We start from the raw sequence: 57,671 nt of genomic DNA on the forward strand, positions 1-57,671 counted from the left end.
ATGTAATCGTAATTCCACGTTCACGTTCTAAATCGTTATTATCTAAAATTAAGTCTCCTGTATTTTCGTTTTCACGAAACAGTTGACAATGGTACATGATTTTATCAACCAACGTCGTTTTTCCGTGGTCAACGTGTGCAATAATTGCAATGTTTTTAATATTAGCCATAATTGTGCCTTATTTTAAGCGTGCAAAGGTACTCATTTTTTATATAAAAAAACGTTTTAATTTATATTTGACAAATTCATTAATAAAATTTGTAACATTTTTAGCTTAACAGACACAGATAGTTAGGATTATATTAAAAAACAATTGCATTTAAAAGCTTTATATTTATTGCAAAATAATATATTCTTAGTTTTGTAATCATATCAATTAACCACATATAAAATCACTAATACCAAACCATGAAACATCTTGCACCTTTATTAATTATCGTTTTATTATTTGCTAGTTGCAGTAAAAAAATTGAAGAATCATACTTTGTACCAAAAGACGCTATTGGTATAATGTATGTTAATTTAAAATCCCTTTCAGAAAAAAGTAAAGATTTAGATTTTAATCAATTAAGTATAAATTCGCTTATCGAGGACAAAGCACCTAAAGAGGTTAAACGTTTTGTGCAAGAGTTACTATCTAAAGATAATTTAGATAAGACGTTTAGAAAAGAATATCTTCTAGGCTTTGGTACGTTTAAAAGATTATCTGGTGTTGGTGGATTAATAATTCCTATTAAAGACGCAACATCGTTTGAAGCCTTTATAAAACCAATGATTGATGAAATACCTAATCTAGAAAAAGAAACTAATGTTGGTAAAGATCAAGGATTTACTATTTACGCAAACAAAGAAATTGCAATTGGATGGAATGGTAAAACTGCATTAATTATAGGAGCAAATAATTATGCTGCTGCAGAATTAAAAGACCTTACTACATTAAATAGGGAAGATTGTATTTTAGCAACCAACTATTTTGATGCCTTTTTTGACACTAAACAAGACATGGGTTTACACATAACCTCTACTCCATTAGGAGATGCATTTGATGGATTACTAAATACTTTTGCAGGTTTGGATGTTAATCTAGAAAACAACAACTTATCTTATTATGGTAGCTTTGAGCAAGACCATATATACACTAAAACCAATTTAAAACTAAATGATGATTTTAAATCTATAATTGGTTACAAAAAGTGGATGTCTACCTCATATTCAAAATCTATGCTAAAAGCATTACCTGACAATCCTTTATTGTTTGCAAAACTATCTATTGACACGGAAGACTTTTACGACCATATTTTAAGTTTACAAGACAACAAAACATTACCATTACAGGTTAGAGAAGAGTTGAGAAAAAACATAAAAAAATCAAATCAAGAAACTGAAAAAGAACTTGGTATGGATGCTAAATCATTTTCTAAAATATTTGATGGATCATTAATGTTTGCCATGACAGAAGGTAAAACAGTAAAAGACACTATTTATGATTATAATTATTTTACTGACGAAGAAACCTATGAAGTAGTAGATAAAAAAACACCTAACATGTATAGTACAGTAGCCCTAAAAGATAAAAATAAATTTGACCAATTTTTTAATATTGTAAAAAAGAAAGGTGCACAAATAGAAACCTTAAACTCCAATTATTTTAAAATAGACGGTAGTACTTTTATGGTTATTACAGAGGATTACATCTTTTTTACAAACGACCAAAGTAAAGCTGATGAAATAAGTAGTAACGGAAAACTTGCCAACAATTTAAGCGACTTTAAACATAAAGATAAATTATCGCACAGCGTTTACCTTTACACAAAAGGAAATATTGCCGAGCTAGGAAATGACTTTACACAATCTATAAACAACATCTATAATCCTTATAGTAGTTACAATAGATATGGCAACAATAAATCCATGGATGTCATTACCAAAAAGAGCAGCGAGCTTTACAACAAATATTATGGCGAAAATCATTATTTTATAGATACAGATGGAGGCGAATCTTTTACTTACACTAAAGGAAACAAAAACTCATTAATACAATCCATATTATATGGTGACGAAGTTGCAAAAATGATGAGCACTTTAGAAGATGATGATTATGATGAAGAAGATGAAATAGAAGAAACTGTAATAGAATCTACAGAAATAAACTAGATTAAGTGCAAGTTACTATACAATCCATAATACCAGACTATTTTACTCCAGCTTCGTCAGAAGTCTGGAGTAAAAATTTTGAATTTCAACCTAATTCTAAATACTTGGTTAAAGCTGTATCAGGAAGCGGAAAAAGCTCGTTATTTAATTTTATTTATGGTTTAAACAATAGGTTTTCAGGCTCAATTTTATTTAACGACACCTCTATTACTTCGTTTTCTGAATCTGAATGGACAACCATTAGGACACAAAAAATCGCAATCGTTTTTCAGGGTTTAAAACTGTTTCCAGAATTGACAGCTTTGGAAAATATTCAGTTAAAAAACATACTTACAAATCATAAAACGGAAGCCGAAATTTTAGACATGATGTCACAATTAGACGTGAATCAATTAGCTAATAAAAAGGCAGAAACCTTATCTTACGGACAACAACAACGTATTGCTATAATAAGAGCATTATGCCAACCTTTTAAATTGTTGTTACTTGACGAACCCTTTAGCCATATTGATGAAGCTCAAATTACTAACGCTATAGCACTTATTAATAAAGAAGTTACCACAAACCAAGCAACCTTAATAATTGCTAGTTTAGGAGATACTTATAATATTGACTACACAAAAACAATATTATTATGATAGGTCAACTTTTAAAAAAACAGGTCCACAAATCACAACTATTATTTTTTACATTAAGCTCTAGTTTAGGCCTAGGTATTTTACTAATTGTGGTGCAATTATTTATTGATACGCAATCCTTATTTAATTCTAAAAACGATTTATTAGGCAATCAAAATTTAATAATATATAAGGACTTAGGACGTGATAATGCTTTTACATCTGATGAAATTACAGCGTTAAACGCTCAACCTTTTATTAATAAAACAGGTGGTTTTACTCACGGAACCTATCGTGTTTTAGCAAGTGTAACGTTTCCTAATCACGCAGGAATATCCACCGAAATGTTTCTAGAAGCTGTGTCTGATGAGTTTATAGACATTACCAATAAAGATTGGAAATGGCAACCAGGAGATAAAGAGGTACCAATTATTATTCCTAAAAACTATATTAATTTATATAATTTTGGATATGCAACTAGCTCTGGATTACCACAAGTTAATGAGAATATAATTAGACAAGTACCAATAGATTTAACCTTGTCTGGAACACATAAAACTGAAAATTATCGTGCTTATATTTTAGATGCTTCAGAAAAAATAAACTCTATTTTAGTTCCAGAATCCTTTTTAAATTATACCAACAAAAAATTAAGTCCTTTAAAGGATAATAAAGTTTCACGCATTATACTTGATGTTATTAATCCATCTGATCCTAAATTATTAGAATTTTTAGCTTCAAAAAAATACAATTACCTATCCAACGATGTTCAAAATTCAAAACTTAGCTATGTCTTAAAATTAATATTAAGCATTGTTTTAGGTATTGGCTTATTAATTACCATCCTGTCTATATATCTTGTTATTACCAACATTAATTTACTTATTTTAAAAAATAAGCAAACCATAACACAACTTCATTTTTTAGGATATTCTAAAGGACAAATAGCAAAAGTATATCATGCTATTGCCTTTAAGGTTTTAGCAGTTTCTATTATCGTAGCTCTAAGCCTTAATATTATTTGTAAATTTATTTTTATGCCATATTTAAGCGTTTTACAAATAGAATCTAACCTAACGTCTATAATTTATACGGTTATTTTAAGTGTATTGATTTTTATTAGCTTAGCCATGTATTACCGCAATCATACAAATAGTAAAATCAAACAAATGTTAAGACCTAATACAAGTCTATTATCTTCTGAAAATTAACTTATCTTTGCAGGATAAATTATTACAATTATGACACTTCAAGATATCCCTAAAATTAAACATACAGCTAGCAATAACTTTTTTTTACTTTGTGGTCCTTGTGCTATTGAAGGCGAAGAAATGGCTTACAGAATAGCCGAAAAAGTTGTTACCATTACTAACAAACTTGAAATACCTTACGTTTTTAAAGGTAGTTTTAAAAAAGCTAATAGAAGTAGGATTGACAGTTTTACAGGTATTGGAGATGAAAAAGCATTAGAAATTTTAGCTAAGGTCTCTGAAAAATTTGATGTACCAACCGTTACAGATATTCATGAGGTTAGCGATGCTGCAAAAGCTGCACAATATGTAGATGTTTTACAAATTCCTGCATTTTTGGTACGTCAAACAGATCTTGTTGTTGCTGCTGCAAAAACAGGTAAGGTTGTCAACCTTAAAAAAGGACAATTTATGAGTCCTGAAGCAATGAAGCATGCTGTACAAAAAGTAAAAGATGCTGGAAGCGACAAAGCTTGGATTACAGATCGTGGAACTATGTTTGGTTACCAAGATATGATTGTAGATTTTAGAGGTATACCAACAATGCGCCAATATGCGCCAACTGTTTTAGATGTAACACACTCTTTACAACAACCAAATCAAAGTGCTGGTGTAACAGGTGGAAGACCTGATATGATTGAAACTATTGCACGTGCTGGAATTGTAAATAATGTAGATGGTTTATTTATTGAAACTCATTTTGATCCTGCAAATGCTAAAAGTGATGGTGCTAACATGCTTCACTTAGATAATCTAGAAGCTTTATTAACTAACTTAACTGCTATTAGAAAAACTATAAATAGCTTATAATATCCCTTAAACATAATTACAAATGAAACAAATATTACTAAGGTCAATAGCCTTAGCAAGTCTTACCCTATTGTCAACACTGACATTTGCTCAGGATAATACTGACTTACAAAAATACACTGCCAACAATAAAGGAAAATTTTATATTAGTTGGGGTGGAAACCGAGAAACGTTTTCTGAATCTGACATCAGGTTTCAAGGTAATGGTTATGACTTTACTATTGAAAATGCTACTGCTGAAGACAAACCTAAAGGATGGCATATAGATTATATTAATCCAACCAGGATGACTATACCACAAACCAATTTTAAAGCTGGTTATTTTATTTCTGACAAATATAATATATCACTTGGTGTAGATCATATGAAGTATGTAATGAACAGAAACCGAAGCCAAAATGTAACCGGTTATGTTAACCTTCCTGTAGATGAAGAAGGTAGCATATTTAACCAAGAATTTGATGGAAGTGAGTATGTGGTATCAGAAGATTTTCTAAAATTTGAGCACACCAATGGATTAAACTATGTGTATTTAGAAGTCAATAGATTTGATGACATCTCTTCTATCTTTAAAATAAATAATACAGATAAATTTCAATTAAATATTACAGAAGGTCTAGGAGCAGGTGTATTATATCCAAAAACCAATACGACACTTTTAGGTAAAGATACTTATGATGAGTTTCATTTATCTGGTTACGGAGTTTCTGCTAGTGTAGGGTTAAACTTTACCTTTTTTAAATACTTTTTTATTCAAACCGATTTAAGAGGTGGTTATATAAACATGCCAGACATTAGAACAACAAGTAATGCTAATGAGAGTGCGTCACAACATTTTTGGTTCTTACAACGTGTATTTTCTATTGGTGGACGCTTTAGACTTTAGTCTATTGCAACGATAAAGCTTCTTGCAATACAGCTTTAATTACGGTATCATCTATAGTATCCAAGGACTTGTATCTTAATGAAATCATTTTTTTCCTGTTTTCATTAACATGATGTTCCTTAAAAACAGTTAATTGATTGCCTTTAACAAAAACCAAATCAACAAATTGTTTTTTATGACTTGCGTTTAAATAACAAAAAGGCATTCCGTTTACATAATAAAACGGAATGCTCCATTTATATTTTAATTCAAAGTTAGTTATTGAATGTTCAATAATAACCTGTAAATGCAACAACATGGAACGGTAAGGCTCTGGTTGTTTTATAATATAATCTTCTGCTGGATGCAATTTGCTACAATATATGTAATAAGCTAAGTACTCCAATAGCTAATAATGCCACACCTATAATTGCTTTAAAAGGCATTAACTTATCTGATATTTTTCTTAAGGTCTCCTCTAAAGCAGGTACTTTACCAAATACATGAGTTAGCAATAACAAGCCTCCAATAATACTTACAATACTAAAAATACCAAACCCTCCTCCAAGTATAATTAAAATTGGTAATACAACTAGTGCTCCACCAATTACAGTTTGAAAAGGCGCCAAAACACCTGCTATTTTATTAAAAAAATTAGCTTCGCCATCCCATTTGTCTAAGGTTGCTAATCCTAATAATAAGCCTCCTGAAATGTTTGCAATGTCTAATAGTAATCCTGTTAATGCCATGATTTATTTTGTTTAAATTGGTTAGATTATAAATTTATGAAAAATAAATGATGCACGCGTTAAATGTTAAATTGAAAATTAAGAAACCTTTAACTTTATATTCTAATTAATTGCACTTACTTTGTAATTCAAAGTACTTTAATTATGAGCAACGAAGATTATTTAAAAGATATCAGCGAGATTAAAAACTTAATGAATAAGTCTTCAAGATTTATTTCACTTAGTGGTTTAACAGGCATTTTAGCTGGTATATATGCACTTATAGGTGCAGCAGTCACTTATTATTTTGTCACCACTTATAGTTACGGAACTTTGCTTTTGGATGGATGGGTTTTTAAAACTATTGTATTTATACTATTTATGGTTGCTTTTTTAAGTATCGTTACTGGTATATATCTTACGACCAAAAAAGCAAAAAAAAATGGCGAAAAAATTTGGGATACCTCATCAAGACGATTAATATTTAATTTTCTAATTCCGTTAGTCGTTGGTGGATTATATATATTAATTATACTTAGTCAAGGTCGTTATGGACAAACAGGTGGATTGATGCTAATATTTTACGGTTTAGCATTAATTAACGCCTCTAAATATAGTATTGGTAACATTAAATATTTAGGATATTGCGAAGTGATTTTAGGTCTATTAGCTACATTATATCCAGGATATGGTTTCTGGATTTGGGTTGTAGGTTTTGGCTTTATGCATATTATTTATGGTACATATATGCATTTTAAATACGATGTTAAATGAGTATTGAAGTTCCGGTTATATTAATAGTCATAGCAATAATAATTTTTTTCTCGACTACATGGGTTTTAAAAAAATATAGTCAAAACATAAAAAAGAATAAAATAACAGCTTTAATACTAAGTATAATTATTACGCCTTTAGCCTATTATGGATTAATATTATTATTGATAAGTTATATAGAGTACATACCTGAAACTACTTTTAATAAAGAAAAATGGCGTACTGAAACAGCTTCAAGATATAAAATGAGGAATGACATAATTGATAATCAAATTTTAAAACTAAAAAACAAGTCTGAAGTTGTTACGCTTCTTGGTAATCCTTCTAATAGCATTAATGATAATCAATGGATTTATGATTTAGGAATATCTAGTGCAGGCTTTGGCGTTCAATTTCATAGTTTACAAATCACTTTTAAAAACAATGTTGTAGCAAAAGTTAAAAAGTTTGTAATAACAGATTAATTAGCAAAGATTCCTATTTTCGCATAATATAAAATGAGTATAATAACCAACATTAATAAAGTATTTGACCATAGGATTAGACTAGGTATCATGTCTGTTTTAATGGTTAACGAATATGCTGATTTTAAAACCCTAAAAGCGTTATTAGATGCGACAGATGGTAATTTAGCAAGCCACACTAAAGCATTAGAAAAAGCAGAGTATATCACTGTAGAAAAACAATTTATAGATCGAAAACCTAACACACGTTATAGTGTTACTAAGTTAGGTCAAGCCGAATTTAAAAAACACATTAATGCACTTGAAAAATTAATCAAAAAACAGTAATCCATTTTTTTAACTATTCACTTTGAAAAACAAAGTACTTTTAAATATGAAAACACAACGCAAACAACTCATCGCTTGGTTATTTAAAATCACACAGCATTTTTACACCAAATACTTCAAAAAAAATGAACCTTGGTATATAAAAAAGAAACATCTTTTACAGTTTCCCAAAGAGACCTTTGGTTACCACCTTGGCACGTTTTTAGAAAAAAATGGATTTGAATTAATACCAAAAGCAGAACGTCATGACGCCTACCATGTTATGACTGGTTACAACACCAATGAAGAAGATGAAATTGCCTTACAATTCCTTTGTTTTGGTAATGGTAAACGCAGCATATACTTATTTAGTGTCATTACCATAGGCTCCATAATATTACCAGAATACTGGAAGTATTATATTAAATCCTATCGTATAGGTAAAAACGCCAACGCCTTTTATAATCTTGATTATAAAAGATTACTCGACACATCCATTAGTAAATTAAGAAGCTCAATATTTATTAATCTAAATTATTAACATGAAAACCAACATCAAGCATATTATTACAGCTATAACCTTAGCAATATTAGCTATTATATTATCTAACGTTCATATTAATTACAAAGCTAAAGACAAGCTTTATGATAAGCTTACTGAAATACCTAAAAACCGCGTTGGATTAGTCCTTGGCACTAGTAAATTTGTTGACAATAATACTATAAACCTATATTACAAATACCGTTTAGAAGCTGCTTTTTCACTTTATAAAAATAAAAAAATAGAAATAATTTTAATTAGTGGAGACAATAGCACAGTTAATTACAACGAGCCATCAGCTTTTAAACAAGACCTTATCAATCTTGGTGTGCCAGAGGAAAAAATAATTTTAGATTATGCAGGTTTTAGAACATTAGATTCTATTATACGTGCTAAAAAAATTTTTGGGTTGGATCAATTTACAATAATCTCGCAACAATTTCATAACCAAAGGGCTATTTACTTAGCCCAATGCCACGATTTAAATGTTATTGCATTTAATGCTAAAGATGTCACTAGTCGTTACGGTTTACGCACCCAAATAAGAGAATATTTAGCACGCACAAAAGCAATTTTAGACATTATAATTAACACACAACCAAAATTTTTAGGTCCAAAAATAAACTTACAATGACAGTAAAACTTAATCTAAAATTTTTAGCACTAACACTAGTCATACTAATTACCGAAATTGCAATTGCATACTATTTAAAAAGCGGTTTTGTTAGATATACTGTAGGTGATTTTTTAGCATCTATATTAGTCTATTGTGCATTGCTAAGTGTTTTGAATATTAAATCCATTACTGCTGCTATATGGGCTTTAAGCCTCTCATTTAGTATTGAGTTTGCACAACTTATTGGCTTACTAGATATTTTAAATATCAGACACATTAAAATCGCTTCTATCCTACTTGGAAGCTATTTTAGTATTGCAGATTTATTAGCATATACATTAGGCATAATAACCATCTATTTTATAGATATAACTTATATTAAAAATGAAAATAATTAGTCATTTTATCAAAAAAGAAAATCAAACAATTCTATCTGTTTTTATGCTTACAAGCTTGAGTGTATTGTTATTAGTTTTACGCATAAAATTAACAGACAGCAACTACTACTTATTTTTAATCTGGAATTTATTCCTGGCTGGAATCCCTTATATAATTAGTAGTTACCTTACAATAAATAATAAATTAAGTCCCACTACAATAGTCCTTTTTAGTTGTATTTGGTTGCTTTTTTTACCTAACGCACCTTATATTATTACGGATTTATTTCATCTAAAATATACAAGTCAACATTTACTTTGGCTAGACACTTTAATTATACTCTTGTTTGCTATAACAGGTTTAATTCTGTTTTTTAAATCTGTTTGGACCATGGAAATAATTTTTAAGACTTACATCCAAAAACGTATGGTTACTTTTAGTCTTCCGTTTTTATTTTTATTAGTTGGATTTGGCGTTTACTTAGGTCGCTTTTTAAGATTTAATTCATGGGAAATAATAAACAAACCATGGACTATAATAGAAACAATTGTCTTTATAATACTAAGTCCTAGCATAAATAAAAATGCATGGTTATTTACAATTGTCTTTGGGTTGTTTTTATATGTCTGTTATTACGCCATAAAAACAAATAGCCTTACAAACAAAAAAGCTTCCTAATGGGAAGCTTTTTTGTTTGTATTATTTAAATATGCTTTTAATATTAATCATTATCTATAATTGAAATCGTCGCTTCTCCTATCGCACTTGCAGATCCACTTATTAATGTTCCTACAACAGTAAAATTTTCAGACCCTTCAACTTCTGTATCATCTGTAATAACAATTGCAAATACACCACTTGTGCTACCTGCTTCAATAGTAATATTAATATTGTTATTACCATAAATACCTTCAATTTGATAATCGTCAAAATCTACTTCAGCAGAAACAATTTCAAAATTAACAACAATATTATCGATTGCTGGACTAGATAAAGTAAAAGCGTATTCCACAATATCTCCTTCTGTTACCGTTTGATCATTTACAATTATACTTGGACTAGTTGGTACACTAGTGGCATCATTTGGATTAGTACCATTAGTAGCTTCTATACAGTCATCAAAACCATCTCCATCACTATCTGCTACATTTGGATCTGTAATATTTCCGTTTGGACTACAGTCAGAAAAGTCACTATCAATACCTGATGTCTCTTCACAATCTGTTAATCCATCTCCATCTGTATCTAAAAATTCCAGATACAAGTATACTTCTGCAATATCAAATTGGTTTGTTATGGTATTTACCGCTTTTACGTAAATTATTTGCGTATTCCCATCATCAATAAATGGACTAGCTAATGGATTAACATCAGCTAATGCATCAGCTTCAGTTAAGTAAAAAGTATATGTATTATTAATTAATTCAAAATAAACCGTAGAGATAATAGTATCAAAATCATAAATTAATGATGGTAGACAACCTGTTCCTGAAACCTCTGTTGCGTAAATTAAGACATCTAAATTATCTAAATAATCTGGTATAGAGTCGCCATCACTATCGTTATTCATTGGGTCACCATCACTATCATAATCTTCATCAATGGTATCAATACCATCACCATCATCATCAACATCTAAATAATCAGGTGTTCCATCTTGGTCTGTATCATCATCAGTATAATCTCCGTTAGCATTTAAGTCTTCGTTAAAATCTAATACACCATCTGCATCAGCATCTAATAGCGTTGTACAGGACATTTGCGCACCTAAGTCTGTTACAGGAGTTGTAAAATTACCAGTTACAATAGTTGTAGATTGATTATTATCTAAATCAAAAAATTGCATGGCATAATCAGTATCTGTCAAACAATAATCAATAGATAAATCTAAGGTTCCGTCAGTTATTGGAATGATAGCAACTGAATCATTATAATTTAAATACACATAACCATTTGTAGCTGGAGTACCTGAGCAATCATTAAACACACCTGTTAAATTAGTTGTTTGCGCATTACTATCTGAGACTGTTATAGTAATATTTGTGTCTGAATCAAAAGGTCCAACACTCTCTGAATAATCATTGTCAACACAACCAAAATCCGGAATGGTTAATGTTAATGTTTCATTAGCTGGAATAATACCACAAACTTCACCATTTGCATTAGTGTACCCAGTGGATGCAGATGTCCAAGATACCGAGTCGCGTTGTAATTGCACTATGGTGTTAGGTAATGGATTGTTATTATCATCCACTACAGTAACACATAATTGAACGGTATCAAAAGCTATGTCACAGTTCCAGAAACTAAAATGGGATACCTCTCCAACATATTTATCTCCTTGTAAAGTTGCAGTACCTTCCTCTTTCCAATATCCATAGGTTTCGTCAAAATACCATAATAGAATAGTCTCTGGAGGGTTAGTCGGATTGGTTGGTACCGGAATCTTTAGCTCTGCAGTTGTTCCTTCGGCTATATTTAATTCTTCTCCATTTTCACCAATTAACTTAACTGCAATCATACCATAGGTTTCTAAAGCTTGTAGGTCTCCACTAATATTTTCGGCAATTAAAGCTCCAGGCATTTGCAAAGCCATAGCTTCATTATCAGGATTTAAATGTTTTAAAACAACCTGAACATTTCCTAAATATTCAAAACCATTTGCAGTTTGAAAATCACCAGTAAAATTGACAGAAGTTCCGTTTGGTAAGCCTATATTAAAAGGTTGACCTGCTCCGATTGTAGCATTTGGATCTGCATCTAATAACATAATAACGACTTGGTTTACACCACTTGTTGGTACTAAAGATCTTGAACCATCAATAAAACCATTCTTAGATGCTTTTATGTAAGCAAACTTTTCATAAACCGTTGCTGACTCAATAGAAAAAACACCATTTGCATCTGTTATAGCCATCATATTACCTATAGTAATACTTGCACCAACAATTGGGTTACCTTCTTCATTTATAACGCTTCCCATAAATCTAGCCTCTATGGAATCTCCAAAATTTTCTAAAAAGGGATTTCCTGCAAGACCATCAACCTGTTGTTGGTTTAAAGGAATATTATTGTCTTTTTCGCAAGAAAAAATCAATAACACGACTAATAATGGTACTATAAACTTTAGTTTTTTCATCTTTTAAGTTTGTAATGGTTATAGTAATATAACAGATAAGGATAGTAAAGTCCTACTTGACCTTATTCTTTACCGTCCACATAATTTTGCAAATAACTAAATCGCTTAGTTAACTTACCATTTTCGGTAATTTTAGCTCTTTTTAAAATACCGTCTGCATCATTGTTAAAAAATGCAGGAATAACATGTTTTAAAAACATCTCTCCAAAACCTTCACTTGCATCTTTTGGTAATTCGCAAGGTAAATTATCTACTGCCATAACAGTTATTGCATCTTTATCATCAAAAGCGACCTCTTTTTCAGTTTTAGGATTATAACCGTAAAAAGGGTCTGCAATAGTAGATGGACGTATGGTTGACGCTACAGGACCGTCAATATCACAAGAAATATCTGCGATTAAATTAATTTTAAAATCTGGATGTTTAGCATCTTCTCTTGTAAAAAAATAAGGTGCTCCATCACCATAAAAGTGACCAGCTATAAAAAAATCTGTTTGTTTAGCATAAGGCATAAAGTTACTTTCATAGCCTGAAGCGTCTTTGTAAAATTGTCCTTTATTACCCACTTTACCATCTTTACGTTTGCTGTATTCCATAACGTCAATTAAGCAGTACACAGGCTCAGTAAAATTAGAGGTTAAGTAAAGTGCATCACTGACTTGCTTAATTTTAAGATGATCTAATATCTCTTGTGCGCCTTTTGCGACTTTACCAGTACCAGATAATACTATTTTAATGTTGGGTAATTTAATTTTATCCAGTTCGCTTTTTACTTCGTCTAAATCTTTTAAGTGCTCTACTTTAGGTAAGGTAAATAAATTATCTCGAAGTCCTAAGGCTCTAAACCCATTGTAAGCACCTACTAAACCTGCGTAACGACCAAAACCAATTAATCTAGCTCCATTTTGCCTTACTATGGTTTCATGATCATACATTTCAATATTTTTATCTAAAATAGCTTTTAAAAGCTTTCTATTATAAGGTTGTTTTTTGATAGTATGACTGAAGAAAAAATATTTTTTATTGGGAATCAGTGCCTCAATGGGCACCTCCTTTACTCCAAACATAACATCTGCATCCGAAACGTCATCATACACTTTAAAGCCATGCTTTTCATATTCTGCATTATTAAATACACGAATATCTGAAGCTTCAATCATTACTTCTGCTTGTGGAAAAGTAGCTTTTAATTCCTTTAAGTCATTAGGAGAAAACACGACGCGTCTATCTGGTGGATTTTTACGTTCTTTTATAATTGCAAATTTCATATCTCTAAATTTATTCTTGCTAAATTACCTTTATTATTAAGGTTTAGCAAATCAAATTTAGTCCACACGTTTCACTTCGTCTTCACTCTTTAAAACATAGTCACCATCAGACTGTTTAATATAAAGTGCTTTGTTACCAGAAGTCCCTTCTCTAGTTACTTTAGTTCCTTTTATTGTTTTCGTGATTTTTTGGCTAAAAGTTTCTTCTACCTTACCTTTTGCTGCACCATTTCCCCATTTCCATTGTACTTCTGTTCCTGTTTTTATCATATCAATTTTTTATTTCAATTTAAAAAAAATGTCTTTATTTTATCTTAAGTTTATTATAAAAAGTTAATTGGTACGACCTTTGCTTTATAATTTTTAGTAATTTTGCAATCCAATAAATTACACAATTTATTAAAATGGGGTCGACTGGTTTTGACAGCGAGATTAATTAAATTGTAAGCACGTCGAGTAATGATTTTGCGCTCGTAAAACACTAGATCAACTTTTTAATCGGCGAGAATAACTACGCTTTAGCTGCCTAATCCGAATCATAGTAGGATTAAGCCTCGGCTCACAAGGTGAGCAAGCTTTATGTCTCCGGAAAGCTTTGATTGACAGCGTTCCATTTGAGGCATCGAAAAAGTCAATATAGGCTAAGTAGCGCTTTGATGCTTTGCTGAAATTAAAAAAGATAAGTTAAAAGTAGGTTGTCTTTAACCAGCTTTTAATCGAAAACCTAAGAAAAGAATAAACGTGTAGAAAGCCTTTTGGTTACTTGTTTGGACGAGAGTTCGATTCTCTCCGACTCCACTTTAAACGCCCTGAAGCATTGATTTTAGGGCGTTTTTTATGATCTAAAGGTAGAATCCCTAATTACTATATTACTTTTAATTTCAACTAATTTGCTGGTTATATTATCCTCAGGGACATTAATTTCATTTACAAGGTATTGCACTGCTGTACGTCCTATTTTTTCTCCAGGTTGATCTACTGTGGTTAATTTGGGTTCTATAATAATTGAGTGCTCAGAATTACTAAATCCTACAACTGCTATTTCTTCAGGTATTTTTACATTAAACTTATTTAATGTCTGTATTACGCCTATTGCGGCACCATCAGTAATCGCAAAAATAGCATCAGGTCGTACTTTTGAACTTAATAATATATTAGTCATTCTTTTTCCTTCTTTCATTGATATATCCTCTACACTTATAACCATTTTAGGATCTAACTCCAGATTATTATCTTTTAAAGCTTTTAAATAACCCGAATAGCGCTTTTCCGAATTATAAGAATATTGGTCTTCCTTAATTATAGCAATACGTTTTTTTCCAATATTAATTAAATGTTCAATAATGTTATAGGTTGCTTCCTCATCATTAATTGTAATTTGAGTACACGGAATTTTATTTGAAACCTTATCAAATAAAACAATTGGAATTGTATTTAAGGTCGCTAATATGTGATCTACTTCTCTGGTACGCTTTGTTAATGAGGCTAAAATACCATCCACCCCAAATTGCATCATGGTATTAAACATCTCTTTTTGTTTTTCTACATCATTATTAGATTCTGATATAATCACCCTAAACCCTTTACTTTCTGCCTCTTCCATAATACCTCTAACAATAGTCGTAGTAAAGTAATGTGTTATATTGGGTACGATAACACCAATAATATTAGATCTATGATTTCTAAAACCTTTAGCAAATATATTTGGAACATAATTTAATTTTAATGCTAATGCCTTTACCTTCTCTTTAGTTTGCACACTAATGTCTGGATGGTCATTTAATGCTCTAGAGACTGTTGATATCGATAATTCTAAAGTCTGAGCCAATTTTTTTAAAGTTGTAACTTCTTTCTTCATATAAAATAAAATTTCAAACGTTTTCGCAAACGTTTGCGTGCAAATATCGTACTTTTTACCACACAAGAATGATTAATTCATAATTATATTAGCCCAACATTAACTAATTCTTAATAAAATGAAAAAACTAACCACCACACTATTATTATTATTCTGTTGTTTTTCTATGTTTGCACAAACAGAAATATCAGGAACAGTAAAAGATAAGGCTGGATTACCTATCCCTAATGCTAACATTTTAATTATTAACTCAAACGTTGGAGCTTCTTCAGATTTTGACGGAAATTTTAGTTTTACAGTGCCTGAACTTACAGGATCAAGAGAGTTACAAATTTCTTACATTGGCTATAATACTTTAATTAAAAAGGTAGAATTAAACGGTACGCCTTTAGCACTTGATATTATCTTACAAGAAGGTAATAATTTAGATGAAATTGTACTTACAGCTTCATCAACTTTTAGATCACAAAAACAAGCACCTTTATCCATTAGTAGTAAAGGCATTAAGGAAATTACTAGACTATCGGCTAATAGTCAAGCCGATATTTTAAGAGATGTACCTGGTATTACAGCTGAAGGTGGTGGTGGAGAAACTGCAACCAACCTTTTTGTTAGAGGTTTACCTTCTGGTGGACAATATGTCTTTAACCCTTTACAATACGATGGTATGCCACTTATGAGCACGTTTGGATTAAACTCTTCTGCACATGATGTTTACGCAAGACCTGATGTTGGTTTTAAAGGTGTCGAATTCGTTAGAGGTGGATCTGCTGTACTTTATGGTGCTGGATCAGTTGCTGGTATAATTAACTATACAAGTAAAACTGGAGATTCTAACGACGAAAATTTAATTAATGTAGAATGGGGAAATGACGGAAGATTAAAAACAGACTTTTATACTGGTGGACAATTAGGTAGTGAAGATTCTAACACTTACTATGCCTTTACAGGTTTTGTTAGAAAAGATGATGGACCTATTGAAACTGGCTTAACCACAAAAGGAGTGCAGTTTAGAGGTAATATTAAACAAAAATTTGAAAATGGATCCTTTACTGTTCACGGACAATATATTAATGATAGAGCTCAATTTTACTTACCATTACCATTAGATGGAGCGTCCAGAGAACGTTTAAATGGTAACGATGGTGAAGCAGTAAACCAACTGTTATCTGGCGAACTTGCAAATACTTCATTTTTAACTCCAGGAGGTGTATATGAAAGTCCTATTGAAGATGGTGTGTATACTAAAGGTGGTTACCTTTTAGCAGATTTTAACTATAACTTAAATGATAATCTAAAATTTAAATCAAAAGTAAAATATGCTAACTACCAACACAATTTTGCATTATATGTTGGAGGTAGTGGTGATTATGGTAATCCAATTACTATTAATGATTATGTAGCTGCTGTTGCTCCAGATAATACCGCATTTAGCGCAACATACCAAGGTGGAGCTGGCAACCAAATTAATGGTAATGATTTAGTGGTAGAAAACCTACACGTAGATAGATTAAGACCTATGACAGATTATTCTGGAGAGGCTAGCTTTATCTTAAATTCTGATGACGGGATACATACTTATACTGCTGGAACGTTTTTAGCCAGAACAGAAGCTGAAGATGTTAACTACCAATATAGAGTGCTTACAGAATTTAATAATAATCCGCAATTAGTAAACTTAAGCTACACTGACGCTGGAGGGAATAATGTAATATATTCTGAAGGTGGTTTATATAACAGAATTGGTATGACTGCCAATAATTTCCTGACCCAAAGCAGAACTGCCTTTTACCTTACAGACGAAATGGTTTTTGACAGATGGCGTTTTGACGTTGGATTCCGTATAGAGTCTACAACAGGTACCTTTAGAAGAGGTGGATTAGAAACCTCTCAAGTTTATGAAAATGCTGACTTAACAACTAACTTACAAAACGTTCAATTTGCTGATGGTACATTTACAACTGGAGAAATTAAAGATACAGATTGGGCATTATCATTAGCAGGTTTATACAAACTAACTGATGCTACTAACTTATACGCTAACTTCTCAAAAGGATACTTTTTTCCGCAACAACGTGGTTTTGGTCCAACTCCAGGAATAAGAGATACCAATTATGAGGCTGAAACAATTTTACAAGGTGAAATGGGAGCCAAATTTGGAACAGATAAATTTTCTGGTTCTGTAGCTGCATACTACGTTGGATTAAGCGATCGTATACGTATAGACCAAGCAATTTCTGGAGGTCAATTAGTGGATCAAGCTAGAAGTGAGCAATCAACACAAACTTTAGGACTTGAAGCTACTGGTAGATATAAATTTACTGAGTATTTAAATGTTTCTGGAACATTAACATATCAAGACCATGAAATTACAACTAATCAAACCGAAGATTTAGTTAATGGAACTACTAGCACTATTAATGAAGGTAATGAAATTGCAAGACAACCTAACCTTTTAGGTAACTTAGGTCTTAACTACGATAACAAAGTATTTGATGCAAGCTTTGCTGTTAACCACACAGGAAAAAAGTTTACTGACGACACTAATAATGTAGAGTTAGACGCTATTACAATTGCAAGATTAGGTGCTGGTTACACAATTCAAACTAACGAAGATACGTCCTTACGTTTTGGATTATCTGTATTTAACTTATTTGATAGTTCTGGTATTACAGAAGGAAACCCAAGAGCTGGTATTGCTGGTCAATCTGGAGATGGCGAGTTTTTTGTTGGACGACCAATCTTACCTAGACGAATGTTCTTAACAGCAACTTTCAACTTTTAATTTATAATAATTTAATTAGTCATATAACTCATCATTTTTTTTGCTAAGTAAAATGATGGGTTATTTTTTTAAAAATCAAAAAAACTTACAATCTTTAATATATGAAGGATTTACAAAACAACGCTATTACAGTATTAAACAATAACTGGAAAGATAAATTTAGTATTCCGTGCGCAAAGCTTTACCCTTTTCAATGGTTCTGGGATTCAGGATTAATCGCAATTGGTTTCGCTCATATTGACATGCCTAAAGCCGAAAAAGAAATAGAAACACTGCTTGATGCTCAATGGAGTAATGGTTTTATTCCTCATATTATTTTTCATACCGAAACGGACACTTATTTTCCTGGACCAGATTTTCATCGTTCAGATTTACATCCTCAATCCTCAGAAAAATACAAATCTACAGGTATGACTCAACCTCCTGTTATTGGTTTTGTTCTAGAAGATTTATACCGTATTAGTAAGGATAGAGATGCTACTTTAAAATTTATAGAGTCCGTAATTGATAAAGTGTATAAAAATCACGAATATTTTTACAACCAACGTGATCCTCAAGATGAAGGTTTAGTTTACATATACCATAACTGGGAATCAGGTACTGACAACTCTCCTATTTGGGATGATATTTGGGACACCATGAATCCTCCAGAATATACTTTTGAAAGACGTGACACAACACATGTTGATGCTGCACAAAGACCTTCTAAAAGAGAATACGATCACTATTTACATATTATTGAAATAGCAAAACAAAACAATTATAATGATCAAAAAATTGCAGAGCTTTCTCCTTTTTTAGTTCAAGATCCATTATTTAACGCAGTGCTTTTAAAATCTAATCAAAGCCTAATAGATTTATATCGTATTATAGGAAATAAAAATAATAACGATAAGATACACCAACTTCAAAAATGGCAAGACAAAGGGACTAAAGCGTTTAATAATAAACTTTATGATGAAGAATTAGGTGTTTATGTACATTACGATTTAAGAAACGAAAAACTATTAAAACACATATCATCCTCTTCTTTTGCACCACTTTTTGCTAATCTACCAAGTGAGGCTAGAGCAAAAAAAATGGTAGATATTATGATGGAAAAATTTGGTAACCCAGATCAATATCTGTGTGCATCATTTGATCCAACTAGTGATAGATTTAATCCTAAAAAATATTGGAGAGGTCCAGTTTGGGTGAATTTAAATTGGATGTTATATTATGGGTTAAAACAATATGGTTTTTATGACATCGCCAAAAGAATGAAACAGGATACCATTGAGATTATTGAAAACAATGGGTTTTACGAATATTTTGATTCTAGAAAAGAAGAACATAAAAATGGTAACGCAGGTTATGGAGGTCATAATTTTTCATGGAGTGCTGCATTATTTATAGATTTATTAAATGAATAAATAACCCACTAGCTTTAACCACATGAATTATATAGACTACATTATTATCATATTATATTTAATCGGATTTTTAGGGATAGGGTATTTCTTTAAAGAAAATAAAAACTCTAAAGATTACTTCTTGGGAGGTCAATCAATGGGATGGTTTCCATTAAGTTTATCAACTATGGCTACCCAATTATCTGCTATTAGCTTTATATCTGCACCTGCATTTGTTGGGTTAAAAGAAGGTGGTGGATTGCAATGGTTAACTTATGAGTTTGGTGTACCTTTAGCTATGGCGTTTTTACTAATTGCCATAATACCTACCTTATATAATTCCGGTATTGTAAGTGTTTACGAATATCTAGAACGTCGTTTTGATGCCTCTTCAAGGTTACTTATTAGTTTTGTTTTTCAAATTAGTCGCTCTGTAGCTACAGGTGTTATGGTATATACTATGGCACTAATTTTACAAGCTACCATTGGTATAGAGTTTTGGATTTCGATATTAATTATTGGTGTTATAACCATGGTATACTCCTTTCAAGGTGGAATGAAGGCTGTAATTTGGGGAGACGTCATACAAATGTGCATTCTCTTTTTTGGTATAATTATTTGCTTATTTTATGGTTTAAGCGAGTTGGGTGGCTATGATAATTTTATAAATCTCGTTGATAAAGACAGATTAACAGCTGTAGATTTTTCTAAATGGGGATTTAATAATGCGGACAAAAATGACGAATTTGGTTTTTGGCCAATGGTAATTGGAGGTTTCTTTTTGTATGCTTCCTATTATGGTACAGATCAAACACAATCACAAAGACTGCTATCTGCCAAAGGATTACCTACCATAAAAAAATTATTACTAGCTAATGGATTGTTTAGATTCCCAATTACATTAACCTATTGTATAATGGGATTAATTTTAGGAACACTATTACTTCAAGACGCTAGTTTTCAAGAGTTATTAAATACAGTCTACCAATCTAATATTACAAGTTTAGAAGGTAAAAAAGCCGACTTAATGGTACCTGTTTTTATTATTAAATACTTACCAAATGGTGTAATCGGTATTTTAATAGTGGCAATAATGTCTGCTGCAATGTCCTCATTAAGTAGTACAGTAAATTCATTATCTGCAGTAACCTTAGAAGACTTTATAAAACGATTTAAACCTGATATGCCAGACAAAAAATATGTCCAATATTCGCGTTTGTTATCTGTATTCTGGGGATTAGTATGTTTGTTTTTTGCATTTTTCGCTGGAAGCATAGAAGGGACTGTTATTGAGGTTATTAACAAAATAAGTTCTATTTTTTATGGTCCCATTTTAGCAGCTTTCATATTAGCTATTCTAACTAAAAAAACGCATGCTTTAGGTGCTAATATTGGTATCGTTATAGGTGTGTTATTTAATATGTATTTGTGGCTATATGTACCAAGTATATTTTGGTTTTGGTGGAATGCAATAGGTTGTTTAGTGACTGTTATAATAGCTGTAATTGTAAGCTATGTTATTAAAAAAGAAACCAAACCAGGTTTAAATATTGAAGTCTATAAAGCAGGTAAAAAAGAAGTCATTATACTATTATCATACTTTGTTTTAATTGTGCTGTTTGCAATTTTTATTGGTGAAATTTTAAATTAAAAGTTAACATGAAAATAGTAATTGCTCCAGATAAGTTTAAAAATTCACTAACCAGTTTAGAGTTTTGTAATATCGTTGAAAAACAGCTTAAAAAAGAGTTGCCTTATGCCAATATCGTAAAACTACCATTAGCAGATGGTGGTGATGGTACCATTGACATTGTCAAACATTATTTAGATGGAGAAACTATCAAGACTACAGTGTGTAACCCTTTATTTACAGCAATTAAGGCCAGCTATATTTATGCGCCAAAATATGAAACTGCATTTATAGAAATGGCAGAAGCCTCAGGCTTAAAGCTTTTAAAACCAGAGCAATTAGACTGTAAAATAACTTCAACATTTGGAACTGGCCAGCTTATTTTGGACGCTTTAAACAAAGGTGCAAAAAAAATAATACTTGGTATTGGTGGAAGTGCTACAAACGATTGTGGTATTGGCATGGCAACTGCCTTAGGATACCAATTTTTGGATAAAAAAGGAAAAACAGTAAACCCTATTGGCCAAAACCTGTCATCCATAAAATCTATTGACATTAGTCAAGCAAATCCAAAAATTTTTACAACAGATTTTAAAATAGCTTGTGATGTTACTAATCCATTATATGGTAAAAAAGGTGCTGCTTATGTTTATGCTGCTCAAAAAGGAGCCAATCATCAAGATATTTTATTACTTAATAAAGGACTTAAAGATTTTTCAAAATTAATCAGTCAGGTCTTTAAAATAGATCCACAGTCAATTCCTGGTTCTGGAGCTGCAGGAGGTATGGGAATAGCTTCAAAAATATTTTTAAACGGAACGCTTGAAAGCGGAAATAAATTAATTAAACAGTTATCAAATTTTGATAATCAAATTATAAATGCAGACTGGATTATAACTGGAGAAGGCAAATTGGATAATCAAACGTTATCCGGAAAAACCATTCAAGGAGTTTTAGATACTTCGACTAAAAATAATATTAATGTAGCAGTCTTTTGTGGTACGATTGACATTAACGAAAAAGAACTAAAAAACATGGGCATTACATATGCTTCACAAATTATTTCTGAAGCCAAAAACTTAGATGACGCCATGCAAAACACTAACATACATCTTAAAACTATGACTAAAAAATTTATTGGTCATATCAAACAACTTAAATAAAATGATGTGTTGAAGGAGAGGTTATAATAAACACGCTTAATGATGCCAATAATTATAGACTGCATTAACATAATAACAATACACGCAAATGCTACTTAACTAATTGAATTCTATTTATAACATCTAGAAATAAAAAATCCCAATCTTAAAAGATTGGGATTTTTAGTTAATTCTTTTTATAAGGTAATCCATTATGTTTCCATTTAGAGAAACCTCCTTGCATATCGTATATTTTTTTAAAACCTAAGTCTATCATTTTTTCGGCACACTTAGCACTTCTACCTCCTTTTTGGCAGTACAATAGTACAGGTTTTTCTCTGTCTAAAGTTTTAATATCATCATCAAAAGTAGGTGACATAAAATCAATATTCTGTGCAGATGCAATATATCCAGAATTATATTCGGCTGGAGTCCTTACATCAATAAACTGAACATTATCAAGAGTCAACAGTGTTTGCATTTCCTCTGGAGAGACAACTTTTATTTCGCCTTCAACATTTTTTTTACAGCTTAATGCAACAAAAACCAAACACAAACTTAATACTAATGCTATTTTTTTCATTCCTTTTTTTATTATTCAACTGGTCCTGTCCACTCACTAAATCCTCCTAAAAGATTGTAAGTAGTATCAAATCCTAATTGATTCATTATTGCGCATGCTTGGGCACTTCTTCCTCCTGATCTACAATACACATAAAAATTCTTAGATTTATCTAATTCTTCAACCGCATAAATAAAACCTTGTCCTTTATAAATGTCGATCTGTATTGCGTTTGGTATTTTACCTTCAGCAACCTCTTCATCTGTTCTTACATCAAGGATTATTGCGTTATCGTCTTTTTCTAATTGGTTTACCCAATCCGATTGAATTAAATCTGCCATAATATTTATACTATTAATTTTAGCACAAAATTAACACATATATAATATATAGACGTAAAAAAATCCGAAATGTTACACTTCGGATTTTAATTATTAACAATACTCAAGTATTTTAAACTTTAATAGAGCAACCTATGGCTTTAGTTTCTTTAATTTTTACTTCTTTATTATTTAAAAGGGCATCAACCGCATCTTCTACATACTTAGTTTTTACAGCATCTGCATCTTGATAATTATCATCAATAGCACCAATATATTTAACTACATTTCCTTTTTGTTCTTTTTGTAAAATATAGACATGTGGTGTTTTTGTTGCTCCATATTGCGGATAAATATCCTGACCAGCATCCATCAAGTAAGGAAAAGTAAAACCTTTCTCCTTAGCTCTAGTTTTCATAGCTTCCATGTTATCGCCTGGTTTGACGTTAATATTATTAGGCATAATAGCTATTACTGGATAACCTTTATCAGCATACTTTTTATTTAAACCTTGCACTCTATCCTCATAAGCTACAGCATAAGGACAAGTATTACATGTAAATACAACTATAAACCCTTTAGCATCATCATAATCTGATAAAGACACCATTTTACCATCAATATTTTCTAATTCAAAATCTGTAGCCACATCACCTATTTTATATCCTGAATCAGTAATATTAGACTTTGTTGTAAAAGCACTAACCGTTATTAAAACGACCAACGCTAATGTTGCTTTAAATACTTTTCTCATAATTTATTGTTTTAAAAATTGTTTTAACTCAGTTTCTAGTGTTTTGTAATCAAATGATTTTTCAAAAAACGCAGATTTGTCACTATTATAAATTAATGTAGCAGGAATAGCACCTGACCAATTTTTGTCTACTTTGGGTATCCATGTATTGGCATCTACATCATTTAAAACAATAACCTCGCTTTGTAATTTATTTTTTATTAAAAAAGGCTTTAGTCTAGTCTCAATTTGTTTTGGAAAATCTAAACTCACCAAAATAACTTCTACCTTTTTGTCTGCATACGTTGTATTTAACTGTTCAAAATAAGGTAATTCTTTAACACATGGTGCACACCAAGTCGCCCAAAAATTTATAACATAAGTTTTACTTTTATCCTTAGTAGCAAGGTATTGCTCTAAACCATCAAAATCGACTATTTTTAAATCTTGCTTTAAATATGGTATATCTGTTATTTTATTTTGATTACTGATATACTGGTTTCCAAAAGCAAAAAAAGAAAAGGTCAATATTAAAAATAAGTGTTTCATAAAGTAAATTTAATATATATTGTTTTCTTCTTTTCAGTTTTAACAAATAATTAAAGGCTAAAATAATTTGAAAACTAACTTTTGATTTATATCTTTGAGCTTTACAATAAAAATGAACACAATTTTAAATCATACTTGGTGGTGGAACTCTCGAAACTCAATCTTCGTGAACTAACGCTATACGTATTATTTAAGTAACTATACAAAAAGGCTTGTCATTCACGACAAGCCTTTTTTTTATTTATTTCTGAACTAGTTTCAGAAAACATAAAACAAAATTAATAATATCTCTAAAAAATGGAGATACTGAAATAAATTCAGCATAAAAATGAAAACATTCAGTTTATACACACATTACAAAAAAATATTAGCAGATACCATTACTCCTGTTAGCATCTATTTAAAAATTAGAGATAAATATCCTAATAGTATTTTGTTAGAAAGTAGTGATTATCACGCCAACGATAATAGTTTTTCTTACATCTGCTTTAATCCAATTGCTTCAATAAAGGTTGACGACAAAGCAATTACACAAACATTTCCTGATGGTAGTGAGATGAAAAACAAAGTACGCAATGTAACAGAAATGATACATAAGTTTACCAAGCGCTTTAAAGTAAAGTCGGACGAAGATTTTAAGTTTATAAACAACGGGATATTTGGTTATACAGCCTATGATGCTGTTAAACACTTTGAAGATGTAGAAATCTCTAAAAAACCAAATTCATTAGAGATTCCTGACGTATACTATGCAGTTTACCAAAATATAATTGCCATAAACCACTTTAAAAACGAAGCCTACATTTTTGCCCATTGTTTTGAAACCGAAAACAATATAGACGAAATCCTACAACTTATTAGCTCTAAAAATTTTGCATCATATAAGTTTACCACAAACTCAGAAATCCAATCAAACCTGACAGATGAAGAGTATAAAGATCAAGTCGAATTAGCTAAACAACACTGTGCAAGAGGTGATGTTTTTCAGTTAGTATTGTCTAAAAAATTCTCTCAAGAGTTTAAAGGTGACGAGTTTAACGTCTATCGTGCCTTACGCAGCATAAACCCATCTCCTTATCTATTTTACTTTGATTATGGCGATTTTAAAATTTTTGGAAGCTCACCAGAAGCACAATTAGTAGTTAATAACGGTCAAGCCGAAATCCACCCAATTGCCGGAACTTTTAAAAGAACCGGAAACGATGAAGATGACCAAAAACTAGCTAAACAATTAGCCGAAGATGATAAAGAAAATGCAGAACACGTCATGCTTGTGGACTTAGCAAGAAATGATTTAAGCAGACATGGTAGCGAAGTTAAGGTAGTAACTTACAGAGAAGCACAATTTTTTTCTCACGTCATTCACTTAGTTAGTAAGGTTACCGGAAAAGTACACGACAAAACACCAACAATGCAAGTCGTTGCAGACACCTTTCCTGCAGGAACACTAAGTGGTGCACCTAAACATAAAGCCATGCAACTTATTGAAAAATATGAAAAAACTAGCCGAGCCTTTTATGGTGGAGCAATTGGTTTTATGGACTTTGATGGTAATTATAATCACGCAATTATGATTAGGACCTTTATGAGTAAAAACCATCATTTACATTGGCAAGCTGGAGCAGGTCTAGTATCTAGATCAAACCCAGAAAGCGAGTTACAAGAAGTATATAATAAATTAGGAGCATTAACAAATGCTATAGAATTAGCCAAAGAGATATGAAAGTTTTAGTAATAGATAACTACGACAGCTTTACTTATAACTTAGTTCACTACCTAGAGGACTTAGATTGTGAAGTTACCGTAAAAAGAAACGACAAATTAACCTTAGACGAAGTCGAAGCTTTTGATAAAATTGTACTTTCTCCAGGTCCTGGAATTCCTGACGAAGCTGGTTTACTAAAAGCAATAATCAAAACTTATGCTCCAACTAAAAGTATTTTAGGCGTATGTTTAGGTCAACAAGCTATAGGAGAAGTTTTTGGCGGAAGTTTAATAAATTTAGACAATGTATATCATGGCGTATCAACAAATGTAGATATTGTGGTTGATGACGAAGTGTTGTTTAAAAATATGGATAAAACTATTGAAGTGGGACGTTACCATTCATGGGTTGTAAATCCTAACTTACCTGAGGTTTTAGAAGCTACATCCTTTGACCAAAATGGGCAAGTTATGTCTTTAAGACATAAATTTTACGACGTAAGAGGTGTGCAATACCATCCAGAAAGCGTACTAACACCTAACGGAAAACAAATATTAGAAAACTGGATTAAGAGTTAATATGAAACAAATACTAAACAGACTAATTAATCAAGAAAGCATTACTGCGGAAGAAGCCAAATACTTATTAGTCAATATATCTGAAGGCGTATATAACCAAAGTCAAGTGGCCTCCTTTTTAACGGTTTACATGATGCGAAGTATAACTCTTGAAGAGCTTCAAGGCTTTAGAGATGCGCTATTAGAATTATGTATTCCTGTAAACTTATCAGAATTTGACCCAATCGATTTATGCGGAACTGGAGGTGACGGAAAAGACACGTTTAACATTTCTACATTATCTGCTTTTGTAACTGCAGGAGCTGGTGTTAATGTTGCAAAACATGGTAATTATGGTGTATCATCAGCTTCTGGATCTTCCAATGTTATGGAAGCTTTAGGTATTCATTTTTCTAACAAAACAGATTTTTTAAAATACGCCTTAGAAAAAGCCGGAATTTGTGTATTACACGCACCTCTGTTTCATCCAGCTATGAAAAACGTTGCGCCAATCCGAAAAGAATTAGGCGTTAAAACCTTTTTTAATATGCTAGGACCAATGGTAAATCCAGCATTTCCAAACAATCAAATGGTAGGTGTATTTAGTTTAGAGCTACAACGCATTTACGGATACTTATACCAAAATACGGATAAAAATTATAGTATTGTTCACGCTTTAGATGGTTATGACGAAATTTCATTAACAGGAAATACAAAGATAATTTCCAATACATCTGAAACCATATTACACCCTTGCGATTTAGGTCTTAAACATCTTGAACAATCTGACTTATTTGGTGGAAACACAGTTAAAGACGCAGCAAAAATATTTAAAAACATTATAAATGGTGAAGGTACAGACGCACAAAACAATGTGGTTTGCGCTAATGCAGGTTTAGCTATTGCTACAGCTAAACAAATATCACATTTAGAAGGTTTTGAACTTGCTAAAGAAAGTTTAGAAAGTGGACGTGCAAAAATAAGTTTAGAACGTTTAATAGAATTAAGTAAGTAATGGATATTCTAACCAAAATAGTTAACGACAAACGTATTGAAGTTAACTTACGCAAGCAGTTAATACCAATCAAACAATTAGAACACTCTATTTTGTTTGAACGCGAGACTGTTTCACTTGCAAAAAAATTAAAAGCAAGCAATACAGGTATCATTGCAGAGCATAAAAGACGTTCGCCTTCAAAACAAGTCATTAATCACGATTTAAATGTCTTTGATGTAGCTAAAGGTTATGAAGATGCTGGTGTTTGCGGAATGTCTGTTTTAACCGACGGAAAATATTTTGGAGGAAGCCTAGACGATTTACTAACCGCAAGAGCAAGTTGCAATTTACCTTTATTAAGAAAAGAGTTTATTATAGACAGTTATCAAATTATTGAAGCCAAAGCTTATGGTGCAGATGTTATTTTACTGATTGCAGCTATATTAACTAAAGAAGAAATAAAGACATTTTCAGAACTAGCTAAAAGTCTAAATCTAGATGTGCTTTTAGAAGTTCATAATGAAGCCGAATTACATAAATCAATAATGCCAAGTCTTGATATGCTTGGTGTTAATAATCGTAATCTAAAAACCTTTGAGGTTAGTTTAGAGACTAGTAAGCAATTAAGCGATTTAATACCTAACGATTTTGTTAAAGTATCAGAAAGTGGAATAAGTAGCATTCAAGCTATAAAAACATTACAACCATACGGTTATAAAGGCTTTTTAATTGGTGAAAATTTCATGAAAACCAAAAACGCTGGTGAAAGTGCCAAACAATTTATTAAAACATTAAACAACTAAGACTATGAAATTAAAAATATGCGGAATGAAAAATGAGAACAACATCCTAGATGTTGCAGATCTTAATCCAAATTATATGGGTTTCATTTTTTACGAAAAATCATCTCGTTATTTTAATGGAGTTATTCCAGAATTACCAGAAAGCATCAAAAAAATTGGAGTCTTTGTTAATGCTACTTTTGACTATATAAAAGGTAAAGTAGACAAACATGATTTACAAGGTGTTCAGCTTCACGGTCAAGAATCTCCAGAATTATGTCAACAATTAAAAGACTTAGACATCACAGTAATCAAAGTGTTTTCAATAAAAAATCAATTCGATTTTTCGGTTTTAGAACCTTATGAAGCGGTTTGTGACCATTATTTATTTGATACCAAAGGAAAAGAACCTGGAGGAAATGGCTACACCTTTAATTGGAATGTATTAAAAAACTATCCATCTTCTAAACCCTATTTTTTAAGTGGCGGAATTGGGTTAAAAGAAATGGATGCTATACTGTTATTTTTAAAAAGACCTGAATCTTACTTATGTTTTGGATTTGATGTTAACAGTAAATTCGAAACAGCAGCAGGCTTAAAAGACACAACAAAACTTAACGATTTTAAACAAAAATTGATAGCACACAATTATGAGTTTTAATATTAACGACAAAGGATATTACGGAGACTTTGGAGGTGCATACATCCCAGAAATGCTATATCCAAACGTAGAAGAGTTACGTCAAAATTATTTAAAAATAATGGCAGAACCTTCTTTTAAAGAAGAGTTTGACCAATTATTAAAAGATTACGTCGGACGTCCTTCTCCACTCTATTTTGCAAAACGTTTAAGTAATAAATACAATACTAAAATCTATCTTAAACGTGAAGATTTAAACCATACAGGAGCACACAAGGTTAATAATACTATTGGTCAGATTTTAATGGCACAACGTTTGGGTAAAACACGTATTATTGCCGAAACTGGTGCAGGACAACATGGTGTTGCCACAGCAACTGTATGTGCTTTAATGGGAATGGAGTGTATCGTGTACATGGGAGAAATTGACATTGCACGTCAAGCACCAAATGTTGCCAGAATGAAAATGTTAGGCGCAGAAGTACGTCCAGCACTATCAGGCAGTCGTACCTTAAAAGACGCAACAAACGAGGCTATTAGAGATTGGATTAACAATCCAATAGACACACATTACATTATTGGTAGTGTGGTTGGACCACATCCTTATCCAGATATGGTTGCTCGTTTTCAAGCGGTCGTATCAGAAGAGATCAAATGGCAACTAAAAGATAAAGAAGGTACAGAAAAACCAGATTACGTTATAGCCTGTGTTGGAGGTGGTAGTAATGCTGCTGGAGCTTTTTATCATTATTTAGACGATACAGATGTTAATCTTATAGCTGTTGAAGCAGCTGGAAAGGGGATTTATTCTGGAGAAAGCGCTGCAACTTCTGTCCTTGGTAAAGAAGGTATAATTCACGGAAGCAAAACCCTATTAATGCAAACGCCAGATGGACAAATTACAGAGCCTTATTCCATTTCAGCAGGATTAGATTATCCAGGTGTTGGACCAATGCATGCTAACTTGTATACTACAGGTCGTGCAGAGTTTATATCTATCACAGACGATCAAGCCATGACAGCAGGATTAGAGTTAAGTCAATTGGAAGGGATTATTCCTGCAATTGAAAGTTCGCACGCTTTTGCAGTATTTGATTACAAAAAGTTTAATCCAGACGACGTAGTCGTGATTAATTTATCAGGACGTGGTGATAAGGATTTACAAAATTATATAGATTATTTTAAACTGTAATATTTGGGCGTTACCACAAGGGTCAGGCTTTCAAGGCTCGCTCTCTGCGAGGAGCTCAGACAGACCTTTCAATCCTTAACGCGAGAAAATGTAATAGTTTACAGTTAGAAAAACTGACGAGATTCTAAAACAAGTTAAGATTGACGTAACGTTATAACAAATTAAGCCACAAACATAACGTCATACTGAACTCGATTCAGTATCACACAAGTAAAAGAAAAAATAGTAACCTAGTCCCTGTATCTCATAGTAATGAAAACAAGTTACACTTACATAATCACTAATAAGTACAGAACAACATTTTATGTAGGCGTAACAGCAGATTTAAATAAGAGAATCACTGAACATCAAAATGGAACTGGTTCGGTGTTTACAAAAAAGTATAATTTAAAAGATTTGATTTACTACGAAATATTTACCGATATTAATCAAGCTATATTGAGAGAAAAGCAAATTAAAAATTGGAAAAAGGAATGGAAACTAAATTTAATTAAAGAACAGAATCCAACCCTAAAAACACTAATAATGTGAATCTGAAACAGGTTCAGATTGACGTAACTTAGTAACTAAGTAGATTACAAACATAGCGTCATACTAAACTCGTTTCAGTATCACACTAGAAAATAAAAATGACATAATAAACACTGCAATTGGTACACTAAAATAATGTGAATCTGAAACAAGTTCAGATAGACGTAACTTAGTAACTAAGTAAATCACAAACATAGCGTCATACTGAACTCGTTTCAGTATCACACAAGAAAAGAAAAGGTCATGAACAACCAAGTTATAGAAACACCAAATAATGTGAATCTGAAACAAGTTCAGATTGACGCAACTTAATAACAAAGTAAACCACAAACACAACATCATACTGAACTCGTTTCAGTATCTCACAGGGAACAAAAAATAAATTCATTTAAAAATGAACAGAATAAATCAAAAACTAAAAGAAGACAAAAAGCTATTAAGTATATACTTCTCTGCAGGTTACCCAACATTAAACGATACCGTTTCAATAATTCAAAACCTTGAACAAAACGGAGTTGATATGATTGAAATTGGACTTCCATTTAGCGATCCTTTAGCAGATGGACCAACAATACAAGCCAGCTCAACACAAGCTTTAAAAAATGGAATGACAACAGACACGTTATTCTCTCAACTTAAAGATATCAGAAAAACAGTTTCAATTCCTTTAATAATCATGGGTTATTTTAATCCTATGTTACAATATGGTGTTGAGGCGTTTTGTAAAAAATGTCAAGATATCGGTATTGATGGTTTAATAATTCCGGATTTACCTGTAGATGTTTACAACGAGCAATACAAAGCTACATTTGAAAAATATGGTTTAATAAATGTCTTTTTAATTACACCACAAACAAGTGTAGAGCGTATTAATTTTATTGACTCTATTTCCAATGGTTTTATCTATATGGTAAGTAGCGCAAGTGTTACAGGAAGTAGCTCTGGTTTTGGAACAGAACAGACAGATTACTTTAAACGTATTGCAGACATGAAGCTTAAAAACCCACAGATAGTAGGTTTTGGTATTTCGGACAATACTACATTTACGCAAGCCACAACATACGCTAAAGGCGCAATTATTGGTAGTGCATTTATAAAGCATTTAACTAAACATGGTAATACCAATATTGACAGTTTTACAGATTCTATTTTAAAATAAAATTCAAATATGGCTGCAATTACGTTTAGAGAAGCAACTTTGGAAGACAAACCAAAATTATTACAATTTGAACAACAATTAATTGCTAATGAACGTCCATTTGATTCCATTTTAAAAGAAGATTGCACGTATTATGACTTAGATTATTTAATACAATCTAATGAAGCAAAGTTAATTGTAGCCACAGCTAATAACCATTTAATAGCATGTGGATACGCCAAAATTATTAAAGCTAAACCCTATCATACCATTGATACATATACTTATATGGGTTTTATGTATGTAGATCCAGATTTTAGAGGTCAAGGTATTATCCAAACTATTATTGAAGATTTAAAACAATGGTCTATTAGTTTAAAAATCTTTGAAACTAGATTAGAGGTTTACAGTGATAACGAGTCTGCAATAAAAGCGTATCAAAAAAAAGGCTTTATAAACAGGATGATTGAAATGAAAATGAAACTTAAGTAGCTTTTTAAGAGAGTTTAACACTTAGACGCAATACTTTAACTAAGCCTTGTGAGACAATTACATAAATAAATAGTATCTTTATTTTGAACCAAAAAAACAATAAATTATGGGAATGATAAAAGATAGAAAGAAATTTGAAACAACGGTTAGACAAACAAATCCAACAAATCCAACCGCAAACACAAAGTTGGAAACTAATGATTTTGATATCGATAAGTCGACAATCAAAAAACAGCAAAATAAAACCAATAGCTAATCCAAATTAGCCTATTTATTAAATGCCTATTCAGTATATTTGAATAGGCATTTTTTTATAAAATTACATGAAACTACTTAACGACTTTAGACTAATTGTACTACTCTGTTTAACGCTAGGATTAGCACCTTTTTTTCCAGAACCTCATATTTGGGGTAAATTACAATGGATTGCTGGAGGCGCAAAAGGCATGAAATTAATGGATTGGTTTGATGTGCTTTTACATGGATTCCCTTGGGTACTTTTAATTAGAGTAACAATTGTAAAACTAACAACAAGATCCAATGCTTAATATTGTTTTAATAGAACCAGAAATACCAAATAACACAGGTAACATTGGCAGATTAGCACTAGCTTCCGGAAGCACGTTGCACTTAGTAAAACCTTTTGGTTTTGAGCTAAGTGACAAACGTTTAAAACGTGCTGGATTAGACTACTGGAAACATTTAAACGTAGTGATGTACGACTCGGTTGATGATTTTTTTGAAATAAATAAAGATGCCAATTTTGCATTTTTTTCCAGTCATGGCACAAAATCGCATTGGGACATTCCTTTTAAAGACAATCAATTTTTAGTTTTTGGAAAAGAATCCGTTGGACTAGGAAACATAATTATAGAAAAACACAAAGAATCACTATATAAAATACCTTTATACAGTGAGCATATAAGAAGTTTAAACTTGGCTAATTCTGTTGGAATTATTGTGTATGAAGGCTTAAGAAAACTACAACAATAACTTATGGATTCAAAAAAAAGTAAAATAATTAAATCACTTTCAGAATACGCTCAAATTGCAATAGGTATACTATTGGCAAGTATTGGTTTAAAAGCCTTTTTACTGCCAAATCGCTTCTTGGATGGAGGTGTCACCGGAATTGCGTTATTGATAAGCAGATTAGTTGATATAAACATCTCTTTATTATTGGTTGTACTAAGTATTCCGTTTTTAATTATTGGTTATTTTACTGTTTCAAGACGTATTATTTTAAAATCTATTATTAGTATTATTGGATTAGCACTATTTATTCATTTTGAAAACTTCGAAATAATTACCGAAGACAAGTTTTTAATATCCATTTTTGGTGGTTTATTTTTAGGAGCAGGAATTGGCATTGCCATTAGAAATGGATCTGTTTTAGACGGATCAGAAATTTTAGGTGTATTTATTAACGACCGTTTTGGAATTAGTATAGGAAAAGTCATCCTACTTTTTAATGTCATATTATTTACTATCACAGCTTTTGTTATTTCTAAAGAAATAGCCATGTATTCCATACTTACTTATATTGTAACTGCTAAAGTTACTGATATGGTTATTGAAGGATTTGAGGACTTTATTGGCGTATCCATTGTCTCTAAAGATTACGAAAAGATTAAAGTCGCTATTATAAAAGAACTTGGTGCTGGAATGACCATTTACAAAGGAAAAAAAGGGTTTGTAAATAAAAATGAAAACGAAGAATTAGATATTATCCACACTATTATTAATCGTATAGACATTAAAAAAATGTACCGAATTATATCTAATATAGATGATGATGCTTTTATTGTTGAATTTGATGTAAATAACGTTAAAGGAGGTGTATTAAGACGCTATTTAGATCGGAAAAAGGGAGAAAAACTAGCAAATTTTTTGTCGCAAAATCCTTTTTAAAAACTATTTATTTTTCTTTAAATAGCTTAAGTACATATTTTCTACCTTAGTCCTAGCCCAAGGTGTACGACGCAAAAATTTAAGACTAGATTTAATTGATGGATTGTCTGTAAAGCACTTAATTTTTACAACATGACCCATATATTCCCAACCATAATGCGATTGCAAATCTGTTATGATTTGTTCTAACTTTATACCGTGTAAAGGATTATTCTTTTGTGTTTCCACTAAATGTTTTCTATTAAGCTTTTAATTTTGACTGCTTTTTCAAAATGATTCAATTGGTGTGTTTGTATCCACCAAGTTGCTGCTTCCATTAATAACTCTGGAGTATCATTTTTATTTTTAAAAAAAGCATAAAAAGAGACACCAACAGCGTCTCCTTTTTGTGCTATTTTTTTATTACAAACTTCAATTATTTTATCTTTTAAGTCAATAGTCATAACTTATAATTAATTAACGTCTACTGTCGCTGTTTCTACTTTTCGATTTAGCTCTAGATCTATTACGACCACCTGAGTTAGAATTGGTATTACCTCTAGATTTACTTTTTTCGCCTTTAGGCTTATTATTTCTAGGCTGTCTGTTTTGTCCTGGTTTAATAGGAACTGTCGACGCATTTGGATCTGGTTCAAAACCTTCTAAAATTTCAACTGGTAGTTTCATACCAATTAACTTTTCTATATCGCGTAAAAAAGTAGTTTCGTCTGCACTAACCAAACTTATTGCTTCTCCATTTGCTCCTGCACGACCTGTACGACCAATACGATGTACGTAATCTTCAGAAATATTAGGAATTTCAAAGTTAATAACGTGAGGTAATAATGGTATATCTAGTCCTCGAGCAGCAATATCTGTTGCTACTAACACGCTTACACTTCCGCTTTTAAAACCAGCTAAAGCTTTTGTACGTGCACCTTGACTTTTATTACCATGTATTGCAGCTGCTTTAATACCAGCTTTAATCATTTTTTCTACTAACTTATTTGCACCATGTTTGGTACGTGTAAAGACTAATACCTGTTTCCAGTTACCATCTGTAATTAACTTAATAATTAAGTCAGTTTTTTTACCTTTTGCTACTCTAAATATTTTTTGTGTAATAGCATCAACGGTTGTATTTTCTGGTGTAGCTTCTACTTGTACTGGACGATTTAAAATCCCATTTGCTAGTTTTCTAATGTCTTTAGAGAATGTTGCCGAGAACATTAAGTTTTGTCTCTTATCAGGCATAAGCTTCATGACACGTTCTATATCGCGTAAAAAACCCATATCTAACATACGGTCAGCTTCATCTAAAACAAAAATTTCGACACGTTTTAAAGACAATAATCCTTGACTTTCTAAATCAATTAAACGACCTGGAGTAGCGACCAATACATCAATACCTTGACGGATGGTTGCTGCTTGTGGCTTTTGATTAACTCCTCCAAAAATAACAGCACTACGTAAGTTTAAAAACTCACTATACTCTTTTACATTAGCATATACTTGTGCTGCTAACTCACGTGTTGGCGTTAAAATTAAAGCACGAATAGGTCTATATTTTTCTTTCGGGTTTTCCGATAATATATGTAATAAAGGCAGTGTAAAACCTGCAGTTTTTCCTGTACCTGTTTGTGCAGAAGCTAACACATCATGACCTTGTAATACTGGCGGAATGGCTTTTGCTTGAATTGGACTTGGTGTAGTGTATCCTTTTTTACTAATTGCTTTTAGTAAGGCTTCAGATAGGCCTAAAGATTGAAATGACATAAATACTGTTTATTGAGATAAACACTATTCAGTTAGGCTACCTCTTTTAATTTAGTGCAAAGGTACTGCTAAATTATGGTTTTAATATTTTTATTAGGTTTTGTTTGTGTTTTAGTGCATTTGCATTACTTAAAACAAAACAAAAATAGACTTACTTTATTTGCTTAATTAAAAAGTAAGTCTACGTAAAATTTAATCTATCAATCCTTTAACTGCATCAAAATCTAAACCTCCATAATTACCAGAACTCATTAATAACAAGGCTTTATTATCAAAGTTTTGCTTAAACAAAAAGTCTTTAAATGCTTCTGGATTGGTGTATATAATTAAATCTTCACGCTGAAAAGCATTGGCAATTTGCTCATGCGATACTTTATCTAATTTTTTTATTTCTACAGCATGTGGACTATAAAACACCACTGCTACATCTGCAGCATCTAATGCTCCTTTATATTCTTTTAAAAATTCGGCATTTAAACTACTATAAGTATGTAACTCTAAACAAGCCACTAACGTACGGTTTTGATATTGCTCTTTTACAGCGTTAGTAGTAGCTTCTACTTTACTTGGCGAGTGTGCAAAATCTTTAAAAGCAACACTGGTGTTATTTTCGGCAATTTTCTCTAAACGTTTACTTGCACCTTTAAAAGTAGAAATGGCTTCATAAAAATCGTCTTCATCAATTCCCATATGTTGGCAAATCCATTTGGCACCTGCTAAATTGTTTAGGTTATGTTTTCCAAAAACTTCGATTGGCATTGGACCTTCAGGAGTTTCTAATAACGTTTCGCCATCTTCCACAGTATAATCTGGTGTATGATAAGCAATCTTACGTATTGGATTTGCAGATGCTTCAACTACGCGCTTAACCTCTGCATCTTCTTCGTTATAATTTATGCTTCCTCCTTTTACAATACTATCTACAAAAATGCTAAACTGCTCTACATAATTTTCATAGGTAGGAAACACGTTAATATGATCCCAAGCAATTCCGCTTAACAAAGCAATATTTGGTTTGTATAAATGAAATTTTGGTCTTCTATCTATTGGGCTACTTAAATACTCATCACCTTCCAACACAATAAAGTCGTTATCATCGGTTAGTTTAACCATAACATCAAACCCTTCTAATTGTGCACCAACCATGTAATCTACATCACGATCATGGTAATGCATGACGTGTAAAATCATGGATGTTATTGTCGTTTTACCATGACTTCCACCAATAACCACTCTAGTTTTATGCTTAGATTGTTCGTATAAAAACTCTGGATAACTGTAAATTTTAAGTCCTAAATCTTGTGCTTTTAGTAACTCTGGATTATCTGCTTTAGCATGCATACCTAAAACTATGGCATCCAGATTATCACTAATTTTTTCCGGAAACCAACCAAATTGTTCTGGCAATAATCCCTTTGCTTCTAATCTAGATTTAGAAGGTTCAAAAATCGTATCATCACTTCCTGAAACTTGGTAACCTTTGTTGTGTAATGCTAATGCCAAATTGTGCATAGCACTTCCGCCAATAGCTATAAAATGTACTTTCATTATCCTAATTTTGTAGAGTAATCAAAGATAGTAATTGCTAACAAAAATAAGGGTTAGCAATTATCCTTTTTAAAATCTTTTTTTAGTTACTTACAGCAAATTAATTTGTGCTTAAATTATATTAAGGGTATTATTGTTATATAATTTTAGATATACCTTATGACTTCGGACACGTTCATTAACTTAATCAATAACCATAAAGCATTAAATTTACTTTTAAACGAGAAAGAAATCACGGGTTTTTCGGATTTTTCAAAAATTGATTTTGTTGATGATGCCTTTAAAACTCATATCGAAGACCAATATATTGAAAGCTTTAAAACCATTTACAACACTTATGCAGAGCAGTCTAATAACACTGCAAAAACAAATGCTTTTTTAAGGTCTATCCAATATTTAGCCACAAGAAAAGTAATTGATGTTGTTGCAATCCAGTACCATCCAGAACTAGTTAAAACTTTAGACGTTTTAAAACATGCTAAAGAAACAGTAGATAAAAAGCCAGAAAACTTTAATGTTCCGTTAGTTAAAAACGCTCTAAACGTTACTATTTTAAATATCTGTAACCGTTTGGACAGCTCTGAAATTATAAAAAAAGATAAAAATCAACTTATCGCTTATTGCTTATATATCTGTGATGTTTTAGAAGACATTAGCCCTAAACATCATAAAGATATTTATGTTGCTAGAGAGGACATTTTAAAATATCTCCAGAAAATAGATAGCTATTCTGCTTCAGAAAACCACATTTACTTAGCTTCAAAAAAAGAACAAAACAAAGTAACATTTAATAGTCAAAAACCAATATTAGAGAAAAAAGTTAAAAAACGTGGCGTTGGTTATTACGCATTAATTGCTGTAGGTATTGCCTATTTTTTATTTAAATTATTTAGACGCATGGGATAAATTTACAACCCTTGCTTAAACGTCTTAAACACATCAATACTTGGCAATTCGGCTATAGCCAAATCAATATATTTTTCAGCATTAGTAATGTCTTGCTTATGCTTATATATTTGCGCTAATCTGTAGTTTGCCCATGCTTTTGGAACACCATCTTTAGCTGAATAATTTTGGATATAAACTTTTAAACAACGCTCTCCTTTATCTAATTGCACGTTATAATCTGCACACACCTTCCCTATTTGATAATGCAAACTATTGCGTTGGTGTTTTATTTGTGCAGCTTCCAAATTAGAGACTGCTTTTTCTGGTTGCTTTTCTTTTTCGTAAAGCGCTGTTAACTTATCGTAACACGTTAAAGAGCCTCCAACTTTTATAGCCTTTAGGTAATATTCTTCTGCTAATTCTGGCTCGTCATCATATTCATAAATATAACCTTTAGCCAAATAACCATCTACCTTAGACAGATTTTCAAGCTCATTAGCGTACTTTAAAGATTTACTTTTACTTCCACCAATAATACCTGGTAATTGCATGTATAATTCTACCAAAGCCCAACGTGCTTCAATATGATTTGGGTCTAATTCTGCAGCTTTTAAAAAAGAGGATTTTACGTCTCCAATAATTCCTAAAGCAGAAATTTTACTTACAGACAAAGCCTTCATCCCTAAAGCGCCTCCTAATTTATAGTGGTAGTTTGCTGTATTAGGCTTAGTATTTACAAGCTTTTTATATTCTGCAGCAGCTTCATCCCATTTTTTTTGATGACCATACGCATCACCTAACAACTCAATAGCTTCTAGATTTGCAGAATGATAATTTACATAAGCATATAATTCTTGTTCTGCTTTAGCAAATTGTTTACTATCAATATAAGTCTTCCCTTTCTCTATTGAGGTCTGAGCAAAAATAGTTAACGGTAATAATAAGGTTACTAAAAATGATTTCATATTGAATGTTAAAGGTTTACAAAAATAGTATTCTCTTGGTATTGTTTTTGATTAATTTGGTTAAATATTATTTAACTTTAAATTTATCACTCGTCACTCATTGAAACGTTTACTTTACACATTTATGTTATTACAATCATAAAAAGCAAAGTACCTTGTTTAAAAATTAATAAAATGAAACATATATTATCGCTATTAATGGTATTACTTTTTGCAACGTCCCACTCACAAACCAACAACTATTCCAAACTATGGGAAATTGTAGAAAATCACGAAATTAATGGCCTTCCAAAAAGTGCGCTAGAAGTTGTTAATACCATACAAGACAAAGCCTTAGCAGACAATAACACAGCACAACGTATTAAAGTTTTACTATTTAAAAGCAAGTTTGCATTATTGCTAGAGGAAGATGCTCAACTTAGTATTGTTAACGATTTTAAAGCAGAAATTGCTAAAACAGAAGCACCTACTAAAAATGTGCTAGAAAACATGTTGGCAACGTTGTATTGGCAGTACTTTCAGCAAAACAGATATCAATTTTATAGACGTACAAAAACTGCACAAAAAGCAGATGCAGTTGATTTTAGAACTTGGGATTTAGAAACCCTTTTTACTGAAATCCAAGCGCTTTTTGCCAGCTCTTTACAAAATGGATTAATACTTCAACAAACACCAACACTTCAATTTGAAGCTATAATTACTAAAGGAAAAGACGCTGAAATTTACAGACCAACTTTATTTGACTTTTTAAGCCATAACGCCTTAGAATTTTACAAAACACCAGAAAACAGAATCACGCAACCAGCCTATAAATTTAATATTGATGATGAGCAATTTTTAACAGACTCCAAACCGTTTTCTGACTTAAAAATCACCTCTAAAGATTCGACATCATTACAATTACAAGCATTAAAAGTATATCAAGATTTAATTAAATTTCACTTAAAAGACAAAACACCGTATGCCTTAACGGAATTAAATACTGAGCGATTAGACTATGTCTACTACAATGCGACTTTTGAAAATAAAGACGACCTATATTTAAAAGCACTACAAACCGAAGCTGAAAAATATAAAAATCATGAAGTTTCTGGTCTTTACCTTTTTAAAATAGCCACAATTTACAACACACAAGGTTTTAACTATAACAAGGACACAAATGCTGATGTAAGATTTAAAATTAAAGATGCTTTAGCTATTTGCAAACAAGTCATAGCAAAGTTTCCGGATAGTAAAGGTGCTGGTTTGTGTAATGCATTACAGGCTCAAATATTAGAACCTAGTTTAACCATTCAAACCGAACAAAACATACCAATTAATACGTATTCGCGTTTTTTAATTAGCTATAAAAACATTCAAAACTTAACTTTTAACGCATATGCTATAAGCAAAAAACAGTATGATGCGTATTTAAAATTATACAAAGAGGAAGATAAAAAAGACTTTATCAAAAAACTAAGCACAACAAAAACTTGGTCGTCTACCTTAAAAGACGAAAACGATTACCAACAACACACCATTGAAAGTTTAGTACCTAAATTAGATAATGGATTATATCTTATCGTTGGACAAACTACAGATTTAAAATCAGATTTTTTTGCAACAGCCTTAACCCAAGTTACTAACATTGCGATTGTAAACTATCAAGATAACAATCAAGATTTTTTCCAAGTTATTAACCGTAATAATGGAGCTCCTTTAGCAAATACAAAAGTAGACCTTGACTATACCTACCGTAACGAGAAAATACACACTAAAACTACAACCACAGACTCAAAAGGTATTATTGCTTTAAGCAAAACCAACAATTATAATCGTAGTAATATTAATTTAACGGTAAAATCTAATGATGATACTGCCTATTTTGGCAGCTATTACATGTATAATTACAAACGTAGTCGTGAAGATAATGACACCAACTATCAAGCTTTTGTTTTTACCGATCGTAGTATTTACAGACCATCACAAACCGTTTATTTTAAAGCAATTGCTTTAAAAAACAAAAACAATAAAACAGAGGTATATTCTAATAAAAAAATACAAGTCATTTTATATAATACTAATGGCGAAAAAGCAAGCACATTAGATTTAATTACCAATGATTTTGGATCTGTTTCAGGCGAATTTATTTTACCTAACGATGGATTAACAGGTAATTATAGCATACAAATTAACGATACAAATCTTTATGGTCAGACTTCAATTTCGGTTGAAGAATATAAGCGTCCTAAGTTTGAAACCAATTTTAATCCCATTACCGAAACGTTTAAAGTTAATGACAGCATTACTGTAAAAGGCGAAGCTATAGCTTTTGCAGGTAGTAAAATTACAGATGCAAAGGTCGTTTATCGTGTCGTTAGAAACGTACAATATCCTGCTTGGTATAGATGGTATAGACCTAGTTATACTAGTGAATCGCAAGAAATAACACATGGCGAAACAACAACAAATGCAGATGGTAATTATGAGCTTGTATTTAAAGCCATACCAGATGAAAAAGTTGATAAATCTGGCTTACCAGTTTTTAGTTATAAAGTCACAGCAGACGTCACAGATATTAATGGCGAAACTAGAAGCACCTCAACAATTGTAAAAGTCGGATATCACGCGTTAACAGCTACTATTGACATTGCTTCTACCATTGACAAAACAAAAAAAGACAATCAAATTACTATTACTACGCAAAACTTAAATGGTCAATTTGTAGCAGCCAAAGGGACTTTAAAGATTTACAAATTGCAAGCTCCTGATAATGTGTTAAGACCACGACCATGGAGCATTCCGGATTATGAAGGGTTTACAAAAACAGAATTTAAAAACTACTTTCCGCATGATGCTTACACCAATGAAGATAATCCTGAACATTGGGAAAAAGGCGACTTAGTTTTATCCAAAACCTTTGACACAGAAAAGTCTAAAACTATAGACCTAAAAAACATCAAAAAATGGCTGTCTGGAGCCTACATTTTAGAACTAGAAACCAAAGACAAATTTGGTCAAGAGGTTAAGGATATTGCTAAAACCATGTTGTTTTCTGACAAGGATAAAACCCTTGCAGACCAACAATTAATTACAGTTAAAACAGATAAAAGCAGTTATAATGTTGGTGACAAAGCAATTTTAACCTTTGCAAGCGCTGCCAAAAACATAACTGTTACAGTTAGTATAGAACGTGATTATCAAATCACAGAAAACCATACTATTACTTTAAACCAAAACAAAAAAACAATAAGTATACCTGTTGACAAAAACGATTTAGGAGGTTTTGGTGTTCATTATAGTTTGGCAGCATTTAATAGTTACTCAGGTGGTAGTCTAACCATAAATGTGCCTTATCCTCAAACAGACTTAGAAATTGAAACACTTACGTTTAGAGACAAACTACAACCAGGAACAGACGAAACTTGGAGCTTTAAAGTTAAAGGAACAAAAGGCGAAAAAATTGCATCCGAGTTTTTAGCTAGTATGTATGATGCATCTCTTGATCAGTTTAAATCGCACAACTGGGACTACTCACCATTTGAACCGCTAACCTATTACACGTCTTTTAGAAAAAATAATGGGAACAGTTTTGGCGTAACCCATTTTAGAGTAGATAGAGATTTTGAGTATCATAGTTTTAATAATTTAAAAAGCTTTGATCAATTTAATTGGTTTGGGTTTGCTATTAATAATAACGGTTGGTTTTATAACAATTACATCAATTCACTTAGAGCAAATAAAACTAGAACCTCTTACGATGGTAATGTAAAAGATGGTTATGTAAAAGGAACCGTAATTGACGAGAACGGATTACCATTACCTTCTGCTACAATTGCAGTTAAAGGTAGTACAGAAAGCACAACTACAGACTTTGATGGTAACTTTATTATTAAAGCAAAAACTGGCGCTATTTTAACTTTTAGCTATGTTGGCTATGGTACAATCCAAAAAACAATTGGAGTTGATAACGTCTTTAATATAACACTAAAACCTGACAACACTTTAGATGAAGTGGTTATAACTGCATTAGGTGTTGAAAGAAAAGCTGATGAACTTACAGGTGCAACTCCAATAATGTCTACAGAATACCTTGATCAAGCATCAAACCCAAATGTAGTACAAAGTCTGTCTGGCAAAGTTTCAGGTTTAGCAATTAACCCAGCTAATGAAGAAAGTAATAAATCCACAAAGATTATTTTAAGAGGAAATAGATCCTTAACTGATGACAATGCAGCGTTAATTGTAGTTGATGGTGTGATAATGTCTGCAGACCAAGTTAGTAATCTTGATCCAAATTCTATACTAAACACACAAGTATTAAAAGGTGCTGGCGGAACTGCTTTATATGGATCTCAAGGTGCCAATGGTGTTATAATTATCACAACAAAAAAAGGTACAACAGAAGACTTTTCTCTAGTTAAAGCAAGAACAAATTTACAAGAAACTGCCTTTTTCTTTCCGCAATTAGCTACAGATAAAGATGGTAATGTGTCCTTTAACTTTACAACACCAGAAGCATTAACTAGATGGAATCTTAATGTGTTTGCACATGACAAACAAGGTAATCATGCTCAAAACACACTGCAAACCGTTACACAAAAAGACTTGATGGTGTTACCAAATGTGCCACGTTTTTTACGACAAGGTGACCAAATACAGATTAGCACAAAAATTGCAAATCTTAGCACAAAGGATTTAACAGGTACTGCAGTGCTTCAGTTGTTTGATGCATTGACTGGAAAAGCTATAGATTCGGAATTAGCCAATACGTTAAACCAGCAATCATTTTCCGCGAAAGCGAAAGGTAATACGCAAGTCACATGGACGCTTTCCATTCCTGATAACGTAAGTGCTGTGCAATACAAAATATTAGCTAAATCTGGCGATTTTAGTGATGGAGAGCAAAATGCTTTACCTGTTTTAACCAATAGAATGTTGGTGACTGAAACGCTTCCAATGTGGATTAAAAGCAACCAAACCAAAACCTTTACATTGGAGAAGTTAAAAACCAATTCGTCTGCTACTTTAAAGCATCACAAATTAACCTTAGAGATGACTAGCAATCCTGCTTGGTACGCTATACAAGCTTTACCATACTTAATGGAATATCCTTACGAGTGTAATGAGCAAACTTTTAGTCGTTTTTACGCCAACGCACTAGCTAGTCATATTGTAAACAGTAATCCACGTGTTAAAGAGGTATTTAACCAATGGAAAAATACAGATGCTTTATTAAGTAATCTTGAAAAAAATGAAGAATTAAAATCTATTTTAATACAAGAAACACCTTGGTTACGTGATGCACAGTCAGAGACAGAACAGAAAAAACGTATTGCTTTATTGTTTGATTTAAATAAAATGAATAATGAGTTAGCACTTGCTAAAAAGAAACTAAAAAACAACCAAATGTCAAATGGTGGATGGTCTTGGTTTGGAGATTATCGTGTTAACCGTTACATCACACAACATATTATTACTGGTTTTGGACATCTTAAAAAACTAAATGTGGTTAGTGATAAAGATGAAGACATAACTGACATGGTTAAAAATGCATTAGATTATTTAGATGAAGCATTTGAAAAAGAATATAACGATTTAACAAAGTATACCAATACTGTGGATTATACCAAGGACCATTTAAGTTATACGCAGTTACATTATTTATACATGCGAAGCTTTTTTCCTGAGCATAAGCTATCTAAAAAACAACAAGAAATCCACAAGTATTACTTGTCACAAATTAGAAACTATTGGTTACAGCGTCCATTATATGCTAAAGGAATGATGGCTTTAATAATGAAACGTAATAACGATACGACAACAGCTAAAGCCATTTTAAAATCGGTTAGCGAAAACAGTATTACGTCTGACGAGTTAGGAATGTATTGGAAAGAAAACACAAACTCTTACTATTGGTATCAAGCATCCATTGAAACACAAGCCTTAATGATTGAAGCTTTTGCTGAAGCTGGTACAATACTACAAACCGAAGCTAAAAACATTGAAACGATTGATAACCTTAAAATATGGTTACTTAAAAACAAACAGACCAACCAATGGAAAACAACAAAAGCAACCACAGATGCTGTCTATGCTTTATTATTACAAGGTAACGATTGGCTAAGTGTAACAGAAATGGTTGATGTGGTTTTAGGTGGCGAAAAAATAACACCTGCTACTTTAGAAGATGTAAAAGTAGAAGCTGGAACAGGTTACTACAAAACCTCTTGGTCTGGAACGGAAATTACTCCTAAAATGGCTGAAGTCAAGCTTACCAAAAAAGGAAATGGCATTGCTTGGGGAAGTTTATACTGGCAATATTTTGAGGATTTAGATAACATAACGTCTGCAGAAACGCCTTTAAAACTTAAAAAACAATTATACTTAAAAACCAATACAGATACAGGTGAACTTATTACTGCCATAACAAATGAAACTAAATTAAAAGTTGGAGATTTAGTAAGAGTCCGTATAGAATTACGAAGCGATCGCGCTATGGAATTTGTACATATGAAGGATATGCGTGCTGCAGGATTAGAACCTATTAATGTACTTAGTCAATACAAATATCAAGATGGTTTAGGGTATTATGAAGCGACTAAAGATGCATCTACCAACTTCTTTTTTGACTATTTACCAAAAGGTATTTTTGTCTTTGAATATGATTTACGCGTTAATAATGCTGGTAATATGAGTAATGGTATTACAACTATACAAAGTATGTATGCACCAGAATTTAGTAGTCATAGTGAAGGTGTACGCCTTGAAGTAGAATAAATTCAGCTTCACTAAACAAAAAAGCTTCTATTAATTTGGAAGCTTTTTTTTACATAAATCACTTAACGACAACAAACTAAATCATACAACACACTAGTTAGGATTGCAACTATCCCACTTTAAGTGATAAAAAATGGATATAATAGTTTGTAAGAGGTTTAAAAAATTTATTTTTAGGCCAAACTAAACTAACCATAATGAAAAAATCAGTATTACTTATTGCTTTGCTTTTCGCATTTTCAATAAGCGCACAAACCGTGTCTTTAACTAAAAGTGAAATTTTTAAAGACTCCAAAAAAAACAGCTCTCTAGTCTTTTCTTTAGAAGATGATAACGGAGGACTAATTACTATCAGATCTTTTATAGGTGGCTTGATTCCTAAATTAAAAGGGTATTACATTCAGCACTTTGACGCAAAATTAAAGTTAATCAAAGAGGTTGAATATGAGGTAGACAATAATTTTATTCAAAATGCATTTATTAAAGATGGACAATTGCATATCATAGAATTTGACCACGACAAAAAAGCAGATAAAATAGTATTTAATGTGGTGTCTTCAAACCTTAAAGACCTAAAATTCAGCAAAAAAGAATTATTGTCATTCTCTGAAGACAACATGCAAAAGTATTTTGGAATAGGTATTTTTCCCATTTTTATAAATAACTTTTCTCAAATGGATGGAAACCATATGGGAGAAGTAATTATGTCTAAAAACAATGCGTTTTTTGCTATCAACTTTGATTTTAACAATAAAGATAAAGAGACCCACAAAATATTTGTTTTCAATACTAATTTTGAAAGTGTTTATGATAAATTAATAGAAAAAGATATTAAGGACAAATTGTTTGAATACAATAGTATTGATGTCGATGACAAAGACGGAACCGTTTACTTTTTAGGTAAAGCTTTTGAAAACAACTCCAGAAAGTCTAAGAAAAAAGGCGAAGCTAATTACCACTTTGAATTGCTAAAAGTAAATGCAGATGGACAAAAAACAACAGCGTTTAAAAAGGCAGATAAATTTATCTCGTCAATGGAGTTAATCAAAACAGAGGACAGATTATCATGTGTTGGTTTTTACGGAGTTAAAGACCAAGGTAATTATAATGGTGTTTGTTTATTTAATTTAAATCCAGATACGCTTGCTATGGAGACTGAAAAATTCACACCTTTCTCTGATGAGTTTATGACAGATAAATATGGTAATAAAGAAAACAGAAAAAAAAGAAAACAGAAAAAGGGTATTAAAAATATAGATTTTAAAGGCATTTTTACAATGGATAATGGTGACATTATTGTAAACGCAGAGGAGTTTTTTATTACCACACATACATCTATGAATGGTAGTGGTGGAATGTCTACTTATACCATTTACCATTTTAATGACATTATGAGCGTTAGATTAGATAAAGATGGTGACTTAAAATGGGCTAGAAACATCAATAAAGCACAAACTGGTCTTACTAATAGCTCTTACACTTCAATTCCAGTAGGAGAAACAACTTACTTTTTTATAAACTGCTCTGATAATATTAAAAAACTTAGTGCAGACCGTATTGCTTTTAAACAAACTAAAGCCAAAAAGTCAAATTTATATATGATATCTATTGATAAAAATGGTGCTTTTGATTTTGAAAAATTAATCGACGATAAAGACTCTAAAGTTTATTACAAGGTTAATGATGGTGTTGTAAATCTTAACGATCGTACTGTTATTTTACCAGGTAAAAAGAAAAAAAATACACGAATTTTAAAGATCAAGTTCTAACATTTTTAACAGATTAAAATTAAAAGCTTCCATTTTAGGAAGCTTTTTTTTTGACATATCAATTAATATTTAGATATTTGTCTAAATACCTAATTAGTGAATTTATTATTTAAAGCTTTAAACGACGATACAAGACGTCAGATTTTGGAACTTCTAAAAGAAGATAATCTTACTGCAGGACAAATTGCTGATGCTTTTAATATTAGTAAACCTAGTATATCACATCATTTAGACATTTTAAAACGTGCAGATTTAGTAACCAGCGAGAAGAAAGGTCAGTATGTAGAGTATACTATAAATACCACCATTTTGGAAGATGTACTTAAATGGATTATAACTTTAAAACAATAAAATTATGAATCTTAAAAAAGAATTTCCGTATATAATATTAATGGCTTTGCCATTTATATATTTAGCTTACATCTGGAATACTTTACCAGAAACAGTACCAACCCATTGGAATGCTAGTGGAGAAATTGATGGTTATGGTAGTAAAAACACCTTACTATTAATTCCGTTTATGTTACCTGTTTTAGTTTATATTATAATGACCATTGCACCCAAAATTGATCCAAAAAATAAGATTGCTACAATGGGGAAAAAGTATGAGCAATTAAAATTTTTCTTAGTCTTGTTTATGTCTGTACTAGCCTTATTTATAATTTACAGCTCAAAAACACAAAGCTTTTCTAGCCCAAACATTATATACATACTACTTGGATTATTATTTGCTGGTCTTGGTAATTTTATGAAAACGGTAAAACCTAATTACTTTATTGGTATCAAAACACCTTGGACTTTAGAAAACGAAACAGTTTGGAAAAAAACGCATCTTTTAGGTGGTAAAATATGGTTTGTTGGTGGTTTACTAATTGTTTGCATGAGCTTAATCTTTACAGCACAAACAGCAGCTACGTTGTTTGTCATAATAGCAGTATTAATTACCATAATACCGTTAGTGCATTCTTATATTGAATTTAAAAAAATAAAATAGTTATTATGAAGTATTTAAATAACCTATCAGTTGAGCTGTTTATATTATTTACAAGTTTGACTGTTGCACAAACCGAAAAACCTCAGACACCAAAAGGACCTTTTAACTATAAAATTGAAGACGTTACTTTTATTAACACAGCAGCAGACAGCATAGTGTTAGCTGGTACATTAACGTTACCAAAAGATACTATCAATCCTCCTGTCGCCATTTTAATTAATGGTTCAGGTGCACATGATAGAGATTGCGACATCATGGGTCACAAATCGTTTTGGGTAATTGCAGATTATTTAACCAATAACGGAATTGCTGTTTTACGTTATGACGAACGTGGTACAGCACAATCTGAAGGCGATTTTAGTACAGCTACTACCTTTGATTTAGCCAAAGATGTTGAAGCTGGTATTAATTTTTTGAAAACACGTAAAGATATTGATGCATCAAAAATTGGATTAATTGGTCATAGCGAAGGCGGATTAATTGCACCAATAGTAGCATCTACCAATACAAACGTCGCTTTTATTGTCATGCTTGCTGGTACAGGTGTTAATGGACAGGAAGTACTACAGTCACAAAGCAAAAAAATTGCAGAACTACAAGGGACTACTAAAGAAGGCATTGCTTTTAACCACCAATTAACAACTGTTGCTTATGATGCTTTATACACTGAAACTGAAACAGAAAAGCAAAAGGCTGCTATAACTTTAGCATTAGAAAACTATAAAAAACAATTAGAAGCAGATCAAAGTCCGTTTGCTGTTTATGCAAACAATATAGTAATTAAGCAATTAGCTTCACAATTAACTAATCCTTGGCTTTATGCATTTATAACATTAGACCCAAAAGCATATTTAGAAAAAGTAACTTGTCCTGTATTGGTCCTTAACGGAACTAAAGATGTACAAGTTTTACCAGAAATAAATTTACCTGCCATTAAAAAACATCTTGAAACAGCCAAAAATAAGGATGTAACCATCCAAGAAATTGAGGGTTTGAATCATTTGTTTCAAACTGCTAAAACTGGAAATATTAATGAGTATGCTAAAATTGAGGAAACTTTTTCTCCTGTTGCTTTAAAACTAATATCAGATTGGATTAATGCCAGATTTTAGTCCACTTTAATTTTACATTATAGGGGTAAAAACCAATAGTAGGATTCTAAAATTTATTTGCCATTTTGCTTAATAACAAAAATATTGCAATGGTTTTTGTTATTAATAGGATAAACTCGAATTGAGGAAATTGTTTGGATATTAATCCTGCTACCAAAATGCTAATAAAAAAACGAATAGCTACATTTTTTATAATGCTCATTAAAATAACATTTAACTATGTGAAGTAATCTTAGTGTTTAAGATAATGTTGGCTTTGCGTTAAGGATGGAAATGACATCCTTTTTTTGCTGCCATATATGGCAAAAAAAGATATAATGGACAGCCTGACCCACTTTTGCAACTTAAAAGCAAAAGTGGGTAACGCCCAAAATAATTTAGTTAAGCATTTTCCATAGTGTGTCTTTCAACTCGGTTAAACCTTGTTGTGCTACACTTGATATAAATTGGTAAGGAATTGGAAGTGTTTTATCCAATTCGGCTTTTAGTTCTGCTTTAAGCTCGTCGTCCAACATGTCTGACTTAGAGATGGCAATCATACGATCTTTGTCAAGCATTTCTGGATTGTAACGTCTTAACTCGTCCAACAAAATCTCATACTGTGCCTTAATCTCTGGCGCATCTGCTGGTATTAAAAATAGTAAAATCGAATTACGCTCTATGTGACGTAAAAAGTAATACCCTAATCCTTTACCTTCTGCTGCACCTTCAATAATCCCAGGAATATCTGCCATTACGAAGGTTTGAAAATCTCTGTATTTAACTATTCCAAGGTTTGGTTTAAGTGTTGTAAACTCGTAATCAGCAATTTTTGGTTTTGCTGAGGTTACCACAGATAGTAATGTGGATTTTCCTGCATTTGGAAATCCAACTAAACCTACATCTGCTAAAACTTTAAGTTCTAGGGTTATAAATTTTTCTTCTAAAGGAAGACCTGGTTGTGCATATCGTGGTGTTTGGTTTGTAGAGGTTTTAAAGTGCCAGTTACCTAGACCACCTTTTCCACCTTCTGCCACAATACGCTCTTCTCCATCTTCTGTGATTTCAAAAAGAATCTCGTTAGTTTCTGTATCTCTAACCACAGTACCTAATGGTACTTCTGCGTACATATCTTCTCCATCTTCTCCAGAGCTTCTACTTTTACTACCATGTCCACCATGTCCTGCTCTAATATGTCTTTTAAATTTTAGATGCAATAGTGTCCAAAGGTTAGAGTTACCTCTTAATATAACGTGTCCTCCACGTCCACCATCTCCTCCATCTGGTCCACCTTTTGTAATAAATTTTTCGCGATGTAAATGCACAGATCCTTTTCCTCCGTTACCAGAAGAGACATGCATTTTTACGTAGTCTACAAAATTTCCCTCAGTCATAATTTAGTTAAAAATTTAAAACGTTAACAGCTAAAAGTTTTCACTAATATATATTAACTCAAACAAATTTGTTTGTATTACAATTTGTCAATCACAGCGTTTAAGCGTTTGGTAATATCTTCTATACCACCAATACCATCTACTCCAAAATATTTATTTTGTGCTGCGTAGTAGTCTTTTAAAATTGCAGTTTCGTTGTAATAAACTTTAATTCTGTTTCTAATAATAGACTCGTCAGAGTCGTCTTTTCTTCCACTGGTCTTACCACGTTCCAACAAACGTTGTACTAAAACCTCATCTTCAACTTCTAAAGCTACCATTGCGCTAACTTCAGAGTCTTTACTTGCCATAATTTTATCTAAAGCTATAGCTTGTGTTTCATTTCTTGGAAAACCATCAAAAATAAAACCTTTAGCTCCTGCATTACGCTCTACCTCTGCCTCTAGCATATCAATTGTTACTTGATCTGGCACTAAATGTCCTTTGTCCATGTAAGACTTGGCTAGCGTACCTAAAGCTGTTTGGTTTTTGATATTGTATCTAAATACATCTCCTGTAGATATATGTACTAGATCATATTTTTCTTTTAAAAAATTAGCTTGCGTTCCTTTTCCTGCTCCTGGAGGTCCAAATAGCACTAAATTAGTCATGTGTTGTGTTGTTTTTAATTGGTATACTGCTGGTAAATCGCGACCTAATCCATCATAATCTAGACCATAGCCTACTATGAATTTATTAGGAATCTCTAGACCAACATAATGTAATTTAAAGTCTTTTTTATATGCTTCCGGTTTGTAAAACAGTGTTGCTATAAGTAATTGTTTTACGTTTTCGGATTTAAAAATGCGGTGTACTTCTTCTAAGGTATTACCTGTATCAATTATATCCTCTAAAATAACTACTGTGCGTCCAGTTAAATCTTGTGTCAAGCCAATTAAACGCTGTATGTCTTCTGTTGACTTTACACCTTCATAAGAGGCTAATTTTATAAAAGTCACCTCGCAAGGCTTTGGATATTTTTTTACAAAATCGCTTACTAACATAAACGATCCATTTAAAATCCCAATAAAAACAGGGACTTCGTCTCCTAAATCGTGAGCGACTTGATTAGCCATTTTTGTCACAGCATCATCCAATTCTGATTCAGAAATAAATGGTTTAAACTGTTTGTCGTGAAGCGTAATAGTTTGCATTTTATAAATTTAAAGCGCAAATATAAGCATTTGTGACTGCTTAACAGATATTTGAATTCGATTTTTAGGCACTGTTTTGGTTTTAAAATGTATTTTTGTAGCTAACACGATTTATGACCAATGAATTATTTTTCTTCAGACTTTAAATTAGGTATTTTAGGTGGTGGCCAATTAGGCAAAATGCTGCTTTATAATACTAGAAAATTTGACATTTACACTTGTATTTTAGACAATAGTGACCAAGCTCCTAGTCGTATGGCTTGTAATGAGTTTACTAAAGGTGACTTGATGGATTTTGATACTGTTTATAACTTTGGTAAGCAGGTAAATGTTTTAACCATCGAAATCGAAAATGTTAACGTTGCTGCGTTAGAAAAACTAGAAAACGAAGGGATAACAGTTTACCCATCGTCAAAAACGTTGCGACGCATACAAAATAAGGCGACTCAAAAATTATTTTATCAAGACCACAATTTACCAACAGCACCTTTTAGTAGGTTTGCTTATGTATCTGAAATTGAAGACGCTATTGATAATGGTGGTTTAAACTTACCATTTGTATGGAAAGCTGCACAATTTGGTTATGATGGTAATGGTGTAAAAATTGTAAGATCCATAGCAGACTTAAAAGATTTGCCTAAAGGCGAATGTATAGCAGAACAATTAATTCCGTTTAAAAACGAATTAGCAGTAATTGTTGCTAGAAGTGCTAATGGAGAAATGAAAACCTATCCTGTGGTAGAAATGGAGTTTCATCCTGAAGCTAACCAAGTAGAATATGTTATTTGTCCAGCAAGAATAAGCGCAGAAGTTGCTAAAAAGGCACAAGATATTGCACTAAAAACATCTGAAGCTTTTAATCACGTTGGTTTATTAGCTGTTGAGTTATTTCAAACCGAAGATGATAAAATACTAATTAACGAAGTTGCACCAAGACCACATAATTCTGGTCATCAAACTATAGAAGGAAGCTACACATCTCAATTTGAGCAACACATACGCGCTATTTTAGGTTTACCTCTTGGTAAAACTGATAATAAAGTGGCAAGCGTAATGGTTAATCTTGTTGGTGCAGAAGGTTATACAGGTCAAGTACACTACAAAAATATAGAATCTATAATGGCTATGGATGGTGTTACACCGCATATTTATGGTAAAAAAGAAACACGACCATTTAGAAAAATGGGACATGTTACCATTGTAGATGAAAATTTAAATATAGCACGACAAATTGCTGAAAAAGTTAAGAATAGTATTGAAGTAATAAGTTTATAATTATGAGCAAAGTAGCAGTAATAATGGGAAGCAATAGTGATATGCCAGTCATGCAAGACGCTATTGATATTTTAACAGAATTTAAAATAGACATAGAAGTAGATATCGTATCAGCACATCGCACACCGGAAAAATTATTCGATTTTAGTAAAAATGCACATAAAAGAGGCATTAGTGTCATAATTGCAGGAGCTGGTGGAGCTGCGCATTTACCAGGTATGGTAGCATCATTAAGTCCTTTACCTATAATTGGTGTACCTGTTAAAAGCAGCAACTCTATAGATGGATGGGACTCTGTTTTATCAATTCTACAAATGCCAGGAGGAGTTCCTGTTGCTACAGTAGCCTTAAATGGAGCTAAAAACGCAGGTATTTTAGCAGCACAAATTATTGGTGCCTCTAATCCTGAAGTTTTAAATAAAATTATTGCTTACAAACAGGGTCTTAAACAAAAAGTAGAACAGGCAGCCAAAGATATTAAATAGCGAAAAACAGAAAACCCCAACTAGGTTGGGGTTTTCAATCGCTATTAATCTTTCTATATGTGGTCATATAAATATACTCTCACACCAAAAAAACTTAAGTCAAAGGTGCAACTTATGGCTCTGTTAGTACAATTAGCAACTAAAAAAACTTAAGGTTTCGATAAAAAACAAATTTATCGGTCAAACAATAGCTTTTAAACAAAAAAAAGCCCCAAACATAAGTCTGAGGCTTCCATCGCTATTATTTTCTATTTATGAGAATATATTACTCATATCAAAAAAACAGTTGCAAAAAAGTGACTTTTCTTACAAAAACATACAACTTATTGTAATATTTTAGAATATTAGATGAAGAGTGATAATAAATCGGTAAAAAACAAGATAAAAAAAAGCCTCAGACAAGTCTGAGGCTTTTTATCGCTATTAATCAATAATTTTTATGTGAGTAACCAACTCACGGGAAAAAATCATTTGCAAAAATAATCAATTAAATAATTAATATGCAATTAAAATATTAATTTTAACATCATAAATTTTACTAAAACGTTATAATGAATATACTTTTAAATAATTTTAGCACAAATTTTAACACTTCGCCTTTTCAATCTATAAAAAACGAAGACTATAAACCTGCCATTTTAAAACTAATTGAGGATACCAAATTAGAAATTGAGGCAATCGTAAATAATACAGAAACCCCAACTTTTGAAAACACAATTGAAGCTTTAGAATTTTCTGGACAACAATTAGATCGTGTAACCAGTATTTTTTTCAATTTAAACTCGGCAGAAACTAATGATGACCTTCAAAAAATAGCTCAAGATATCTCTCCTATTTTAACAGAATTTGGAAATGATATAACCTTAAACGAAGCTTTATTTAAAAAAGTAAAACATGTTTATGACAATAAAGACCGTTTTAATTTAAATACAGAACAAAGTACTTTATTAGATAAAAAATATAAAAGTTTTTCTAGAAATGGTGCCAACCTATCTGAAGATAAAAAACAACAATTAAGAGCAATTGATAAACAATTGGCTAGCCTAAAATTAAAATTTGGAGAAAACATTTTAGCAGAAACTAATGCTTTTGAAATGCTAATTACAAATGAAGCCGATTTATCAGGTTTACCAGAAGGTGCTATTGAGGCTGCTAAACAATTAGCAGAGTCTAAAAACAAAGATGGTTGGTTAATTACATTAGATTATCCTAGTTATATACCATTTATGACCTATGCAGATAATAGAGCATTACGTAAAAAACTAGCAATAGCTTTTGGAGCAAAAGGTTTTAAAAACGACAAATTAGATAATCAACAACATGTGTTAGACATAGCTAGACTGCGTTTTGAACGTGCAAACTTATTAGGTTACACCACACATGCGCACTTTGTTTTAGAAGAGCGTATGGCACAGACACCTGAAAAAGTAAATTCGTTTTTACAAGACTTATTAGTAAAAGCTAAACCAGCTGCTTTACGTGAATTTGCCCAATTAGAGCAGTTTGCAAAAGAACTAGACAACATCGATCAATTAGAAAAATGGGACTCTGCTTATTATTCAGAAAAATTAAAACAAAAACTATTTAATCTGGATGACGAGCAACTTAAACCTTACTTCAAACTAGAAAATGTTATAGATGGTGCTTTTCAGGTGGCAAATAAATTATTTGGGCTTCAATTTAAAAAAATTGATACCATAGATAAGTACCATGAAGATGTTATGACGTATGAGGTTTTAGATGAAAACAATGAATTAGTCTCTATTTTTTATGCTGATTTTTTCCCTAGAGCTGGAAAACGAAATGGTGCTTGGATGACCTCTTATAAACCACAATTTATTAAAGATGGTATTAACCAAAGACCACACATATCTAACGTTTGCAACTTTACAAAACCAACTAAAAGCAAACCATCGTTATTAACCTTCAATGAAGTCACTACCTTATTTCATGAGTTTGGTCATGGATTACATGGTATGTTAGCGAATACCACTTACCCAAGTTTATCAGGAACTAGTGTATTTTGGGATTTTGTAGAACTACCAAGTCAAGTTTTAGAAAACTGGTGTTATGAAAAAGAAGCTTTAGAGTTATTTGCTAAACATTATGAAACTGGCGAAATCATTCCAATGGATTTAGTCCAAAAAATTAAAGAAAGTGCAACATTTCAGGAAGGCATGCAAACCCTAAGACAATTAAGCTTTGGTTTATTAGACATGAGTTGGCATGGTGTAAATCCATCAGACATTACTAACGTTAAACAACATGAAAATAAAACCTTTGAAAACACTAATTTATATCCTGACGTAAAAGAAAACTGTATGAGTACTGCTTTTGCACATATTTTTCAAGGTGGTTACTCCTCTGGATATTATAGTTACAAATGGGCAGAAGTTTTAGATGCAGATGCTTTTGACTATTTTAAAGAAAAAGGGATTTTTAATAAAGACGTGGCCACTAAATTTAAGGATAACGTATTATCCAAAGGTGGTACAGACAACCCAATGGTATTGTACAAACGCTTTAGAGGTCAAGAGCCTAAACCTGAAGCTTTACTTAAACGCGCTGGATTGATTAAATAATTTTAAACTACATAAAGCCATTTTAACTAGGTTTAGAATGGCTTTTTTTAAATCTACAAAATAAACTTTCAATAATTATTGAAAGTTTAAAAATTATTAATATATTTGTGTCATGGAATATCAAGAAGCAAAAGACAAATTTATTAGT

Annotated in this window: 57 protein-coding genes and 1 other RNA gene (2 of these 58 cut by a window edge); 40 read left to right on the forward strand and 18 right to left on the reverse strand. The window is 31.7% G+C overall.

Annotation, left to right across the window (positions count from 1 at the left end; genetic code table 11):
- On the reverse strand, positions 1-169 hold the beginning of the coding sequence (gene typA, locus M890_RS0111360; protein WP_028283655.1) for a translational GTPase TypA. 1,631 nt of this gene lie to the left of the window's left edge; 169 of the gene's 1,800 nt are visible here — the first part of the coding sequence; its start codon is at positions 167-169; its stop codon lies beyond the left edge, outside the window.
- Between the two features lie 239 nt (positions 170-408).
- Here typA and M890_RS0111365 point away from each other — a divergent pair, with 239 nt between their 5' ends.
- The 5 genes from M890_RS0111365 to M890_RS0111385 are packed head-to-tail and all read left to right on the forward strand — an operon-like array spanning position 409 to position 5,717.
- A complete protein-coding gene (locus M890_RS0111365; RefSeq protein WP_028283656.1) occupies positions 409-2,154 on the forward strand; it encodes a hypothetical protein in 1,746 nt (581 codons plus the stop codon).
- A 5-nt stretch (positions 2,155-2,159) separates the two neighbouring features.
- Positions 2,160-2,792 (forward strand): ATP-binding cassette domain-containing protein, encoded by a 633-nt coding sequence (locus M890_RS0111370; RefSeq protein WP_051437517.1) that lies wholly within the window; start codon positions 2,160-2,162, stop codon positions 2,790-2,792.
- A complete protein-coding gene (locus M890_RS0111375; RefSeq protein ID WP_028283658.1) occupies positions 2,789-3,982 on the forward strand; it encodes a transporter in 1,194 nt (397 codons plus the stop codon). The genes M890_RS0111370 and M890_RS0111375 overlap by 4 nt, the downstream gene beginning before the upstream one ends.
- Positions 3,983-4,012: 30 nt before the next feature.
- Positions 4,013-4,831, forward strand: a complete 819-nt coding sequence (gene kdsA / locus M890_RS0111380; RefSeq protein ID WP_028283659.1) for a 3-deoxy-8-phosphooctulonate synthase — start codon at positions 4,013-4,015, stop codon at positions 4,829-4,831.
- 22 nt (positions 4,832-4,853) lie between these two features.
- The gene (locus M890_RS0111385) at positions 4,854-5,717 is read left to right on the forward strand and encodes a hypothetical protein (RefSeq protein ID WP_028283660.1); all 864 of its coding nucleotides are present in this window, start codon (positions 4,854-4,856) and stop codon (positions 5,715-5,717) included.
- A 1-nt stretch (position 5,718) separates the two neighbouring features.
- On the opposite strand, the gene M890_RS0111390 is transcribed toward M890_RS0111385, so the two are convergent.
- Positions 5,719-6,066: a DUF1801 domain-containing protein gene (locus M890_RS0111390; protein ID WP_028283661.1), complete on the reverse strand. Its 348-nt coding sequence runs from the start codon at positions 6,064-6,066 to the stop codon at positions 5,719-5,721.
- A gap of 4 nt (positions 6,067-6,070) precedes the next feature.
- Complete coding sequence (locus M890_RS0111395) at positions 6,071-6,445, reverse strand: hypothetical protein (protein ID WP_028283662.1); 375 nt, start codon at positions 6,443-6,445, stop codon at positions 6,071-6,073.
- A 144-nt stretch (positions 6,446-6,589) separates the two neighbouring features.
- Here M890_RS0111395 and M890_RS0111400 point away from each other — a divergent pair, with 144 nt between their 5' ends.
- Genes M890_RS0111400 through M890_RS16090 form a run of 7 tightly spaced genes read left to right on the forward strand, consistent with a single transcriptional unit; the run spans position 6,590 to position 10,181 of the window.
- Positions 6,590-7,198, forward strand: a complete 609-nt coding sequence (locus M890_RS0111400; RefSeq protein ID WP_028283663.1) for a hypothetical protein — start codon at positions 6,590-6,592, stop codon at positions 7,196-7,198.
- Positions 7,195-7,662, forward strand: a complete 468-nt coding sequence (locus M890_RS0111405) for a hypothetical protein (protein ID WP_028283664.1) — start codon at positions 7,195-7,197, stop codon at positions 7,660-7,662. Before M890_RS0111400 ends, M890_RS0111405 begins: the two co-directional genes overlap by 4 nt.
- 33 nt (positions 7,663-7,695) lie before the next feature.
- Complete coding sequence (locus tag M890_RS0111410; RefSeq protein WP_028283665.1) at positions 7,696-7,989, forward strand: winged helix-turn-helix domain-containing protein; 294 nt, start codon at positions 7,696-7,698, stop codon at positions 7,987-7,989.
- Between the two features lie 46 nt (positions 7,990-8,035).
- Complete coding sequence (locus tag M890_RS0111415) at positions 8,036-8,509, forward strand: Coq4 family protein (RefSeq protein ID WP_028283666.1); 474 nt, start codon at positions 8,036-8,038, stop codon at positions 8,507-8,509.
- A 1-nt stretch (position 8,510) separates the two neighbouring features.
- Positions 8,511-9,143 carry a SanA/YdcF family protein gene (locus M890_RS0111420; protein WP_028283667.1) on the forward strand — a complete coding sequence of 211 codons (633 nt, stop codon included), beginning with the start codon at positions 8,511-8,513 and terminating at the stop codon, positions 9,141-9,143.
- Positions 9,140-9,523: a ribosomal maturation YjgA family protein gene (locus M890_RS16085; protein ID WP_036597504.1), complete on the forward strand. Its 384-nt coding sequence runs from the start codon at positions 9,140-9,142 to the stop codon at positions 9,521-9,523. Before M890_RS0111420 ends, M890_RS16085 begins: the two co-directional genes overlap by 4 nt.
- On the forward strand, positions 9,510-10,181 hold the full coding sequence (locus M890_RS16090; RefSeq protein WP_051437518.1) for a DUF1361 domain-containing protein: 672 nt from the start codon (positions 9,510-9,512) through the stop codon (positions 10,179-10,181). Before M890_RS16085 ends, M890_RS16090 begins: the two co-directional genes overlap by 14 nt.
- Before the next feature lie 43 nt (positions 10,182-10,224).
- Here M890_RS16090 and M890_RS16485 read toward each other — a convergent pair whose 3' ends face one another.
- From M890_RS16485 to M890_RS0111445, 3 genes are all read right to left on the reverse strand, one after another.
- The gene (locus M890_RS16485) at positions 10,225-12,642 is read right to left on the reverse strand and encodes an FIDD domain-containing protein (protein WP_028283668.1); all 2,418 of its coding nucleotides are present in this window, start codon (positions 12,640-12,642) and stop codon (positions 10,225-10,227) included.
- Between the two features lie 62 nt (positions 12,643-12,704).
- The gene (locus M890_RS0111440) at positions 12,705-13,910 is read right to left on the reverse strand and encodes an NAD(P)-dependent oxidoreductase (protein WP_028283669.1); all 1,206 of its coding nucleotides are present in this window, start codon (positions 13,908-13,910) and stop codon (positions 12,705-12,707) included.
- Positions 13,911-13,967: 57 nt separating this feature from the next.
- Positions 13,968-14,180: a hypervirulence associated TUDOR domain-containing protein gene (locus M890_RS0111445; RefSeq protein WP_028283670.1), complete on the reverse strand. Its 213-nt coding sequence runs from the start codon at positions 14,178-14,180 to the stop codon at positions 13,968-13,970.
- A 136-nt stretch (positions 14,181-14,316) separates the two neighbouring features.
- Between M890_RS0111445 and ssrA the strand changes: the two genes are divergently transcribed.
- Positions 14,317-14,711: a transfer-messenger RNA gene (ssrA, locus tag M890_RS16645) on the forward strand.
- Positions 14,712-14,745: 34 nt separating this feature from the next.
- Here ssrA and M890_RS0111450 read toward each other — a convergent pair.
- The gene (locus M890_RS0111450) at positions 14,746-15,768 is read right to left on the reverse strand and encodes a LacI family DNA-binding transcriptional regulator (RefSeq protein WP_028283671.1); all 1,023 of its coding nucleotides are present in this window, start codon (positions 15,766-15,768) and stop codon (positions 14,746-14,748) included.
- 118 nt (positions 15,769-15,886) lie between these two features.
- Between M890_RS0111450 and M890_RS0111455 the strand changes: the two genes are divergently transcribed.
- From M890_RS0111455 to M890_RS0111470, 4 genes are all read left to right on the forward strand, one after another.
- Positions 15,887-18,553: a TonB-dependent receptor domain-containing protein gene (locus tag M890_RS0111455; RefSeq protein ID WP_028283672.1), complete on the forward strand. Its 2,667-nt coding sequence runs from the start codon at positions 15,887-15,889 to the stop codon at positions 18,551-18,553.
- 101 nt (positions 18,554-18,654) lie between these two features.
- Complete coding sequence (locus M890_RS0111460; RefSeq protein ID WP_028283673.1) at positions 18,655-19,965, forward strand: MGH1-like glycoside hydrolase domain-containing protein; 1,311 nt, start codon at positions 18,655-18,657, stop codon at positions 19,963-19,965.
- A gap of 22 nt (positions 19,966-19,987) precedes the next feature.
- Positions 19,988-21,595, forward strand: a complete 1,608-nt coding sequence (locus M890_RS0111465; RefSeq protein WP_028283674.1) for a sodium:solute symporter family protein — start codon at positions 19,988-19,990, stop codon at positions 21,593-21,595.
- A gap of 8 nt (positions 21,596-21,603) precedes the next feature.
- Positions 21,604-22,737, forward strand: coding sequence for a glycerate kinase (locus M890_RS0111470; protein WP_028283675.1), 1,134 nt, complete (start codon positions 21,604-21,606; stop codon positions 22,735-22,737).
- A 166-nt stretch (positions 22,738-22,903) separates the two neighbouring features.
- Here M890_RS0111470 and M890_RS0111475 read toward each other — a convergent pair whose 3' ends face one another.
- The 4 genes from M890_RS0111475 to M890_RS0111490 all read right to left on the reverse strand — a co-directional run bounded on the left by M890_RS0111475 (position 22,904) and on the right by M890_RS0111490 (position 24,880).
- Positions 22,904-23,299, reverse strand: a complete 396-nt coding sequence (locus M890_RS0111475) for a rhodanese-like domain-containing protein (RefSeq protein ID WP_028283676.1) — start codon at positions 23,297-23,299, stop codon at positions 22,904-22,906.
- 11 nt (positions 23,300-23,310) lie between these two features.
- Positions 23,311-23,619, reverse strand: coding sequence for a rhodanese-like domain-containing protein (locus tag M890_RS0111480; RefSeq protein ID WP_028283677.1), 309 nt, complete (start codon positions 23,617-23,619; stop codon positions 23,311-23,313).
- A 112-nt stretch (positions 23,620-23,731) separates the two neighbouring features.
- A complete protein-coding gene (locus M890_RS0111485; protein WP_028283678.1) occupies positions 23,732-24,352 on the reverse strand; it encodes a thioredoxin family protein in 621 nt (206 codons plus the stop codon).
- A 3-nt stretch (positions 24,353-24,355) separates the two neighbouring features.
- A complete protein-coding gene (locus M890_RS0111490; protein WP_028283679.1) occupies positions 24,356-24,880 on the reverse strand; it encodes a TlpA disulfide reductase family protein in 525 nt (174 codons plus the stop codon).
- A 328-nt stretch (positions 24,881-25,208) separates the two neighbouring features.
- Between M890_RS0111490 and M890_RS0111495 the strand changes: the two genes are divergently transcribed.
- The 13 genes from M890_RS0111495 (at position 25,209) to M890_RS16100 (ending at position 34,825) form a co-directional block, all read left to right on the forward strand.
- Positions 25,209-26,603 (forward strand): anthranilate synthase component I family protein, encoded by a 1,395-nt coding sequence (locus M890_RS0111495; protein WP_028283680.1) that lies wholly within the window; start codon positions 25,209-25,211, stop codon positions 26,601-26,603.
- On the forward strand, positions 26,600-27,163 hold the full coding sequence (locus M890_RS0111500) for an anthranilate synthase component II (protein ID WP_028283681.1): 564 nt from the start codon (positions 26,600-26,602) through the stop codon (positions 27,161-27,163). Before M890_RS0111495 ends, M890_RS0111500 begins: the two co-directional genes overlap by 4 nt.
- Position 27,164: 1 nt before the next feature.
- A complete protein-coding gene (gene trpD, locus M890_RS0111505; RefSeq protein WP_028283682.1) occupies positions 27,165-28,157 on the forward strand; it encodes an anthranilate phosphoribosyltransferase in 993 nt (330 codons plus the stop codon).
- Positions 28,157-28,942: an indole-3-glycerol phosphate synthase TrpC gene (gene trpC, locus M890_RS0111510; protein ID WP_028283683.1), complete on the forward strand. Its 786-nt coding sequence runs from the start codon at positions 28,157-28,159 to the stop codon at positions 28,940-28,942. The genes trpD and trpC overlap by 1 nt, the downstream gene beginning before the upstream one ends.
- A 4-nt stretch (positions 28,943-28,946) precedes the next feature.
- Positions 28,947-29,582 (forward strand): phosphoribosylanthranilate isomerase, encoded by a 636-nt coding sequence (locus M890_RS0111515; protein WP_028283684.1) that lies wholly within the window; start codon positions 28,947-28,949, stop codon positions 29,580-29,582.
- Complete coding sequence (trpB, locus tag M890_RS0111520) at positions 29,572-30,753, forward strand: tryptophan synthase subunit beta (protein WP_028283685.1); 1,182 nt, start codon at positions 29,572-29,574, stop codon at positions 30,751-30,753. The genes M890_RS0111515 and trpB overlap by 11 nt, the downstream gene beginning before the upstream one ends.
- Positions 30,754-31,005: 252 nt before the next feature.
- A complete protein-coding gene (locus tag M890_RS0111525; RefSeq protein WP_028283686.1) occupies positions 31,006-31,284 on the forward strand; it encodes a GIY-YIG nuclease family protein in 279 nt (92 codons plus the stop codon).
- Positions 31,285-31,678: 394 nt separating this feature from the next.
- Positions 31,679-32,443, forward strand: a complete 765-nt coding sequence (gene trpA / locus M890_RS0111530) for a tryptophan synthase subunit alpha (protein WP_028283687.1) — start codon at positions 31,679-31,681, stop codon at positions 32,441-32,443.
- A 9-nt stretch (positions 32,444-32,452) separates the two neighbouring features.
- Positions 32,453-32,914, forward strand: a complete 462-nt coding sequence (locus tag M890_RS0111535) for a GNAT family N-acetyltransferase (protein WP_028283688.1) — start codon at positions 32,453-32,455, stop codon at positions 32,912-32,914.
- A 106-nt stretch (positions 32,915-33,020) separates the two neighbouring features.
- Positions 33,021-33,170 carry a hypothetical protein gene (locus M890_RS16865; RefSeq protein ID WP_191100390.1) on the forward strand — a complete coding sequence of 50 codons (150 nt, stop codon included), beginning with the start codon at positions 33,021-33,023 and terminating at the stop codon, positions 33,168-33,170.
- 67 nt (positions 33,171-33,237) lie between these two features.
- Positions 33,238-33,462, forward strand: a complete 225-nt coding sequence (locus M890_RS0111545) for a hypothetical protein (protein ID WP_028283689.1) — start codon at positions 33,238-33,240, stop codon at positions 33,460-33,462.
- A complete protein-coding gene (locus M890_RS0111550; RefSeq protein ID WP_028283690.1) occupies positions 33,455-33,907 on the forward strand; it encodes a tRNA (cytidine(34)-2'-O)-methyltransferase in 453 nt (150 codons plus the stop codon). The genes M890_RS0111545 and M890_RS0111550 overlap by 8 nt, the downstream gene beginning before the upstream one ends.
- A gap of 3 nt (positions 33,908-33,910) precedes the next feature.
- Positions 33,911-34,825, forward strand: a complete 915-nt coding sequence (locus M890_RS16100) for a YitT family protein (protein WP_036597511.1) — start codon at positions 33,911-33,913, stop codon at positions 34,823-34,825.
- 3 nt (positions 34,826-34,828) lie between these two features.
- Here M890_RS16100 and M890_RS0111560 read toward each other — a convergent pair whose 3' ends face one another.
- The 4 genes from M890_RS0111560 to M890_RS0111575 form a co-directional block, all read right to left on the reverse strand.
- The gene (locus M890_RS0111560) at positions 34,829-35,053 is read right to left on the reverse strand and encodes a VF530 family protein (protein ID WP_028283691.1); all 225 of its coding nucleotides are present in this window, start codon (positions 35,051-35,053) and stop codon (positions 34,829-34,831) included.
- Positions 35,053-35,268 carry a DUF6500 family protein gene (locus M890_RS0111565; RefSeq protein WP_028283692.1) on the reverse strand — a complete coding sequence of 72 codons (216 nt, stop codon included), beginning with the start codon at positions 35,266-35,268 and terminating at the stop codon, positions 35,053-35,055. The genes M890_RS0111560 and M890_RS0111565 overlap by 1 nt, the downstream gene beginning before the upstream one ends.
- 13 nt (positions 35,269-35,281) lie before the next feature.
- Entirely contained in the window at positions 35,282-36,580 is a 1,299-nt protein-coding gene (locus M890_RS0111570) for a DEAD/DEAH box helicase (RefSeq protein WP_028283693.1), read from the reverse strand.
- Between the two features lie 192 nt (positions 36,581-36,772).
- On the reverse strand, positions 36,773-38,128 hold the full coding sequence (locus tag M890_RS0111575) for a UDP-N-acetylmuramate--L-alanine ligase (protein WP_028283694.1): 1,356 nt from the start codon (positions 38,126-38,128) through the stop codon (positions 36,773-36,775).
- Positions 38,129-38,287: 159 nt separating this feature from the next.
- On the opposite strand from M890_RS0111575, the gene M890_RS0111580 reads away from it, so the two are divergent.
- Positions 38,288-39,034, forward strand: coding sequence for a hypothetical protein (locus tag M890_RS0111580; protein WP_028283695.1), 747 nt, complete (start codon positions 38,288-38,290; stop codon positions 39,032-39,034).
- A gap of 2 nt (positions 39,035-39,036) precedes the next feature.
- Here the strand turns inward: M890_RS0111580 and M890_RS0111585 are convergent, their stop codons facing one another.
- The gene (locus M890_RS0111585; protein ID WP_028283696.1) at positions 39,037-39,981 is read right to left on the reverse strand and encodes a tetratricopeptide repeat protein; all 945 of its coding nucleotides are present in this window, start codon (positions 39,979-39,981) and stop codon (positions 39,037-39,039) included.
- Between the two features lie 174 nt (positions 39,982-40,155).
- Between M890_RS0111585 and M890_RS0111590 the strand changes: the two genes are divergently transcribed.
- From M890_RS0111590 to M890_RS16105, 5 genes are all read left to right on the forward strand, one after another.
- Entirely contained in the window at positions 40,156-46,740 is a 6,585-nt protein-coding gene (locus M890_RS0111590; protein WP_028283697.1) for an alpha-2-macroglobulin family protein, read from the forward strand.
- Between the two features lie 197 nt (positions 46,741-46,937).
- Positions 46,938-48,509 (forward strand): hypothetical protein, encoded by a 1,572-nt coding sequence (locus M890_RS0111595; protein ID WP_028283698.1) that lies wholly within the window; start codon positions 46,938-46,940, stop codon positions 48,507-48,509.
- A gap of 96 nt (positions 48,510-48,605) precedes the next feature.
- Positions 48,606-48,860 (forward strand): autorepressor SdpR family transcription factor, encoded by a 255-nt coding sequence (locus M890_RS0111600; protein ID WP_028283699.1) that lies wholly within the window; start codon positions 48,606-48,608, stop codon positions 48,858-48,860.
- Positions 48,861-48,864: 4 nt separating this feature from the next.
- On the forward strand, positions 48,865-49,503 hold the full coding sequence (locus M890_RS0111605) for an SdpI family protein (RefSeq protein ID WP_028283700.1): 639 nt from the start codon (positions 48,865-48,867) through the stop codon (positions 49,501-49,503).
- A 5-nt stretch (positions 49,504-49,508) separates the two neighbouring features.
- On the forward strand, positions 49,509-50,615 hold the full coding sequence (locus tag M890_RS16105; protein ID WP_036597514.1) for an alpha/beta hydrolase family protein: 1,107 nt from the start codon (positions 49,509-49,511) through the stop codon (positions 50,613-50,615).
- 377 nt (positions 50,616-50,992) lie between these two features.
- Here M890_RS16105 and obgE read toward each other — a convergent pair whose 3' ends face one another.
- Complete coding sequence (gene obgE / locus M890_RS0111620) at positions 50,993-51,988, reverse strand: GTPase ObgE (RefSeq protein WP_028283701.1); 996 nt, start codon at positions 51,986-51,988, stop codon at positions 50,993-50,995.
- 77 nt (positions 51,989-52,065) lie between these two features.
- Positions 52,066-53,181 carry an adenylate kinase gene (locus M890_RS16650; RefSeq protein WP_084553671.1) on the reverse strand — a complete coding sequence of 372 codons (1,116 nt, stop codon included), beginning with the start codon at positions 53,179-53,181 and terminating at the stop codon, positions 52,066-52,068.
- Positions 53,182-53,301: 120 nt separating this feature from the next.
- Here M890_RS16650 and M890_RS0111635 point away from each other — a divergent pair, with 120 nt between their 5' ends.
- The 4 genes from M890_RS0111635 to M890_RS0111650 form a co-directional block, all read left to right on the forward strand.
- Entirely contained in the window at positions 53,302-54,456 is a 1,155-nt protein-coding gene (locus tag M890_RS0111635) for a 5-(carboxyamino)imidazole ribonucleotide synthase (RefSeq protein ID WP_028283702.1), read from the forward strand.
- 2 nt (positions 54,457-54,458) lie between these two features.
- Positions 54,459-54,941: a 5-(carboxyamino)imidazole ribonucleotide mutase gene (gene purE, locus M890_RS0111640; RefSeq protein WP_028283703.1), complete on the forward strand. Its 483-nt coding sequence runs from the start codon at positions 54,459-54,461 to the stop codon at positions 54,939-54,941.
- A gap of 551 nt (positions 54,942-55,492) precedes the next feature.
- Positions 55,493-57,523 (forward strand): M3 family metallopeptidase, encoded by a 2,031-nt coding sequence (locus M890_RS0111645; protein WP_028283704.1) that lies wholly within the window; start codon positions 55,493-55,495, stop codon positions 57,521-57,523.
- 112 nt (positions 57,524-57,635) lie between these two features.
- Positions 57,636-57,671: the beginning of a GbsR/MarR family transcriptional regulator gene (locus tag M890_RS0111650; RefSeq protein WP_028283705.1), read on the forward strand. Its footprint extends 468 nt past the window's final position; 36 of the gene's 504 nt are visible here — the first part of the coding sequence; it begins with the start codon at positions 57,636-57,638; the stop codon falls past the right edge of the window.

Source organism: Olleya marilimosa CAM030 (genome assembly GCF_000518485.1).
In the GTDB taxonomy this organism is placed as follows: Bacteria; Bacteroidota; Bacteroidia; order Flavobacteriales; family Flavobacteriaceae; genus Olleya; species Olleya marilimosa.

Excerpts from the sequence above, each read along its gene's own strand:
- M890_RS0111585 (WP_028283696.1), bottom strand. The coding sequence starts at position 39,981 with ATGAAATCATTTTTAGTAACCTTATTATTACCGTTAACTATTTTTGCT.
- M890_RS0111410 (WP_028283665.1), top strand. The coding sequence starts at position 7,696 with ATGAGTATAATAACCAACATTAATAAAGTATTTGACCATAGGATTAGA.
- M890_RS0111465 (WP_028283674.1), top strand. The coding sequence starts at position 19,988 with ATGAATTATATAGACTACATTATTATCATATTATATTTAATCGGATTT.
- M890_RS0111450 (WP_028283671.1), bottom strand. The coding sequence starts at position 15,768 with ATGAAGAAAGAAGTTACAACTTTAAAAAAATTGGCTCAGACTTTAGAA.
- M890_RS16090 (WP_051437518.1), top strand. The coding sequence starts at position 9,510 with ATGAAAATAATTAGTCATTTTATCAAAAAAGAAAATCAAACAATTCTA.
- M890_RS0111565 (WP_028283692.1), bottom strand. The coding sequence starts at position 35,268 with ATGACTATTGACTTAAAAGATAAAATAATTGAAGTTTGTAATAAAAAA.
- purE (WP_028283703.1), top strand. The coding sequence starts at position 54,459 with ATGAGCAAAGTAGCAGTAATAATGGGAAGCAATAGTGATATGCCAGTC.
- M890_RS0111645 (WP_028283704.1), top strand. The coding sequence starts at position 55,493 with ATGAATATACTTTTAAATAATTTTAGCACAAATTTTAACACTTCGCCT.
- M890_RS0111635 (WP_028283702.1), top strand. The coding sequence starts at position 53,302 with ATGAATTATTTTTCTTCAGACTTTAAATTAGGTATTTTAGGTGGTGGC.
- M890_RS16865 (WP_191100390.1), top strand. The coding sequence starts at position 33,021 with ATGGGAATGATAAAAGATAGAAAGAAATTTGAAACAACGGTTAGACAA.
- trpD (WP_028283682.1), top strand. The coding sequence starts at position 27,165 with ATGAAACAAATACTAAACAGACTAATTAATCAAGAAAGCATTACTGCG.
- M890_RS0111480 (WP_028283677.1), bottom strand. The coding sequence starts at position 23,619 with ATGGCAGATTTAATTCAATCGGATTGGGTAAACCAATTAGAAAAAGAC.
- M890_RS0111515 (WP_028283684.1), top strand. The coding sequence starts at position 28,947 with ATGAAATTAAAAATATGCGGAATGAAAAATGAGAACAACATCCTAGAT.
- M890_RS16100 (WP_036597511.1), top strand. The coding sequence starts at position 33,911 with ATGGATTCAAAAAAAAGTAAAATAATTAAATCACTTTCAGAATACGCT.
- M890_RS0111550 (WP_028283690.1), top strand. The coding sequence starts at position 33,455 with ATGCTTAATATTGTTTTAATAGAACCAGAAATACCAAATAACACAGGT.
- M890_RS0111420 (WP_028283667.1), top strand. The coding sequence starts at position 8,511 with ATGAAAACCAACATCAAGCATATTATTACAGCTATAACCTTAGCAATA.
- trpB (WP_028283685.1), top strand. The coding sequence starts at position 29,572 with ATGAGTTTTAATATTAACGACAAAGGATATTACGGAGACTTTGGAGGT.
- M890_RS0111490 (WP_028283679.1), bottom strand. The coding sequence starts at position 24,880 with ATGAAACACTTATTTTTAATATTGACCTTTTCTTTTTTTGCTTTTGGA.
- M890_RS0111470 (WP_028283675.1), top strand. The coding sequence starts at position 21,604 with ATGAAAATAGTAATTGCTCCAGATAAGTTTAAAAATTCACTAACCAGT.
- M890_RS0111575 (WP_028283694.1), bottom strand. The coding sequence starts at position 38,128 with ATGAAAGTACATTTTATAGCTATTGGCGGAAGTGCTATGCACAATTTG.
- obgE (WP_028283701.1), bottom strand. The coding sequence starts at position 51,988 with ATGACTGAGGGAAATTTTGTAGACTACGTAAAAATGCATGTCTCTTCT.
- M890_RS0111570 (WP_028283693.1), bottom strand. The coding sequence starts at position 36,580 with ATGTCATTTCAATCTTTAGGCCTATCTGAAGCCTTACTAAAAGCAATT.
- M890_RS0111580 (WP_028283695.1), top strand. The coding sequence starts at position 38,288 with ATGACTTCGGACACGTTCATTAACTTAATCAATAACCATAAAGCATTA.
- kdsA (WP_028283659.1), top strand. The coding sequence starts at position 4,013 with ATGACACTTCAAGATATCCCTAAAATTAAACATACAGCTAGCAATAAC.
- M890_RS0111595 (WP_028283698.1), top strand. The coding sequence starts at position 46,938 with ATGAAAAAATCAGTATTACTTATTGCTTTGCTTTTCGCATTTTCAATA.
- M890_RS16085 (WP_036597504.1), top strand. The coding sequence starts at position 9,140 with ATGACAGTAAAACTTAATCTAAAATTTTTAGCACTAACACTAGTCATA.
- M890_RS0111545 (WP_028283689.1), top strand. The coding sequence starts at position 33,238 with ATGAAACTACTTAACGACTTTAGACTAATTGTACTACTCTGTTTAACG.
- M890_RS0111385 (WP_028283660.1), top strand. The coding sequence starts at position 4,854 with ATGAAACAAATATTACTAAGGTCAATAGCCTTAGCAAGTCTTACCCTA.
- M890_RS16105 (WP_036597514.1), top strand. The coding sequence starts at position 49,509 with ATGAAGTATTTAAATAACCTATCAGTTGAGCTGTTTATATTATTTACA.
- M890_RS0111485 (WP_028283678.1), bottom strand. The coding sequence starts at position 24,352 with ATGAGAAAAGTATTTAAAGCAACATTAGCGTTGGTCGTTTTAATAACG.
- M890_RS0111395 (WP_028283662.1), bottom strand. The coding sequence starts at position 6,445 with ATGGCATTAACAGGATTACTATTAGACATTGCAAACATTTCAGGAGGC.
- M890_RS0111440 (WP_028283669.1), bottom strand. The coding sequence starts at position 13,910 with ATGAAATTTGCAATTATAAAAGAACGTAAAAATCCACCAGATAGACGC.
- M890_RS0111365 (WP_028283656.1), top strand. The coding sequence starts at position 409 with ATGAAACATCTTGCACCTTTATTAATTATCGTTTTATTATTTGCTAGT.
- M890_RS0111455 (WP_028283672.1), top strand. The coding sequence starts at position 15,887 with ATGAAAAAACTAACCACCACACTATTATTATTATTCTGTTGTTTTTCT.
- M890_RS0111415 (WP_028283666.1), top strand. The coding sequence starts at position 8,036 with ATGAAAACACAACGCAAACAACTCATCGCTTGGTTATTTAAAATCACA.
- trpC (WP_028283683.1), top strand. The coding sequence starts at position 28,157 with ATGGATATTCTAACCAAAATAGTTAACGACAAACGTATTGAAGTTAAC.
- M890_RS0111535 (WP_028283688.1), top strand. The coding sequence starts at position 32,453 with ATGGCTGCAATTACGTTTAGAGAAGCAACTTTGGAAGACAAACCAAAA.
- M890_RS0111605 (WP_028283700.1), top strand. The coding sequence starts at position 48,865 with ATGAATCTTAAAAAAGAATTTCCGTATATAATATTAATGGCTTTGCCA.
- M890_RS0111525 (WP_028283686.1), top strand. The coding sequence starts at position 31,006 with ATGAAAACAAGTTACACTTACATAATCACTAATAAGTACAGAACAACA.
- trpA (WP_028283687.1), top strand. The coding sequence starts at position 31,679 with ATGAACAGAATAAATCAAAAACTAAAAGAAGACAAAAAGCTATTAAGT.
- M890_RS0111405 (WP_028283664.1), top strand. The coding sequence starts at position 7,195 with ATGAGTATTGAAGTTCCGGTTATATTAATAGTCATAGCAATAATAATT.
- M890_RS0111460 (WP_028283673.1), top strand. The coding sequence starts at position 18,655 with ATGAAGGATTTACAAAACAACGCTATTACAGTATTAAACAATAACTGG.
- M890_RS0111590 (WP_028283697.1), top strand. The coding sequence starts at position 40,156 with ATGAAACATATATTATCGCTATTAATGGTATTACTTTTTGCAACGTCC.
- M890_RS0111400 (WP_028283663.1), top strand. The coding sequence starts at position 6,590 with ATGAGCAACGAAGATTATTTAAAAGATATCAGCGAGATTAAAAACTTA.
- M890_RS0111375 (WP_028283658.1), top strand. The coding sequence starts at position 2,789 with ATGATAGGTCAACTTTTAAAAAAACAGGTCCACAAATCACAACTATTA.
- M890_RS0111500 (WP_028283681.1), top strand. The coding sequence starts at position 26,600 with ATGAAAGTTTTAGTAATAGATAACTACGACAGCTTTACTTATAACTTA.
- M890_RS16650 (WP_084553671.1), bottom strand. The coding sequence starts at position 53,181 with ATGCAAACTATTACGCTTCACGACAAACAGTTTAAACCATTTATTTCT.
- M890_RS0111475 (WP_028283676.1), bottom strand. The coding sequence starts at position 23,299 with ATGAAAAAAATAGCATTAGTATTAAGTTTGTGTTTGGTTTTTGTTGCA.
- M890_RS0111445 (WP_028283670.1), bottom strand. The coding sequence starts at position 14,180 with ATGATAAAAACAGGAACAGAAGTACAATGGAAATGGGGAAATGGTGCA.
- M890_RS16485 (WP_028283668.1), bottom strand. The coding sequence starts at position 12,642 with ATGAAAAAACTAAAGTTTATAGTACCATTATTAGTCGTGTTATTGATT.
- M890_RS0111495 (WP_028283680.1), top strand. The coding sequence starts at position 25,209 with ATGAAAACATTCAGTTTATACACACATTACAAAAAAATATTAGCAGAT.